We start from the raw sequence: 55,984 nt of genomic DNA on the forward strand, positions 1-55,984 counted from the left end.
CGGGCAGGATGCCGCTGGACTCCATCCCGAAGGCGAAGACCAGCACCCTTCGGCCGCCGAGATCGACGACCGCCGGCCGCCGCGCCGCGTCCGCGCTCCGCCCGGCGCCCGCCACCCGCAGGCCCGTCCCGGCCAGGGCGTCGAGGGTCTCCTCCAGCCCCTGGCGGCCGAAGTACGGCACGTGGTTGTTGGCCAGCGCGCACACATCGGGCCGGGCGGCGGCCAGGCTGGGCAGGTTCTCCGGGTGCATCCGGTAGTGCACCTCTTTCCCCACCGCAAACGCCCCGCTCGTCGTGACGCTCGTCTCCAGGTTCACCACCCGCACGTCCGGCGCCACCTCGTGGAGCACGCCCAGGGCGTTCCCCCAGGGCCAGGGGGGGCCGACGGGCTGCGGGATCGGCCCGTTGGCCGCCTCGGCGAGCTCGACGTATGCCCTGGCGTCCCGGATGTACGACTCCTGAAGGGCCGGGTCCCCGGGGTGCGGCAGGACCTGATCGACCCCGCGCCCGAGCATCACGTCGCCGCAGAGGAACAGCGTCACCGCGTTCCCGGTCATGCTTCCAGGTTAGGGCGAGAGTGGCGTGATTGCCGGTTGCACCCGCGACGAGTGAGTTGATAGGCAGGTCGTACACATGATCCATTCGGCGGGCCTGTCGTGACCTGCCGAAGGACCGCGGGGGGGGGGGAAGAAGAGTTGAGCGACAACGCACCGGTCGACCCGTTCGAGGTCCCGGAGTTCACCGGCGACGAAGCGGTACTCGCCGAGAAGGTGAAGGCGCTGTCGGGCGCCGGGGTGAAGATCTCCACGGTCGCCGGTGACGTCCACACCTCCTTCGGCGGCCTGCGCGCCTTCTACAGGGCGCCGGAGGCGGAGCAGTTGTTCGCCACCACGAAGCCGGTCCAGGACAAGGCGCTTGAGGTCGGCTCGGACCTGTGTGTGATCGCGGGGGCACTGGGGAAGTACGCCGACGACATCCGCCCGCTGGTGAAGCGGCTGAACGAACTCCGCCAGGATGCCGTCAACTTCCGCGAAAAGATCGCCGACGACGACAAGTGGCGAGAGGACGGCGACCTGACGGACGAGAACCTGGCCCGGCGTAACGAAATCGCCGAGGTCTGGGCCCAGTTCCAGGAGGCGGAACGGACCTGTCACGACAAGATCGCCGCCTTGGTCGGCGGCCCTCCGCTCAAGGTCGACGACGGGTCCCACCAGCCGGGCATGTACGGCTATGACGCCGAGATGCTCAAGCAGGCCGAGAGCCTGCCATGGGGCGACGCGGTCGCCGAGTCGACCCCGGCGTGGCAGGTCTGGGAGCACGGCGCCGACTTCGCGAAGGGCTTCTTCGTCGACGGCGTGGTGGGCACGATCAAGAGCCTGGGCACCCTGGTCGGCACCGACGGCTGGGACGCGGCCGGGGAGGCGTGGAAGGGCCTGGGCCTGCTGTCGACCGGCGTGTTGATCAGCACTACCCCGGCGGTAGGGCTGTTCTGGGGGGCCGACGACAAGGACATGCCCCCGTTGCTGCGGGACTCCCGTACGGCGATGAAGGAGACCGGCAAGGCGCTGATCGCCTATGACAAGTGGGACGAGAACCCCGCCAGGGCCGGCGGCCTGGTCACCTTCAACGTGCTCAGCGTCCTCGCCACGCGGGGCGCGGGAAGCGCGGCGTCGGGAGCGGCCAAGGGCGGCACGGCCGCCAAGGCACTCTCCTTCGCGGGCAAGGCGGGTCAGGCCCTCGACCCGACGACGTACCTCCTCAAGGGCGCCACCGCCAGCATGCGGAAGATCGGTGACGTCATGGCCGGGCTGCGCGGCATGAGCCACGTCGACGTGAGCCTCCCGCCCGGCACGGTCGAGCTCCCCTCCGGCGCCTCCGTGCTCCCCGACGGCACCCTGCGCCTCCCCGACGGCGCCCCTGTGCCCCCGGGCGTCGTCGAGGTGCCCCCGGGCACGGTCCGCCTCCCCGCCGACACCCCGATCCCCCCGGGCTCCATCGACTTCGGCGACGGCGTGGTCCGCCTCCCCGCCGACACCTCTCCCCCGCCCGGCGCGATACCCGTCCCGGAAGGCACCCTCAAGGTCACCGACGGCACCATCGCCCTCCCCGAGGGCACCGTCAAGCTCCCCGGCCCGACGGGCAAAACGGTCTACGCCGACCCCAAGGGCAACCTCTACAACGCCGACGGCACCCTCCTCCAACGCGCCGAGGACGCCAAAAAGGAAACGCCCCCTGCTGCGGCGCCGGGCGCAGACAACCCCCGGGTGGACGCCCCGGCCAAGGTCCCTGCCATGGCAGGCGCGCCCTCCAGCGCGGCCGGCAACGCGGGCATCCCCGCCCGCCTGGGCGACAGCCTGGACACCAACCTGGGCGACACGGGCCGCCTCGACGACGGCCTCCCACACCGCACCTCGGACGCCCCGTCCGGTCCCACGGCCCGCGCGGACGACAACCTCCCGGCCGGCGGCGCGGGGGGCCACCTCCCGGCCAACGACCTGGACAGCACTCCAGCGGGCGGCGGTCACCCCGGTGACGGCAACAATGAACCTGGTGGCGTCCTGAGCGGCAACGGCTCGGGCAACCTCGGCAACACTCCGGGAAGCAGCAGCCCAGACCAGACTCCGAGTGCCACTGGCGGCGGAACTGGCGCCCGCAGTAACGACGTGCTCGGTGACGGTCCAGACGGACGGGACTCGCCGAGGCCAGCCGACCCCGGTGAAAACACCGGAGGGCCGGACACTGTCAAGGATTCCGCGGGCGGCAAGCCGGACTCCGATGGAGGTGACGTCACTGGTAAGCCGGACAGCGATAATCCGTACGCCGGGGAGGAACCGGACTACACCCGGCGCACCCTGCTCCCTGCGGACGGCCCACTCACACTCAGGGATGTGCGTAACACCCGCGCCCCCGACGAGCGTTGGCAACGCGGTGAAAGGTTCCATCGTCAGATGTGGCGAGGCGACCCCGAGCGGTCCTACCCCGTCCCCACAAACAACGACCCGCGATATCCCGTAACTCGTACCGGCGGACGCAAGGTGGACGTACCCGTGGATCTTCCGGACGGACGTACGGTCGCCGTTGAGGTGAAGACGTACGGCCCCTACCGCACGATCACCTTGAACGACGGCACCCAAAAGGCCGTCAAGAACGAGGTCCCCCTCAAGAAGGAAATCAAGGAGCAGATACACAAGGACATAGCCTTGAGGCGACTGCATCCCGGATACGACCCCCGCTGGGCATTCACACATGCGGGGCCATCCCCCGAGCTCCGCGCTTACCTCAGGAAAGCCAAGATAGTATTTGTCGAATACGGGCCAGCACCCAAAAAGGACCAGTGGGACAAACCGAGGGAAAAGTGACCCCTTCGGCTCTCGTGAGAGGCAGGCAACGTGCAGGACAAGACACCGAACGAGGTGGCCACGGACGTCGAGGAATGGACGGAAGGCGCTCACCACAACGCCCTAGGGCTCGCAGCAATGCTCGGCGTTACAACCGAGCAGTACCTGCAAGACCCGTTGTCCCTCATGCCAGGCCTACAAAACTACGTCGACCGCCTACCATTGAGCGAATTTGAACAGTCGGACTGGATCACACTCCACACGGATCTAACCTCCTACCTCGGGGACCTCCTGGTACGGCGTCACAAGGCCGCCTGGAAGGCGGTATCCGACGAGAGCTCACCGGCGGGGCACCGCTACATCATTGAAGCCAAGGGCCGGGACGGGAACCTGTACCACGTGGAGCCCTACGACGTGACGATGGAAGAATTTGAAAACCTCCCCATCGAAATTGGCCGAATGATCGCGAACGCGGAAGTGACGTTGCGCGTCACACCTCTCATCGACAAGGAACTGCCCGAGTGACGCCTTAGAAAACCGCAGCAGCATCCGGGACGCTCTTCCGGCGAGCGATTTGAGGGAGTGGCACCCCAACGGCGCTGTTGAATACCGGCGGATATTCGACAGCTACCGCTAGTCTCCCCCGGAAGGTGGACACGTGAGCCGGAAGCGTTGTCCTGGTGACCTTGGCGCCGCGACGACGCTTGAGCGGACGTCCTATGACGCACGAACCATCACCGTCCGTGCGCTGCGTCGTCTTCTCGCGGTGAAACAGGTGGACCATGGGCATCGACGGCATCGAGGACGGTGTCGCTGAGCGTGGTGAGCAGCGGCGCATTGAGGTTCCTCACAGGATTCCGGGTGCCGGGACAGCACACCAGCCCCTCGTTTAAGTCCGAGAGGTCACTCAGCCCGGCCGGGTTCTACGCGCCGGGCGCTCGCAGTCCCCGGAGACGTCGCATTCAGCCCTCGCCAGGCAGCTGCTCGACCACGAACGAGCCCTTGCCGCCCACTGTGATCACAAGGACCCGCTCACGGAGTTCCTGTGCGGCTCGGCGTGCGGTGAGGCGCGCCACGCCGTACTCGTCCATATGAGGGATGCGCGTGAGCCGTCCAGCCCCCTGGATCCAATGAGTGCCAGGCCCCTCTACGTCCAACTGGCCGACGACCTTATCCACGCCCTCGTCCACTGGGCGAGGCTGCGGTACGCGCCGGGTTCCCGTGGTCGGCACCGGTCCCGCACAGCAAGCGGGCCGGCGTTGCACGCACTGGCCCGGTCAGGTCCGGAGCCTGCCGTCCCACGGCATCCAATTGCGGCGCGGTTGCCCGTCGCTCGGTCGCCGTACGGGCTGGATGTACCGCTGAGCGGGGACGAGAGCGCCATGGTCCGCCCGTACCTGGTCGCGGACGAGCAGCGTCAGCGGCGGCTCGCCCTGGTGCTCGCGGCAGACTTCGGGATCGACCTCGACACACACCTCGTCGGTGCTCCGGCGGTGGCGTGATGACCATCCGTAGGCCCATGCGGATGTGCGTGCACTGCGACCGGTTCACCACCACTCCGGTCCTCGTCTCCCAGGTGCACTCCGGGTCCGGCGCCGGCATCAACGTGTACGCCTGCCCCGAGTGCGCGCCGCTGTGCCCGCGCATGCCCGACGCACTCGACCTTCTCGTGACGGGACGGAACAACCAAGTCCTCGCCACGCGGGCCGGTCAGGAAGCCGTCGATCTGTGACCGGCAAGATCCGAGGCCGTACAACCGGGTTCGCCGGCTGTACTACAAGGCGGAGCGATCCACGTCTTCGTACCCGTGAGCTTCCACCCGACCTGGCCGAGCACGGCCCGGTAGCCCTTGGACGTGGTGTTCGTGTCGGTGACGGTCTGGGTCCCGGTCCACGTCCAGGAGTCGCTGATCTTGGTGTCGACGCTGACCTTGGCTTTAGCCAGGATGGCGCCCGCCTCCGCCTCGGCGCTGGCACCGATGTCCCACGTGAAGGTGTGGCTGCCGGTCACCGTCCAGGACACCGTCTGGCGAGGCAACAGCCACGTCGATTGCGGCTTCTTCTTGTCCGGCAGGAAGTGGGGGAGCCCTTGACGGTGTATTTCGGCGGGTCGTTCACCTCTGGGCAGGCCATGGCGCTCATGTCGCCCTTGACGGACTTCGGTTCAGCCGCCTTCTTGTCCCCCTCGAACGAGAAATCGACCGTGTCATTGACGCCAATGACACGCCCATCATTCATAACGATCTCCGCGTCGTCAGCCGGAAGCGGCTCCTCCGCCGGAGAAGCGACACTGGCTGCCGCCCCTGAAAGCAGCAAGGCGCCGGTAACGAAGAGAGGGATTGCAGTGTGCACGACAGCGTGGTCCATTGTGCCCCGTTTCGATGCATGCTGTGAGGCGACTCTTGGTCAAGGAGTCACAGGAATGCCCCCTTGGGTTTATGCATTCGGTGGCGCGTGCACGACATATCTATCGGAGCGCGAGCGTGCGCCACAACAGAGAGTGACGCGGATCACGGAGGGTGAATTGAGTTTCCATCACTAGGGATCCAATAACTCGGAGAAAGCTCAAATGCCGAAGCGGAGTTGCGCAAGGGCGGAAGACTGGCGCCGTACTGGTCGTTCGGCAACATGCTGGCGCGAGCACGGCTGTTGACCAGCTCGGAGCCCCCGGGGAAGTGACTCCCCCGGGGCTCCGCTGCGACGGATGCGCGTCAGACGACCTGCTCGCCCCGGCGCCAGACCGCCGACACCAGCGGCACACCCGGGCGGTAGGCGAGGTGGACGTGGGAGGGGGCGTCGAGGATGGCGAGGTCGGCGCGGGCGCCGGGGGCGAGGCGGCCGACGTCGGTGCGGCGCAGGGCGGCGGCGCCGCCGGCCGTGGCGGACCAGAGGGCCTCGTTGGGGGTCATGCCCATGTCGCGTACGGCGAGCGCGATGCAGAAGGGCATGGAGGAGGTGAACGACGAGCCCGGATTGCAGTCGGTGGACAGGGCCACGGTGACGTCCGCGTCGATCAGGCGGCGGGCGTCCGGCCACTCGGCGCGGGTGGAGAACTCCGCGCCGGGGAGCAGCGTGGCGACGGTGTCGCCGCTGGCGAGGGCGTCCACGTCGGCCTGGGTGAGGTGGGTGCAGTGGTCGGCGCTCGCCGCGTCGAGTTCGACGGCGAGCTGGACGCCGGGGCCGTACGAGAGCTGGTTGGCGTGGACGCGGGGGTGCAGGCCCGCCGCCTTGCCCGCGGTGAGGATCGCGCGGGCCTGGTCCCCGTCGAAGGCGCCCTTCTCGCAGAACACGTCGATCCAGCGGGCGTGCGGGGCGCAGGCGTCCAGCATCTCTCCGGTGACCAGGGAGACGTAGGAGGCCGGGTCGTCGGCGAAGTCGGGCGAGACGATGTGCGCCCCGAGGTACGTGACCTCGTCTGTGTGGCGGGCGGCGATGCGCAGCGCGCGGGCCTCGTCCTCGACGGTGAGGCCGTAGCCGGACTTGGTCTCGAAGGTGGTGGTGCCCTGGAGCAGGGCCTCGCGCAGATAGCGGGTGACGTTGGCTTCGAGCGCCTCGTCCGTCGCGGCGCGGGTCGCGGCGACGGTGGTGCGGATGCCGCCGGCGGCGTACGCCTGCCCGGACATACGGGCGTTGAACTCGGCGGTGCGGTCGCCGGCGAAGACCAGGTGGGAGTGGGAGTCGACGAAGCCGGGAATCACGGCCCGGCCGCCGGCGTCGACCCGATTGTCAGTGGCGGGTGCTTTGCTTGATTCACCGATCCAGACCACGCGGTCGCCGGCGATGACGACGGCCGCGTCCTGGATCAGGCCGAGGGGGGATCCGTCACCGAGGGAGGGGTCGTTGGTGACCAGACTGGCGATGTTGGTGATGACGGTGGCCGTCGCCGCGACCGCGTTGTTCGCGGTCGCGGGGGCGGCCGTCGCCGGGGGGTTGTTCGTCGTGTCGGGGCCGCTGTTCATGCTGTTCATGGTGAGGCGTGTCTCCTTCAGCGGTGCAGCGCGGCGATCGAGTCCGTCAGGGCACGGGGCACATCGGGGAGCAGGGCGTGTGCCCCGTCCCGTACGACATGGCGCCCGCCCACGACCGTATGGCGCACATCCGCGGCCGACGCGGCGAATACCGCTGTCTCAGCTGCCAGACGCGGCACCGGTCCCGCTGTCCTGACCGTGTCGAGGGCGATCGTCGTGAAGTCGGCGAGCGCCCCGGTTTCGAGGCGGCCGGCGTCGGGCCATCCGAGGGCGGCGTGCCCGTCGGCGGTGGCGGCGCGCAGCAGCGCGGCGGCCGTCCAGTGGCCCCGGGTGCGGGAGCGGAGGCGTTCGTCGAGTTCCATGGCCCGCGCCTCCTCCAGCAGGTCGATCACCGCGTGGCTGTCGCTGCCCAGCGACAGGGGCGAGCCGGCCCGCTGGAGGGCGGCGGCCGGGCCGATGCCGTCCGCGAGGTCCCGTTCGGTGGTCGGGCACATGCACGTACCGGTGCCGGTTCCGCCGAGCAGGGCGATGTCCTCGTCGGTGAGGTGGGTGTTGTGGACGCCCGTGGTGCGCGGGCCGAGCACGCCGTGGTCGGCGAGCAGCCGGGCGGGGGTGCGGCCGTGGGCGGCCAGGCAGGCGTCGTTCTCCGCCGTCTGCTCGGAGAGGTGGACGTGCAGGGGCGCCTGCCGGTCGGCGGCCCACCGGGCGACCGTGGACAACTGGCCGGCGGGGACGGCGCGCACGGAGTGGATGGCCGCGCCGACGCGGACACCGTCCCGCTCCTTGAGCAGCGACGCGCGCTCGGCCCAGGCCTCCGCGGTGCCGTCGGAGAAGCGCTGCTGGTGCCGGTCGGGGGCGGCGCCGAAACCGGAGGAGAGGTATGCCGTGTCGAGGAGCGTGATGCGGATGCCCGCCTCTCCGGCCGCCGAGATCAGCGCCTCCCCCATGGCGTTGGGGTCGCCGTAAGGGGTGCCTCCGGGCGCGTGGTGCAGATAGTGGAACTCGCCGACGGCCGTGATGCCCGCCAGCGCCATCTCCGCGTACACGGCCCGGGCGAGGGCGAAGTAGCTGTCGGGCGTCAGACGGGAGGCGACCTGGTACATGACCTCGCGCCAGGTCCAGAAGGTGCCGGAGCCCACCTGGACGGTGCCGCGCAGCGCCCGGTGGAAGGCGTGGCTGTGGGCGTTGGCCAGGCCGGGGAGGGTCAGGCCGCGCAGCGGGACGGCTCCCGGCGGCGGGGTGTCGACGCCGGTGCGTACGGCGGTGACGCGGCCGTCGGACACGTCGAGGGCCACGCCCGGTTCGGCGTGGGTGCCGAGCCAGGCGTGTTCGCACCAGTAGGTCAGCCGCACGCCAGGCCCTCCAGTACGTCGGCGAGGGCCAGGACGCCGGCCACGCAGTCGTCCTCGGCCGCGAATTCGGCCGGGGAGTGGGAGACGCCCGTGGGATTGCGGACGAACAGCATGGCGGTGGGGACGGACGCCGACAGGATGCCGGCGTCGTGCCCGGCTCCGGTGCCGAGGACCGGCACCTGGCCACCGAGGATCTTGGCGAGTTCGTCCCGGAGGGCGTGCTGGAACTCGACGACGGGGGTGAAGGATTCGCGTACGACGGCGAGGTCGATGCCCTGGCGGCCGGCGGCCTCGCGGGCGGCGGTCTCGATGCCCGCCACGACCGCGTCCAGCGTCGCCTGGTCGGCCGCGCGGGAGTCCAGCCAGCCGCGCACGAGCGACGGGATGGCGTTGACGCCGTTGGGCTCGACCGTGATCTTGCCGAAGGTGGCTACGGCGCCCGCCAGCTCCGCCTCGCGGCGGGCCGCCAGGACGGTCTCGGCGTACGTGAGCATCGGGTCGCGCCGGTCGGCGAGCCGGGTGGTGCCGGCGTGGTTGGCCTCGCCGTGGAAGTCGTACCGCCAGCGGCCGTGCGGCCAGATCGCGGAGGCGATACCGACCGCGTCGCCCGTGAGGTCCAGGGCGCGGCCCTGCTCGACGTGGAGTTCGACGAACGCGCCGACGCGGGCGAGGCGCTCGGGGTCGGGGCCGATGGCCTCCGGGTCGTATCCGGCGTCCTCCATGGCCTGGGGCAGGGTGATGCCGTCGCCGTCGCGCAGCCCGTACGCCGCCTCCTTCGTCAGCTGCCCGGCCGTGAGCCGGGAACCGACGCAGGCGAGGCCGAAGCGGGCGCCCTCCTCGTCACCGAAGTTGGTGACGGCGAGGGGCCGGCGGAGCTCCACTCCCCTGCGGCGGAGCTCGTCGAGCGCGGCGAAGGCGGAGACGACGCCCAGCGGGCCGTCGAAGGCCCCGCCGTCCGGGACGGAGTCCAGGTGCGAGCCGGTGACGACGGCGTCCTCGCCGAGGGGGTCGCCGAGCCAGGCCCACTGGTTGCCGTTGCGGTCGGTCTCGTAGGTGAGTCCGCGTGCCTCGGCCTGTTCCTGGAACCAGGTGCGGCAGTCGGCGTCGGCACCGGTCCAGGCGTAGCGGCGGTAACCGCGGGTGGCCGCGTCGCGGCCGATGGGGGCGAGGTCGGCCCACATGGTGTGGAAGGAGGGCGGTTGCCCGCCGGGGGGCGGGCTGGTGCCGGCCCGCTGCGCCCCGGCGGCGACGGGCCCGTCGGCGGTCCCGGTCACGACTGGTCACCCTCCCGCATCGGGACGCGGACGCCGCGCTCGTCCGCGACCGTCTCGGCGGTGTCGTATCCGGCGTCGACGTGCCGGATGACGCCCATGCCGGGGTCGTTGGTGAGGACGCGGCGGATCTTCTCGCCCGCGAGCGGGGTGCCGTCGGCGACGGTGACCTGGCCGGCGTGGATGGAGCGGCCCATGCCGACGCCGCCGCCGTGGTGGAGGGAGACCCAGGAGGCGCCGGAGGCGACGTTCACCATGGCGTTGAGGAGCGGCCAGTCGGCGATGGCGTCGGAGCCGTCCAGCATGGCTTCGGTCTCGCGGTACGGGGAGGCGACGGAGCCGCAGTCGAGGTGGTCGCGGCCGATGGCGAGAGGGGCGGACAGCTCGCCGGAGGCGACCATGTCGTTGAAGCGCTCGCCGGCGCGGTCGCGCTCCCCGTATCCGAGCCAGCAGATGCGGGCGGGCAGGCCCTGGAAGTGGACGCGCTCGCCGGCCATCTTGATCCAGCGGGCCAGCGACTCGTTCTCGGGGAAGAGGTCGAGGACCGCCTTGTCGGTCTTGTGGATGTCGGCGGCGTCGCCGGACAGGGCGGCCCAGCGGAAGGGGCCCTTGCCCTCGCAGAACAGGGGGCGGATGTAGGCGGGGACGAAGCCGGGGAAGTCGAACGCCCGGTCGTAGCCGGCGAGCCGGGCCTCACCGCGGATGGAGTTGCCGTAGTCGAAGACCTCGGCGCCCGCGTCCATGAAGCCGACCATGGCCTCGACGTGCCGGGCCATCGACTCCCGGGCGCGCTGGGTGAAGTCGGCGGGCTTCTCGGCGGCGTAGGAGGCCATGTCGTCGAAGTCGACGCCGAGGGGGAGGTAGGAGAGCGGGTCGTGGGCGGAGGTCTGGTCGGTGACGATGTCGATGGGCGCGCCCGTCTCCAGCATCCGCGGCAGCAGTTCGGCGGCGTTGCCGAGGAGGCCGATGGAGAGCGGGCGGCGGGCGTCGCGGGCCTCCACCGCCAGCCGCAGCGCGTGGTCCAGCGAGTCGGCGCGGACGTCCAGGTACCGGTGCTCGATGCGGCGCTCGATGGCGCGCGGGTCGCAGTCGACGCAGATCGCGACGCCGTCGTTCATGGTCACGGCGAGTGGCTGGGCGCCGCCCATGCCGCCGAGGCCGGCGGTGAGGGTGATCGTCCCGGCGAGGGTGCCGTTGAACTTCTTCGCGGCGACGGCGGCGAAGGTCTCGTAGGTGCCCTGGAGGATGCCCTGCGTGCCGATGTAGATCCAGGAGCCGGCCGTCATCTGGCCGTACATGGTGAGGCCGAGCTGCTCCAGGCGGCGGAACTCCTCCCAGTTGGCCCAGTCGCCGACCAGGTTGGAGTTGGCGATGAGGACGCGGGGGGCCCATTCGTGGGTCTGCATGACGCCGACGGGGCGGCCGGACTGGACGAGCATCGTCTCGTCCTGCTTGAGCGTGCGCAGCGTGCGGACCATCGCGTCGAAGGAGCGCCAGTCGCGGGCGGCCTTGCCGGTGCCGCCGTAGACGACGAGCTTGTCGGGGTGTTCGGCGACCTCGGGGTCGAGGTTGTTCTGCAGCATCCGCAGCGCGGCTTCCTGCTGCCATCCCAGGGCGCTCAGTTCCGTACCGCGCGGGGCCCGTACGGGGCGGGGTCCTGACATGGGGATGCCTCCTCGGTCGCAGATGGACGGCTGCGGTTGCAGATTCAGTTATTCATATCTTGTCGCGATGAATAGATGTAGTCAACGGCTGCGACGCGCGGCACCGGATGATTGGCTGGAGAACATGGCTTCGAACCGTCGCGATCAGGCCGTACGAGCAGCGGTCGACCAAGCCCTGCTCACCGGGACCGAACCCGTCGCCGCCCTCCTCGACGTCACCGGTGTCCGCGCCTCCGCCGCCGCCCTGCGCGCCGCCTTCGCGGCCGTCACCGACGCGCCCGTCCTGCACGCCTTCGCCGTCAAGGCGTCCCCGCTCGTCCCCGTCCTGCGCCTGCTGTACGAGGCGGGCCTCGGCGCCGAGGTCGCCAGCCCCGGCGAGCTCGCCCTGGCCCGCGCCGCGGGCGTCACGGCGGACCGCGTCGTCCTGGACTCCCCCGCCAAGACCCCCGCCGAGCTCCGGGAGGCCCTCGCCCTCGGCATCGCCGTCAACGCCGACAACCCGCAGGAACTGGCCCGGCTCGACGCCCTCGTCCGGAAGACGCCCACCCGCTCCCCGCTCGGGCTGCGCGTCAACCCTCAGATCGGCGGCGGCACCATCGAGGCGCTGTCCACCGCCACCGCCACCTCCAAGTTCGGCATCGCCCTGCGCGACGAGGGGGCCCGCGCGCGCGTCGTCCGGGCCTTCCTCGACCGCCCGTGGCTCACCCGCCTCCACACCCATTCCGGCTCGCAAGGCCTGCCCCTGTCCCTCCTCGCGACCGGCGTCCGGGAGGTGTACGAACTCGCCGAGGAGATCAACGCGGCGGCAGGCCGCCACCAGGTCGACACCATCGACATCGGCGGCGGCCTGCCGGTGAACTTCACCTCCGACGAGGAGACACCGACGTACGCCGAGTACGCCCGGCTCCTCTCCGACGAGGTCCCCGGACTGTTCGACGGGCGCTACGGGCTGGTCACCGAGTTCGGCCGGTCACTGCTGGCCAAGCACGGCACGCTCCTGGCCCGCGTCGAGTACACCAAGACGTCCGGATCCCGCCCCATCGCCGTCACCCACGCGGGCGTCCAGGTCGCCACCCGGACCGTCTACGACCCCATCGCCTGGCCGCTGCGTATCGCCGCGTACGACGCGAGGGGGCTGCCCAAGGCGGGCGGCCCGCCCGTCGGGCAGGACGTGGCGGGACCGGCCTGCTTCGCCGGTGACCTGCTCGCCGTGCAGCGCTCGCTGCCGCTCCTCGAACCGGGTGACATCGTGGCCGCGCTGGACACCGGTGCGTACTACTTCGCGCACCACTACACGTACAACTCCCTGGCTCGGCCGGGTGTGTACGGCTTCGTCACGGGAGAGGACGGGACGGTCCGCTTCGCGACCGTACGCCCGCCGCAGACGGTCGCCGAGATCGTCGCGGAGGCAGGGGGCGGGCACCCGGACGCGCTGCTCGCCGACTGGCGGCATCCCGCCGGGGCGTGAGGGCAGAACCTCCCCATGACCACCACCCAACAGCCCACGGGAGCTCACGAGGAGCCCGCCCTCAAACGGGTCATCGGGCCGAAACTGCTCATCCTCTTCGTCATCGGCGACATCCTCGGCACCGGGATCTACGCCACCACCGGCAAAGTGGCGGGGAAGGTGGGAGGCGCGCTCTGGCTGCCGTTCGCGATCGGCTTCGTCGTCGCGGTCCTGACGGCGGCCTCGTACGTCGAACTCGTCGGCAAGTACCCGAAGGCGGCCGGGGCGGCCCTCTACACCCAGAAGGCGTTCAAGGTCCCGTTCCTGACCTTCATCGTCGCCTTCATGGTGGTGTGCTCGGGGCTGTCGTCCGCGAGCGCGGCCGCCCGCGCCTTCAGCGGGGACTACCTCGCGGAGTTCACCGGGGGCGCGGTACCGCCCACCCTGGTGGCGATCCTCTTCGTCCTCGCCCTCGCCGCCCTCAGCCTGCGGGGCGTGTCCGAGTCGGTGAAGACGAACGTCGTCCTCACCCTGGTCGAGCTGACCGGCCTGGCGATCATCCTCACCATCGGCGCCTGGGCGGTGCTCACCGGCGGCGGGGAGCCCTCGCGACTGGGCGAGTTCCAGGCGACCGGCACCGGGTACGCGCTCCTGACCAGCGTGCTGGGGGCGACGGCGCTCGGCTTCTTCGCGTTCGTCGGCTTCGAGGACTCGGTCAACATGGCCGAGGAGACGCGGAACCCGGTCCGCACGTTCCCCCGGGCGATCTTCACCGGCGTCGCGGTCACCGGCACCGTCTACGTCCTGGTGGCGCTGGTCTCCTCGCTCCTGGTCGACCACCGCACGCTGGAGAAGTCCAGTGGGCCGCTCCTGGAGGTCGTCAGGGCCGGTGGTGTCGACTTCCCGCCCAAGGCCTTCGCGCTCATCGCCCTGTTCGCCGTCACCAACTCCGCGCTCATCAACATCATGATGGCCTCGCGGCTCTGCTACGGCATGGCCAACGAGCGCATCCTGCCGCGCGCCATGGGCCGGGTGCTGCCCCGGCGCCGCACCCCCGTCGTCGGCATCGTCTTCGTGTCGCTGCTGGCGGTCGGCCTGGTGTCGACCGGTGAGATCGAGGGCCTGGGCGACACGACGGCGTTCCTGCTGCTGTGCGTCTTCGCGGTGGTCAACATTGCGGTACTGGTGCTGCGCCGCGACCCGGTCGAGCACGAGCACTTCCGTACGCCGACGGCGCTGCCGGTCCTGGGCGCGCTCACCTCGCTCCTCCTGGCGAGCCCGTTCGCCGACCGGGACGCGGACGTGTACATCCGGGCGGGCGTGCTGGTGGCGATCGGCGTGGGGCTGTGGGCGCTCAACAGGGTGGTGATGCGGGCACGCGGAGAGGCGTAACCGGCGACCCTATCCCGTCGCGGGCACGTTCCTCCGGAAAATGCCAGAAGTCCCACCAGGAGAGCGAACGTTGCGTAGCGTCGTGGTCACAGCCTTGGATGCGCAACGGGGAACTGGGAGGGAGCCCGCGTGCCCGGAATCGACGAGTGCCTGCGCGAAGTCATGAGCCTGCCGGGCGCGCTGGGCGCGGCACTCGTCGACTGGACCAGTGGGCTCGCGCTCGGCACGGCCGGCCGGTCCCCGGTGGGTGACCACGAGACGACGGCGGCGGAGACGGCGGAACTGGCGCGGGCGGCCGCGGAGTACGAGTCGTTCGCCCCCGACGCGGCAGTGGTGGCACCGGGACCCGCGCCCACGCCTATGACCGGCCCGGCCGAGGGACCCGCGGCGGGCCCGGCCAGGGGCTCCGTGCCCATGGACTCCATACCCGGCCCGAACACCGGACCGAACCCCGCTTCCATAGCGGGCCTGACACCGGTACCGGCACCGGGCCTGACCCCGTTACCGATACCGGCACCATGGGCCCGGGACGACGCACGCGGCCGGCCGGGCGGCCCACCCGCCGGCCCACCCGCCGGGGCGCACACCGGGGCAGCGGCACCGGACGCCCGCCCCACCCCGTCGGCGAGCCCCGCCACCGCCCCGCCGCTCCCGGCGCTGCCGGTCGGCGTGGACCCCGAGGCGCCACCCGTCGAGGACGTGATCGTCACCACCCGCACCGGTTACCACGTCCTGCGGTTCGTCGAGACGACCTTCGACAGCAGCGTGTTCCTCCACCTGTGGCTGGACCGCTCCACGGGCAACCTGGCCCTGGCCCGCCTGCGGCTGCGGGAGTTGGCCGAGCGGCTGGTACTGGTATGACCACGCGCACCACCGGAGCGGTCGTGTCCCCGATGCTGCTGCGGCTCGCCCAGGAGCGCGCCACCGGGGCGCTGGTACGGGACCACGGGACGCTGTACCTCGTCGACGGGCGGGTCGTGCACGCGCAGAGCCCGGTCGCGCCCGGCCCGGACGTCCTGCTGACCGCGGGCGGACGGCAGCCGCGGCAGGGCCGGATCGCGGCCGGCGAGCTGGAGATCTGCCACCTGGGCGCCCTGTTCGACGCGGCGTTCTTCGCGCTCGCCCCCGGGCGCGGCCCGGCCCGCTTCCAGTACGGCGCCGTCCACGGGACGCACGCCGCACGAGCGGTACGCCCCGTCCCGGCGACCGACATCGAGCGGGAGACGCTGCGCCGACGTGAGCTGCTCGACAGCGTGTGGCCCTACCCCGCCGTCGACGCCGTGCCGGTCGTCCCCCGGCCCGCCGCCCCCGGCCAGACGGTGACCGCCCGCCAGCGGGCCCTGCTGGCGCACGCCGACGGCCTCCGTACCCCCGCGGAGCTCGCCTGGGCGCTGGGCCGCCCGGCGTTCCACACGCTGCTGGAGATCCGGCGGCTGGCCGCGGCCGGCCTGGTGATGACCCCGCCGGACCCGGCCCCGTCCGACCCGGCTCCGCGCCAGTCGCACCCGTACGCACACCCGTACCCGTACGCGCATCACCCGTACTCGTACTCGTACGAGCCCAATCCGTACGGGCCCGTCCCCTACGACCCCGCCGGCTTCGCAGCCGAACCGGACATCGCCCTGCTCCGCCGGCTCCGTGACGCCCTGGAGGCCCATCTGTGACCGCCCGTACGCCCCGTGCGCGCTCATGAGGCGCGCCTTGCGACAGCGTGCCGAGAGAAGCGAGAGGAGCGAGAGGAGGCAGTTGATGACGGCAGCCGAAGCCGAGGTGCTCGGCGAGCTCAGACGCCTGCGGGCCCGGGTCCCGCAGGTGACCGGGGCGCTGGCGGCCAGCGCCGACGGCCTGGTCCTGGCCCGGGACACGGCGGACCCGAACGCCGCGGAGGGCGTCGCCGCGCTCACCGCGGCCGCGCTCGGCGTCGCGCTCCGGCTCACCGACGCCACCGGGCAGGGCGGGTTCCGGGAGCTGCTGGTCCGCGGCGAGCACGGCTACGTCGCGACGTACGCGGCGGGCGGCTCCGCCGTCCTGACGCTCCTCGCCGAACCCCGCGTCAACGTGGGCCGGCTCCACCTGGAGGCCCGCCGGTCCAGCGCCCGCATCGGCGAACTGGTCGACGGCGCCCTGCACCGGCGTACGCCCCGGAGCGAGCCACGACCCGCGCCCACGACCGCGCCCACGACCACGGCCGCGCCCTTGCCCGTCCGACAAGCCGTTCCGCCCCTCCCGCCCCTCCCGACCCACGAACCGAAGGAAGTGTGAGACTCATGGCCAACACCGAAACCGCCCTCAAGGAAGCCACCACCGTCATCGACGGTGCCCTGGGGGCAGCCCTCGTCGACTACAGCAGCGGCATGGCCCTCGGCACGATCGGCGGTGGCAAGGACCTCGACCTGGCGGTCGCCGCCGCGGGCAACACCGACGTCGTCCGCGCCAAAGTGCGCACCATGGAGATGCTCGGGCTGAACGAGGAGATCGAGGACATCCTCATCACGCTGGGTACGCAGTACCACCTGATCCGGCTCCTCAAGGGCCGGGGCGCCAACGGCCTGTTCCTCTACCTCGCACTGGACAAGCAGCGGGCGAACCTGGCGATGGCGCGCCACCAGCTCAGGAAGATCGAGGCCGAGCTGGAGGTCTGACGCGGGCTCAGCGTCGCCGCGCCCCGCCCGGCGCGGCGTCGCCCGCCGCGATGCCCGTCGACCGGTACGCCTCGACGGGCCCGCCGGCCGGTCCCTTGGCGAGCCGGTCGGTACGTACCCACCACAGCGTTTCCTCGGTGCGTTCCCGGCGCCCGAGCCACCGGGCCTTCCACCACAGTCCGGCGCCCGCGCCGGCCAGGCACAGCCCTCCCGCGCCCGGCAGCGCGAAGGAGGAGGCGACGGCGGCGGCGAACGCGCCCGCCAGCCACCAGCGGTGGGCCCACCGCCGGGCGCGCACGGTCACGGCCCGGTCCTGGAGGAAGTCCGCCCGTGCCGCCCTCGTGGCCCGTGCGGCCAGTCGTGTGTAGCGCCCGCGCCGCGCCAGTGCCACGGCGGCGGCGGTCACCAGGAACAGGGCGGCGCCGGCGAGCAGCCCGACGCGCCGTCCGGTGAGCCCGGGCAGCAGCGCCCCGGCCCCGGCGGCGAGCAACCCCGCCCACCACAGGGGCGCGGCCCCCGCCCGTACGACCACGGCCACTCGCGCCAGCGTGGCCGCCCGCCGCGCTCCCCCTGCCTTCCTCCGGGGGACCCCCATGTCCGCCTCCTCCTCTCACACGACCGGTGGTTGCGGCGGGAGGGTAACGCCCCTTCCTTAAAGTCTCCTGAGAGGACGCGCAGCCGTTTGGAGGACCGGACCGTCACTCCACGAACAGGCCCCGCGCGGCCGCCGCGGCGTCGAACCGCTCCAGCCGCGCCTGCGCGTCCGGCAGCCCGTCGCACATCGCCTCCAGCAGCACCCGTCCCAGCAGCATCGGCGCGCACGCCGTGTCGAAGGCGAGGCCGGTACCGACCGCCGCCGGGATCAGCAGGTCGCTGTGCTTGGCGACCGGGGCGAACGCGGAGTCGGCGACCGTGACGACGGTCAGCCCCGCGTCGCGCGCGTACGCCAGGGCGTCCACGACCTCGCGGGGGTGCCGGGGCAGCGCGAAGCACAGCAGCACGGTGGCGCCCGCGCGCACAGCGGCGTCGATCCGGTCGGTGAGCATCGTGCCGCCCTCGTCGAGCAGCCGTACGTCGGGGTGGACCTTCGCCGCGAAGTACGCGAAGCCCCGCGCCTGCGAGGAGGCGGCCCGCAGCCCCAGTACGGGCAGCGGCCGGGAGGAGGCGAGCAGCCGTCCGGCGCGCTCCACCGGCTCGGGGTCGGCGAGCAGTTCGGCCAGGTGCCTGAGGTTCTCGATCTCGCCCAGCACGGCCTGCTGGTACTCGTTGTACGTGGTCCCGGCCCCCGCTCCGGCGGCCGGCTCGGCGGGGGCCACCTCGCGCAGGTGCTTGCGCAGCGCCGGGTAGCCGTCGAACCCGAGCGCCACGGCGAAGCGCGTGACGGACGGCTGGCTGACGCCCGCCAGTTCGGCCAGCTCCACGCTCGACAGGAACGGTACGTCGGCGGCGCGCCGCACCATCGAGTGGGCGATCCGCCGCTGTGTGGGCGTCAGCCGGTGCCCCTCGAAGAGCGCCTGCAGGCGTGCGGCAGGGCTGTCACTCATCCCGTCCCCCTCGTTCCCGACCCGGTTATTCAGTCACTCAAGACTCTGCATGACGATATGCAGCCGGGCAAGCGGCACCGGGGTTCCGGGGGCGTCCAGGAGGGCGGAAAGGGGGGTTAGCCCCAGCGACTCGACGGCTGCGGCTACGTACCGTGAATGGCATGGAAGCCCGCGACACGGAGCTCGAGAAGGAGCTCGACGTCACCCTCCAGGCACGCCGCGAACTGGGGGCGGAGTACGAGCCGGCCCTGATCGAGTCGTTCCTGGAGAAGCTGGACCAGCGCCTGGACGCCACGGTCGACCGGCGCGTCCGCCGTCAGCTCGCCGAGCAGCAGATGATCCGCGCCCGCGGCGCCCGACCGGGCGGCGCCGGCGCGGTGGTCGGGGAGAACTTCGGCGAGCGCTTCGGTTTCGCCATCGTCTCGCTGATCCTCGCGGTCCCGCTCTCGGGGATCGGTGTCGGTGCGGCCGGGTTGGGGGGCCTGATAGTGACCTGGGCGGGCATAGTCGGCGTCAACGCGGCGCACTCGTTGCGTGGCCTGTCCCGGTGGCGGCGCGTCCGGAACGACGCGGAGCCGGACATCTGAGGTGTTTGCGGGGCACGTTGCGCGGGGACCGCCGCACCCCCGTTGCCGGGGGGCGGGACGACGGCGGTCCCCGCGAGGGACACGGGCCCGGGTCAGGGCCGGTCTCCGCGTCCACGGCGCATCAGGAGGTCCGGGAGCCGCTCCGGAGGTCCGTGACGCCGACACGACTCACGATGCCCGGCGCGTGTTAAGCGCGTGCTGCCACCACATGTCGCGCTCGTACCGATCGCGCGAAGCCCCGTTCCCTTGTGGCTACTTGCCTTCCTTGGCGAGGAAGGCGAGCAGGTCCTGACGGCTCACCACACCGGTCGGCTTGCCCTCGACCAGCACGATCGCCGCGTCGGCCGAGCCCAGTACGGACATGAGGTCGGCGACCGGCTCACCCGAGCCGACCTGGGGCAGCGGCGGGCTCATGTGCTTGTCGAGCGGGTCGTCGAGGGAGGCGCGCTTGGTGAACAGGGCGTCCAGCAGCTCGCGTTCGACGACCGAGCCGACGACCTCGGCGGCCATGACGTCGGGGTGGCCGGCGCCCGGCTTGACGATCGGCATCTGCGAGACGCCGTACTCGCGCAGGACCTCGATGGCTTCGCCGACCGTCTCCTCGGGGTGCATGTGGACGAGCTTGGGGATGTCACCCTCCTTGTGGCGGAGGACGTCACCCACTCCGGCGGACGGGCCGGCCTCCTCCAGGAAGCCGTAGTCGGCCATCCACTCGTCGTTGAAGATCTTCGACAGGTAGCCCTTGCCGCTGTCGGGAAGGAGGACGACCACGACGTCGTCGGGGCCGAGGCCCTCGGCGACCCGCAGCGCCGCGACGACGGCCATGCCGCAGGAGCCGCCGACGAGGAGACCCTCCTCCTTGGCCAGGCGGCGGGTCATCTGGAACGAGTCCTTGTCCGACACGGCGACGATCTCGTCGGTGACGGTCCGGTCGTAGGCGGTGGGCCAGAAGTCCTCGCCGACGCCCTCGACGAGGTAGGGGCGGCCCGAGCCGCCGGAGTAGACGGAGCCCTCGGGGTCGGCGCCGACGACGCGGACCTTGCCGCCGCTGACCTCCTTCAGGTAGCGGCCGGTGCCGGTGATGGTGCCTCCGGTGCCGACGCCCGCGACGAAGTGGGTGATCTTCCCGTCGGTCTGGTCCCACAGCTCGGGACCGGTGGTCTCGTAGTGCGACCGGGGGTTGTTCGGGTTGGAGTACTGGTCCGGCTTCCAGGCGCCCGGCGTCTCACGGACGAGGCGGTCGGAGACGTTGTAGTAGGAGTCGGGGTGCTCCGGGTCCACGGCCGTGGGGCAGACGACGACCTCGGCGCCGTACGCCCGCAGCACGTTGATCTTGTCGGTCGAGACCTTGTCGGGGCAGACGAAGACGCACTTGTAGCCCTTCTGCTGGGCCACGATGGCGAGGCCGACGCCCGTGTTGCCGGACGTGGGCTCGACGATCGTGCCGCCGGGCTTCAGGGCGCCGCTCTCCTCGGCCGCCTCGATCATGCGCAGGGCGATACGGTCCTTGACCGAACCGCCGGGATTGAAGTACTCGACCTTGGCCAGGACGGTGGCCTGCAGGCCATCGGTCACACTGTTGAGCTTCACCAGCGGGGTATTGCCGACGAGGCTGATCATCGAGTCGTGGTATTGCACCGTAGTCTCCGGGGTCTCCGTAATGGTCCCGCCAGCGTATGCGTAGTCGGAGTCGAGTTCGGGGCAGTTAGCTCTTGTACCCGATCGAGGAGGTGGCCGTCCCGATGTCGAGGGCGAGGGTGGCACGGCGGATCGCCGCCGGCGCGGCGTACGGGGGTGGCGGCATCGGCCTGCTGGGGGCGGCGGCGGTCGGGGTGCTGCTGGCCGAGGTACGGCTGGCGAAACGCTCGGTGGGCGGTGGCGTGGCACCGCTGCCGCCGGCGGCCGACGGGCTGTACGGCCGGGGGTACGACGGCGGCGCGGAGCCCCTCCGACTGGCCCTTCTGGGTGATTCGACGGCGGCGGGCCAGGGCGTGCGGCGGGCGGGCCAGACACCGGGGGCGCTGCTCGCCTCCGGGCTGGCGGCGGTCGCGGAAAGCCCCGTGGAGCTGCGGAACGTCGCGCTGCCCGGCGCCCGGTCGGACGACCTGGAGCGGCAGGTCACGCTGCTGCTGGCCCATCCGGGGCGGGTCCCCGACGTGTGCGTGATCATGATCGGCGCGAATGACGTGACGCACCGGATGTCGGCGACGCAGTCGGTGCGGTACCTGGCGACGGCCGTGCGCCGCCTCCGTACGGCGGGTGCGGAGGTGGTGGTCGGCACGTGCCCGGACCTGGGCACGATCGAGCCGGTCTACCAGCCGCTGCGGTGGCTGGCGCGCCGGGTGTCGCGGCAGCTGGCCGCCGCCCAGACGATCGTGGTCGTCGAGCAGGGCGGGCGCACGGTGTCGCTGGGCGACCTCCTGGGGCCGGAGTTCGCGGCGAACCCCCGGGAGATGTTCGGCGCCGACAACTACCACCCGTCGGCGGAGGGGTACGCCACGGCGGCGATGGCGATGCTCCCGACGCTGTGCGCGGTGCTGGACGTGTGGCCGGAGGAGGAGCGGCTGGAGGCGGACCGCCGGGAGGGGATGCTGCCGGTCGCCAAGGCCGCGGCCGAGGCGGTGGAGGAGGCCGGTACGGAGGTCACGGGCGCCCGCGCCCCATGGGCCCTGCTCAAGCACCGCCGCCGGCGGCGCCTGCCCTCCGTCCAGGACCCCGCGCCTCTGCCGGACGCCCACCCCTGACGGGCCCGCCCCACCCCCCGGGGCGGGCACACCCCGGGGGGTGGGCACCCGGCGGCACACCCCGGGGGGTGGGCACCCGGCGGGGCGCGGCACCGGGGCGCGGCGCCGCATGCCGGTGCCCCCGGAGCGGGTGGCGCGGATCCCGGAGGCGGGCGGCGCGGATCCCGAACGCTGGCGGCACCGGATCCCGGCGGCGGGCTTCGGGCTTCGGGGCTCCGGGGCTTCGGGGGGTGAAATGTCCGTAACCGGGAAGGAACCGGGTGCGGGCGAGGGCCCGAAGGCTGAGCGAGCGCTTAGAAATGCGGTCCGCATCACACGTCCGCCCCGATGACCTACGCGGTACGTACGGGTAACTTCCCTCTCAGTCCTGCCCCTCGCCCCTCTGGAGCCGTGATGCCCGAAGCCGTGATCGTCTCAGCCGCCCGCTCCCCGATCGGCCGGGCCTTCAAGGGCTCGCTGAAGGACCTGCGGCCGGACGACCTGACCGCCACGATCATCCAGGCCGCGCTCGCCAAGGTGCCCGAGCTCGACCCGCGTGACATCGACGACCTGATGCTCGGCTGCGGCCTGCCCGGCGGCGAGCAGGGGCACAACCTGGGCCGTATCGTCGCCGTGCAGATGGGCATGGACCACCTGCCCGGCTGCACCGTCACCCGGTACTGCTCCTCGTCGCTCCAGACCTCCCGCATGGCGCTGCACGCCATCAAGGCGGGCGAGGGCGACGTCTTCATCTCCGCCGGTGTCGAGATGGTCTCCCGCTCCGTGAAGGGCACCAGCGACGGCCTGCCCGACACCCACAACCCGCTCTTCGCCGAGGCGGAGGCCCGCACCGCCGCCCGTGCCGAGCAGGAGGGCACGGACTGGCACGACCCGCGCGAGGACGGGCAGATCCCCGACGCGTACATCGCGATGGGCCAGACCGCCGAGAACCTGGCGCGCCTCAAGGGCGTCACCCGCCAGGACATGGACGAGTTCGGCGTCCGGTCGCAGAACCTCGCCGAGGAAGCCATCAAGAACGGCTTCTGGGAGCGGGAGATCACCCCGGTCACCACGCCCGACGGCACCGTCGTCTCCAAGGACGACGGCCCGCGCGCCGGCGTGACGCTGGAGGGCGTGCAGGGGCTGAAGCCGGTCTTCCGCCCCGACGGCCGGGTGACCGCCGGCAACTGCTGCCCGCTCAACGACGGCGCCGCCGCGCTCGTCATCATGAGCGACACCAAGGCGCGGGAGCTGGGCCTGACCCCGCTGGCGCGAATCGTCTCCACGGGCGTCTCGGGCCTGTCGCCCGAGATCATGGGCTACGGGCCGGTCGAGGCCAGCAAGCAGGCGCTGCGGCGCGCCGGGCTGACCATCGGCGACATCGACCTGGTGGAGATCAACGAGGCGTTCGCCGCCCAGGTCATCCCGTCCTACCGCGACCTGGACATCCCGCTGGAGAAGCTGAACGTCAACGGTGGCGCCATCGCCGTCGGCCACCCCTTCGGCATGACCGGCGCCCGCCTCACCGGCACCCTGATCAACGGCCTCCAGTTCCACGACAAGCAGTTCGGCCTGGAGACCATGTGCGTCGGCGGCGGCCAGGGCATGGCGATGGTCATCGAGCGCCTCAGCTAACCGCTCCGCGTCCCAGCCGTGACCGAATCTCCCCCAGGATGTGACCTATCTCCTGGGGGAGATTCGTTTGCGCAGGTCAGCCGGGAGACTGCGGAAAAACACGGGGAAAAATACCTGTCCATTTCGTGACGTAATGCACTGACAGGGGGCGCGGGCGCACGACAAGCTGATGTAGGAAGTGCGGGGGATCGATTGAAACCGGGAGTAAGTCAGTGAGCGCCATGTCTCTCGCCCTGCTGCTGACCACGGCCACTGCCACGGCCGTGGGCGCCGCTGCCCTGCACGCCGCCCACGGGCTGCGCAAGCAGGTCACCGCGCTGCGCACGGAGCTCGCCGCCGCCGGCACCGCCGAACGCGCCCCGACCGTGCCCCACGCCCGCACCACCGAGGACATACGCACGGCCGTCGCCGAGGCCCTCGCCGAGGAGCGGGAGCGCGAGCTGGCCGAGGCGCGGGCCTTCTGGGCCGCCCAGGAGGCCAGGGACGCCGGCGACGGCCCCGGCACCCTCCTCGGCGGGCTGAGCGGCCTGCCGGGCCACCCGGCCGGGCCCGGTGAGGACGGGCCGTTCTTCGTGCCCCGCCAGGCGGACTTCGCCGGCCTGGACGCGATGGACCTGGGCACCGAGTACGCGGAGTACGGCGACGGGCTCGACGGGCTCGACGCCCTCGCGGAGCTGCCCGATATGCCCGGCATCACCGACAACGCCTACCCCGAGGACTCTCCGGAGCTGGCCGCCGCCCGCCGCCGGCACCCCTCGCACCCCGACTTCGTGCCGGTCCAGACACCCGTCGTCACCGACCACGAGCGCACCGTGGCCCGCCTGGAGGAGCTCGCCGACGCCCGTACGGCGCTCACCGACGTACGGCCCGGTCCCCTCGGCACGCTGGACGTGTACGTCTTCGCCGACGGCACGACCCTGTGCATGACGCCCGGCCACCGGGAGACCGCCGAGCGCCTCGCGGAAGCGCTGCGCTGCGGCCGGACGCCCGTCCTGCTGGGCGGCTCGGGGGTCTCCGGCGCGTACGCCCTGACGTTCTCGTGCGGCGGCGACACCGAGGCCGAGAACGTCTACGTCCTGGCCGATCGCGTCATAGCGTCGCTGTAGCCGCCGTACGCCGCACCGCCGCCACGGCCTCGTCCAGCTCCCGCTGAAGCGGCGAGCCGGCCGGGGCCGTTCGCAGGACCTCCGCCATGTCGTTGCCGGCCACCTGGAGCTGGTCGGCGACCGAGAACACCCCGGCGTCCGGCATGGTCCGCGGCGGTGCGTCCGGCGCCTCCAGCCGCTGGGCCCGCACCGCCAGATCCCTGGCCAGGGCCAGCCCCTCGGCCGCCGCGCCCCGTTGCAGCCGGCTCTGCGGCGCGGCCCTCAGCCGGTCGGCGAGGCGGGCGACGGCGGCGGTCAGTTCTGTCGTATCGAGCACCCCGCGACCCTATGCGCCGCGGCAGGACTGTTGCCAACGGGCGAACGCTCAGGCACGGTGACGTGAAGGAGCACACGCGCGTAGCGTCCGGAGGCGCCGATGTCCCAAGTCTTCTCCGAAGAGACCCATCGAAATCTGCTCTCCCGCATTCCCCACTGCACGGGCCGGCAAGTGTCCGAATGGCTTCGCACCGTCGAGGAAGGCCCCTCCCTCCTCCGCTTCGAGGAGAAGGTCAGCTGGCTCCGGGGCGAGCACGACCTCAGTTACGGGCACGCCAAGGCGATCATCCACGAGTACGACCTGCGGCGGGCGGCCCGCAAGCTGCTCTGACGGATCGGCCGACCATGCCGAAGGGCCCGCCCGGCGGTCGCCGGACGGGCCCTTCGTACGTTCACGGCCGTGGACTCACCGGCCGGACGGTGGCGGTCAGTCGTTGCCCTGCAGGATCGACAGCAGCCGCAGGAACTCCAGGTAGATCCACACCAGCGTCAGGGTGAGGCCGAAGGCCGCCAGCCACGACTCCTCGCGCGGAGCGCCGTACGCGATGCCGTCCTCGACCTGCTTGAAGTCCAGGGCCAGGAAGCACGCGCCGAGGATGATGCCGATGACACCGAACAGGATGCCGAGGCCGCCGCTGCGGAAGCCGAGGCCGTCACCGCCGCCGAACACGGCGAACAGCAGGTTCACCGCCATCAGCAGGATGAATCCCAGCGCGGCCGCCATCACGAAGCCGTAGAAGCGGCGGGTGACGCGGATCCAGCGCATCTTGTAGGCGATCAGCACGCCGGCGAAGACCGCCATGGTGCCCAGCACCGCCTGCGGGACGACGCCGGGAGAGACGTACGTCGAGACGGCGTTGGAGATCACGCCCAGGAAGACGCCCTCGAACGCCGCGTACAGCAGGATCAGCGCCGGGGACGCCTTGCGCTTGAAGGCCTGGATCATGGCGAAGACGAAGGCCACGAGGGCCGCGCCGATCCCGATGCCGTACGACGTGTTGATGTTCTCCGGGTCGACCGGCATCAGGAACCAGGCGAGCGTGGCGGTGACGAAGACCGTACCGAGCGTCATCGCGGTGCGGGACACCACGTCGTCGATGGTCATCGCACCGGCGCGCGCCGGGGCCTGCGTGGGCGCACCGAGCTGTGCGTCCTGCGCGTACGGGTTGGTCGCGTACGGGTTCGTCGCGTACGGGCTGGTTCCAGCGGCGGGGCCCCCGGCCTGCGGCTGCTGCGCGTTGAAGCCCGCATAGCCGTTGTCGCGGCTGAACCCCCGTCGCGAGAAGACCGGGTTGCTGCTCCTCATCTCACTCCTCCATGGCCGCCGTGCGCGGCCTTGGGACAAGAGTAATGGGCGAGCAAAAGAAACACCCTAGTGCTCGGGGAGGATCTTTCTCTCCTGTCACACTGGTCCGTGGCTGAATCCTGCCGGTCGTCCGGTTTTTTGTGGGACCGCTCCCGGGATGGAGGTCGGGAGTGCCCGGAACCGGACTCGAACCGGTACGGCCCGAAGGCCAGCGAGGTTTAAGCTCGCCGTGTCTGCATTCCACCATCCGGGCGTTACCCCGCGGCTCCGCGTTGGCACACGAGCCTATCGGGGCGCATCCCCCGAACAGTGGAACGGTGTCCCGATGTTGTCTTATTTTATTGACGTCTGAGCGTGCGTCAGTGCTGGTGAGCGGCGTACCCCAGCCGACTGCCGGGGATCGCGGCCGCAAAAACGTACGCAAAGGAATGACGGAAAGTCGCCGCCTCGTGTCACCCGGTCGGTGAACCGGGGGCGCGTGTCAGGGGTCCCGTCATACCTCAGGAGGAGCCTCGGACTCCCCGGTCCGACTCCAGGCGGCCCCGGGAACGGGTACGCGGACGGACGCCCGGCGGGGTGGCGGGCCATGACGATGGAGGGGTCCTCGAAGAACAGTCCTCGACAGGAGCCCCCTCGTGACCACCACCTCCACCGCTTACCGCGCCACCGCGGTAGCCGCCCGCGCCACGGATCTGTCCAAGGTCTACGGACAGGGCGAGACCCAGGTGGTCGCCCTGGACCGGGTCACGGTGGACTTCCACCAGGGCGAGTTCACCGCGATCATGGGTCCCTCGGGTTCCGGCAAGTCGACGCTGATGCACTGCGTGGCCGGGCTCGACACCTTCAGCAGCGGTTCCGTCCGCATCGGTGACACCGAACTGGGCTCCCTCAAGGACAAGCAGCTCACACAGCTGCGCCGGGACAAGATCGGCTTCATATTCCAGGCGTTCAACCTGCTGCCCACGCTGACCGCCCAGGAGAACATCACGCTCCCCATGGACATCGCGGGCCGCAAGCCCGACAAGGACTGGTTGCGCAAGGTCATCGACATGGTGGGCCTGTCCGGCCGGCTGAGCCACCGGCCCGCGCAGCTCTCCGGCGGCCAGCAGCAGCGCGTCGCCGTGGCCCGCGCGCTGGCCTCCCGCCCGGAGATCATCTTCGGTGACGAGCCGACCGGGAACCTCGACTCCCGCTCCGGCGCCGAGGTGCTGGGCTTCCTGCGCAATTCGGTACGCGAACTGGGGCAGACCGTCGTGATGGTCACCCACGACCCGGTGGCCGCCTCCTACGCCGACCGTGTGGTCTTCCTCGCGGACGGCCGGATCGTGGACGAGATGCTGCGCCCGACCGCCGACGGCGTGCTCGACCGCATGAAGGAGTTCGACGCCAAGGGCCGCACGAGCTGACGCCCCGCCGGGGCGGCCGCCCCGCACCGACGACTCCCCGGTTCTCCGCCGGTCCCTCTTCACCCCAGGACTCACACCTCATGTTCCGTACCGCCTTGCGCAATGTGCTCGCGCACAAGGCCAGGCTGCTGATGACCGTGCTCGCCGTCATGCTCGGCGTGGCGTTCGTCTCCGGCACCCTGGTCTTCACCGACACCCTGTCCAACGCCTTCCGCAACCAGTCCGCCAAGAGCTACGACGACGTCGCCGTCGCCGTCACCTCGTACGCCGACACGGACGACGCCAAGCAGGAGCCCGGCCTCTCCCAGCAGACCGTCGACAAGATCAAGAAGCTCGACGGGGTCGCCTCCGTCAACGGACGGGTCGACGGTTTCGCCGGGGTCGCCGACCCCGACGGCAAGCTGATAGGCGTCGGCTGGTCCAACAAGGGCGCCAACTTCTCCCCCGGCGCGGACGGCAAGGACGACGCGTACACCTTCACCGAGGGCTCCGGCCCGGTGGAGGACGACCAGATCGCGCTGGACAAGGACACCGCGGCCAAGGGCGAGTACCGGGTCGGCGACCGCGTACGGGTCGCCACGAACGGGCCGGTCAAGGAGTACACGCTCGCCGGTGTCTTCACCACCGACGACGGCGCCGTGAACGCGGGCGGCAGCCTGGTCCTCTTCGACACCTCAGTCGCCCAGCGGCTGTACCTGAAGCCGGGCTACTACACGAACCTGACCGTCACCGCCGCCCCCGGCGCCGACGACGCGAGGATCCTCGACGCGGTCGAGCCGCTGGTCCCGGAGAACGCCGAGGCCAAGACGGGCGCCGCGCTCGCCGCGGAGGAGGCGGAGATGATCGAGCGGGATCTGAGCGGTCTCAACCAGATGCTGCTGGGCTTCGCCGGCATCGCGCTCTTCGTCGGTGTCTTCCTGATCTCCAACACCTTCACCATGCTGGTCGCCCAGCGCACCAAGGAACTCGCGCTGATGCGCGCCGTCGGCGCCTCCCGCAAGCAGATCACCCGCTCGGTGCTCGCCGAGGCCGGGGTCGTCGGCCTGGTGGCCTCCGTGGTCGGTCTCGCCCTCGGCATCGGCCTGGCGGCCGGGCTGCGCTCCGGGATGGCCGCGTTCGGCATGAAGGTCCCCGCCGGACCGCTCGTCATCGGTACGACCCCGGTGCTCGCCGCCCTGGGCGTCGGCGTGCTGATCACCATGCTCGCCGCCTGGCTGCCCGGCCGCCGGGCCGCGAAGATCCCGCCGGTCGCCGCCATGAGCAGCGTCCACGCGATCGCGACGACCAAGTCGCTGGTCGTACGGAACTCCATCGGCGGCTTCATCACCGCCGTGGGCGCCGCGCTGATCGTGGCGGGTGCCGCGGCCGGTTCCGACGGCCGGTGGACCATCGCCGGTGGCGCGTTCCTGGCGCTGGTCGGCGTGATCGTGCTGATCCCGCTGCTGTCCCGCCCGGTCATCGCCCTCGTACGGCCGCTGATGGTCAGGTTCTTCGGGGTATCGGGCAAGCTGGCGAGCCAGAACGCCGTCCGCAACCCGCGCCGTACCGGTGCCACCGCCTCCGCGCTGGCCATCGGCCTGACGCTGGTGACCGGTCTGTCGGTGCTGGGCGTGACGGTCGGCACGGCGCTGGACAAGATGACCACGGACCAGATCAAGGCCGACTACATGGTCGTCATGGCCGGCGGCGGCGACCTCGACAAGTCCGCGCTCACCGCGCTGGAGAAGACCCCGGGCGCCACGGCCGTGTCGCCGCAGCAGGCCGCGTACTTCGACATCGAGGACCAGTGGGTCTCCGCCTCGGCCATCACGCCGGGCGACGTCGAGCGGGTGCTGAACGTCGAGGTGGTGGACGGTTCGCTGGCCTCGCTCGGTCAGGGGCGGATGGCGGTCGCCGAGAAGACGGCCACCAAGCAGGGCTGGAAGGTCGGCGACACGCTGCCGGTCACCTTCTCCGACAAGAAGAAGGGCGAGCTGACCGTCGGCGCGGTCTACAAGGACAGCGAGTTCCTCTCGCCGGTCCTGGTGGACACCAAGGTCGTCGCCCCGCACGAGCTGAAGCCGTACATCCGGCAGATCTTTGTGAAGATGGACGGCGGCCAGACCGCGGCGAACGAGAAGGCGCTGGTCAGCGCCCTGGGTGAGAACCCGGCGATCAACGTGATGGACAAGCAGGACATCCGCGACGAGTTCGGCGGCATGATCAACATGATGCTGAACATCATGTACGGCCTGCTGGCGATGGCCCTGCTCATCGCGGTACTCGGTGTCGTCAACACGCTGGCCATGTCGGTCTTCGAGCGGCAGCAGGAGATCGGCATGCTGCGGGCGATCGGCCTGGACCGGCGCCGGGTGAAGCGGATGGTGCGGCTGGAGGCCGTGGTCATCTCGGTCTTCGGCGCGGTGGTCGGCATCGGCCTCGGCTCGTTCCTGGGCTGGGCGATCGGCCAGACCATCAAGTCGAGCCTGCCGGGCTACGCGCTGGTGATCCCCTGGGACCGGATCGGCCTCTTCCTGGCCCTGGCGGCTCTGGTGGGCGTCCTGGCCGCGATGTGGCCGGCGCGCACCGCGGCGAGGCTGAACATGCTGAACGCCATCAAGGCCGAGTAGCCCCCGCGAGGAGGGGCAGGGCCGGGCTCCCGTTCGCGGGGCCCGGCCCTCGGCGTGTCAGCGGTCGGGGCGCTCGGTCCACTCCCTCGGCCGCAGCGGCAGGCCGGAGAAGCCGCCGCCCGGTGTCCGCACGGCGAGGATCTGGTTGACACCGATACGGTTGCGTTCGAAGGACACGGCGGAGGCGGCCATGTAGAGGCGCCACACCCGGGCCCGGCCCGGGGAGGTGAGCCGCTCGGCCTCGGCCCGGCCGGCCTCCAGGTTGGCCACCCACTGCCGCAGGGTGAGGGCGTAGTGCTCGCGGAGGGCCTCGACGTCGCGCACCTCGAACCCGGCCTCCTCCAGGGCGGTGGTGGTCCGGCCGACGGGCGCGAGCTCACCGTCGGGGAAGACGTACCGGTCGATGAAGTCGTCGACGCGGTACGCGGCCTCGTTCTTCTCGGGGCGGCGGGAGATCTGGTGGTTCAGCAGCCGCCCGCCCGGCCTGAGCAGGGCGTACAGGTCGGCGGCGTACTCGCGGTAGCGGACCTGGCCGACGTGCTCGGCCATCCCGATGGACGAAATCGCGTCGTACGGCCCGTCCCTGACGTCTCGGTAGTCCTGGACGCGGATCTCCACCCGTTCGGTCAGGCCCTCGTCGGCGACGCGCTTGCGGGCGTAGGCGGCCTGCTCGGTGGAGAGGGTGACGCCGACGACGCGGGCGCCGTACTCGCGGGCGGCGTGGATGGCCATGGCGCCCCAGCCGCAGCCCACGTCGAGCAGCCGGTCGCCCTCCCCGAGGGCCAGTTTCCGGCAGATGAGGTCGAGCTTGGCGGCCTGCGCCTCCTCGAGGGTGCCGTCCTGCGACCAGTAGGCGCACGAGTAGACCATGGACGGCCCGAGGAGCAGCGCGTAGAAGTCGTTGCCGACGTCGTAGTGGTGGCTGATGGCCTCCTTGTCGCGCCGCTTGGTGTGCAGCGGACCGGTGCGGCGTCTGACCTCCTCGGCGGGCGGCCGGGGCGGCGGGAAGGGGCCGGTGAGCCGGATCAGGGCGCGGGCGGCGGCCCGGAGCCGGGGGTCGCGTACGGCCCGGGCGAAGCGCACGGCGCGGCCGGTGGGCCCGGCGCCGCGGCCGCGCGCCCAGGCGAGGCCGGTGAGCAGGTCGAGGGCCTCGTACAGGTCGCCCTCCACGTCGAGCTCCCCGGCGACCCAGGCCCGCGCGAGCCCCAGTTCCCCCGGCTTCCACAACAGCCGCCGCAGCGCCCTGCGGCCGCGTACGACGAGGACGGGCGCACCCGGCGGCCCCGTCTCGCTGCCGTCCCAGGCGCGGATCGCGACCGGGAGCGGAACGCCCAGCAGATCCTCGGCGAGCGCGGTGAGCCGCGACGCGGCGTCGGCCATGGTGCACACCTCCGTGATGAGGAGACCCGGAATGCTCAGCACCACGAAAACATCCCGGGCGCCGGGACACAGTCCCGCGACGGAGCGATGCCACGGCGAAAGGCGAGCCGTTCACCCGCTTCGCGCCCTCTGACGCCCCCTCAGCCCGCCGGAGCCGCCCGGCGCCGCGCCCGCCCGGGCCCGGGTCGGCGTCCCCGCGCCCGCCCGGGCCCGGGTACGCGGAAGGGGCCGCCCGCACCACGGATGGCGGGCGGCCCCTCTCGACGCGGAGGTGCCCAGGAAGTGCCGGGGTCAGGAAGCCTTGGCCTTCTCCGGCTTGGACGTCGACGCGGGCGCGGCCGGGGCCGGCTTCGCGGCCTCGTAGAACTCCTCACGCGGCGACTCGATGGCGCCGAGCGAGACGACCTCGCGCTTGAGGAACATCGCGAGCGTCCAGTCCGCGAAGACGCGGATCTTGCGGTTCCAGGTCGGCATCGCCATGCCGTGGTAGCCGCGGTGCATGTACCAGGCGAGACGGCCCTTGAGCTTGATCTTCACCTTGCCCATGACGATCATCGCGACGCCCTTGTGCAGGCCGAGACCGGCGACCGCGCCCTTGTTGGCGTGGCTGTACTCCTTCTGCGGGAAGCCCCGCATGCCGGAGATCACGTTGTCGCCGAGGACCTTGGCCTGACGCAGCGCGTGCTGGGCGTTAGGCGGGCACCAGGCGTTGGGGTTGCCGGCCTTGCGGCCGACCAGGTCCGGGACCTGGGCGTTGTCGCCGGCGGCCCAGATGTAGTCGGTGCCGGTGACCTGGAGGGTGGCGGCGCAGTCCACGTGGCCGCGGGGGCCCAGCGGGAGGCCGAAGCGGGCGAGCGCCGGGTTCGGCTTGACGCCGGCGGTCCAGACGATGGTGTTGGAGTCGACCTCGAGGCCGTTCTTGAGCACCACGTGGCCGTCGACGCAGGAGTCCATGGACGTCGAGAGGTAGACCTCGACCCCGCGGCCCTCCAGGTGCTCCTTGCCGTACGTGCCGAGCTTGGGCCCGACCTCGGGAAGGATCTTGTCCGCGGCGTCCACCAGGATGAAGCGCATGTCCTCGCGCTTCACGTTCTTGTAGTACTTGGCGGCGTCCCGGGCCAGGTCCTCGACCTCGCCGATGGTCTCCGCGCCGGCGAAGCCGCCGCCCACGAAGACGAAGGTCAGCGCCTTGCGGCGGACCTCCTCATCCGTCGTCGAGTCGGCCTTGTCGAGCTGCTCGAGGACGTGGTTGCGCAGGCCGATGGCCTCCTCGATGCCCTTCATGCCGATGCCCTGCTCGGCGAGGCCGGGGATCGGGAAGGTGCGGGAGACCGCGCCCATCGCGATGACCAGGTAGTCGAAGGGCAGCTCGTACGACTCGCCGACGAGCGGCGCGATCGTGGCGACCTTCCGGTCCTGGTCGATGGTGGTGACCCGGCCGGTGAGTACCTCGGCCTTGGGCAGCACGCGTCGCAGCGGGACGACGACGTGCCGCGGCGAGATGCTGCCGGCGGCGGCTTCGGGCAGGAAGGGCTGGTAGGTCATGTACGACCGGGGGTCGACGACCGTGACGGTCGCCTCGCCGTAGCGCATCTTCTTGAGAATGCGCCGAGCTGCGTACAGGCCTACGTACCCACCGCCTACTACGAGGATCCTGGGACGCTCCGTGGTGCTCATGCCATCGAGTATCCACCCGGTCGAGGGGGGTCGCTCGTGCGCCCCTTCACAAGCCCCTGGGGCACCTCTGCTACACTGCGCGGCCCACGTGACCGAGGTCATGGCGCCCGAGGGGAACCGCGGTGTAACGGAAGACGTTGTTCACCCCCGTTGAACTGGGACGGCGAGCACCTTTTAACCGTGGACCACCACCGGAGTTCACACCTGCGAAACATCGGCGAGGGTGGCTTCCCGGCCTGCGAAAGGGCCCCGAGCGGGGCTCCGGAGGCCGTGGAGCGGCTCCATGACCCCCGTCAGGGCCCTTTTCCTTGTGAAGAACTTCACGAACTTTTCCGCGACGCTGTCCGCCGGTGCCGCGAAGGGCCCGCGATCAGACGAGCGACAGGGCGATTCCGTCCAGAATGTCGTGCTCGGAGACGACCACCTCGCGGGCCCCCACCCGGTCCATCACGGCCAGCAGGACCAGCGCTCCGGAGGCGATGACGTCCACCCGGCCCGGATGCATCACCGAGATCCGCGACCGTTCGTCGTGCGTCGCGGCCAGCAGCCGCGCCGTGACCCCGGCGACCTGCTCGTAGGAGACGCGGGAGCGGTGGATGGCCTCGGAGTCGTACTCCGTCAGCCCCAGGGCGATCGCCGCGACCGTCGTGACCGAACCGGCCAGTCCGACGAGCGTCCGGGCCTCCCGCAGCGGGACGGTCTCCTCCGCCAGGTCCAGCGCCGCCTCGATGTCGGCCCGGATCGCCGCCACCTCCGCCTCGGACGGCGGGTCGCTGCGCACATGACGCTCGGTCAGGCGTACGCAGCCGATGTCGACCGACCGGGCGGCGCGAGCGTGCGTGGCGCCGACCACGAACTCGGTGGACCCGCCACCGATGTCCACGACCAGGTACTCGCCCGGGCCGCCGCCCTTCAGCTCCTTGGTGGCCCCGGTGAAGGAGAACTCCGCCTCCTGGTCACCGCTGACGACCTCGGGCTCCACGCCCAGGACGTCCCTCACGCCCCGGACGAAGTCGTCGCGGTTCTCGGCGTCGCGCGAGGCCGAGGTGGCCACGAAGCGCAGCTTCTCGGCGCCGTACTCCTTGATGACGGCGGCGTACTCGCGGCAGGCCGCGAAGGTGCGCTCCAGCGCCTCGGGCGCCAGCCGACCGGTCCTGTCGACGCCCTGGCCGAGCCGGACGATCGTCATCCGCCGGTCCAGGTCGGTGACTTCGCCGGTCGCCGGGTCGACGTCGGCGACGAGCAGGCGGATGGAGTTCGTACCGCAGTCGACGGCGGCGACGCGGGTCATTCCCCGGCCTCCTCGGGGGCGCCCGAAGCGACGCAGGGGCCCTTGGCCCACCACTCCGGCAGCATCGCGATGGCCTCGTCGCCCAGCGGGTTCACGCCCGGCCCGGCGGCCAGCGAGTGGCCGACGAGCACGTGCAGGCACTTCACGCGGTCCGGCATGCCACCGGCGCTCGGGAAGCCTTCGAGCACCTCGATGGCGTCGCGGCGCGCGATGTAGTCCTCGTGCGCGGCGCGGTAGGCGGCGGCGAGCTCCGGGTCGGACTGGAGCCGCTCGGTCATCTCCTTCATGACGCCGTTCGCCTCCAGCGTGCCGATCGCGGAGGCCGCGCGCGGGCAGGTGAGGTAGTACGTCGTCGGGAAGGGCGTGCCGTCCGGGAGCCTGGGCGCGGTCTCCACCACGTCCGGGTTGCCGCACGGGCAGCGGTGCGCGATGGCGCGCAGGCCGCGCGGCGGGCGGCCGAGCTGTTCCTTGAAGGCCGCGACGTCCGCCTCGGTGGGCTCGGTGCGTTCGGTCTGCGGAGGGGGCGTTTCCATGCCTGCCTTGAGTTCTACTTGCGGTCGGTGCGGTCGGCGGTGTCCACGCCGTCCCAGAGGTTGGAGTACCAGGGGCGGTCGGCCGCGCCCTGGTCGGTGCGGCGCTCGCGCACCGCGTCGGGGTCGATGACCGTGTAGCCGGTCTCCCCCGGGAGTACGTAGTGCAGATGCTCGCGCGCGAGACGCCTGATGTACGCGTCGTCCTGGAGTCGCGCCTTCTCGTCGCGCAGCTGTTCGACGCGCTCGCCCGCCTCCGCCGCCAGCCGCTGCTGCTCGGCGATCTCGGCGCGCTGGGACACCCATTGGCGCATCGGGTAGGCCAGGGCGACCACCAGTGAGCAGACGACCAGCGCGAGGAACGCCGCCCGGCCGGTGAGCCGGGAGCGGCGGTCCTGCCTGCGGGTCTGGGAGCGGTAGACACGGGCGGCGGTCTGCTCGCCGAGCAGTCGCAGTCTGGTCGCGGTGGAGAACCGGTCCCGGGCCATGTGTCTTACCCGCCTCCCCTTGCCCGTCACGTACGTACGTCCCCGGACACGGTACGGGACCGCGGCCGGGGACGTACGTAACCGGGCTAGGGGACGATCAGCCCTTGAAGCGCGGGAAGGCCGAGCGGCCCGCGTAGACGGCGGCGTCGTCGAGGATCTCCTCGATGCGCAGCAGCTGGTTGTACTTGGCGACACGCTCGGAGCGGGCCGGGGCACCGGTCTTGATCTGGCCGCAGTTGGTGGCGACGGCCAGGTCGGCGATGGTGACGTCCTCGGTCTCACCGGAGCGGTGCGACATCATGCACTTGAAGCCGCTGCGCTGGGCCAGCTCCACGGCGTCGAGGGCCTCGGTCAGCGAACCGATCTGGTTGACCTTGACCAGCAGGGCGTTGGCGCTGTTCTCCTCGATGCCGCGCGCCAGGCGCTCCGGGTTGGTGACGAACAGGTCGTCACCGACCAGCTGCACCTTGGAGCCCAGCTTCTCGGTGATGGTCTTCCAGCCGTCCCAGTCGTCCTCGAACAGCGGGTCCTCGATGGAGACCAGCGGGTAGGCCTCGACCAGCTCCGCGTAGTAGTCCGTCATCTCGGCGGCGGTGCGGGACTTGCCCTCGAACTCGTAGACGCCGTCCTTGTAGAACTCGGACGCGGCGACGTCGAGCGCCAGGGCGATGTCCCTGCCCGGGGTGTAACCGGCCTGCTTGATGGCCTCGAAGATGAGGTCGAGGGCGGCGCGGTTGGACTCCAGGTTCGGCGCGAAGCCGCCCTCGTCGCCCAGACCCGTGGAGAGGCCCTTCTCCTTCAGGACCTTCTTCAGGGTGTGGTAGACCTCGACGCCCCAGCGCAGTGCCTCGGAGAAGGACTCCGCCCCGATGGGGGCGATCATGAACTCCTGGATGTCCACGTTGGAGTCGGCGTGCGAGCCGCCGTTGAGGATGTTCATCATCGGAACGGGCAGCAGGTGCGCGTTCGGGCCGCCCAGGTAGCGGAACAGCGGCAGGTCGGACGCCTCGGAGGCGGCGTGCGCGACGGCGAGGGAGACGCCGAGGATGGCGTTGGCGCCGAGCGACGACTTGTCCGGGGTGGCGTCCAGGTCGGACATCGCCTGGTCGATCAGCCGCTGCTCGGTGGCGTCGTAGCCGACGAGCTCCGGGCCGATCTGCTCGATGACGGCGAGGACGGCCTTCTCGACACCCTTGCCGAGGTAGCGGTCCTTGTCACCGTCGCGGAGCTCGAGGGCCTCGAACGCTCCGGTGGAGGCACCGGACGGGACGGCAGCACGGCCGGTGCTGCCGTCGTCGAGGCCGACCTCGACCTCGACCGTGGGGTTGCCTCGGGAGTCCAGGATTTCCCGGGCTACGACGACGTCGATGGACGGCACGAGCATCTCCTTCTGGGATGTGACGCAAAATGTGACGCATGCGGTGCAGGGTCTCTTCGGCCTTGCGGCAAGAGCCTAACCGGCCGGGGGGCCCGAGCCGGCCGTCGCCCGCCTCCTGGGACGAAAAAGGGCTCACAGAGCTGCATTGCGGGCAAAACGCCACGTAACCTACCGGTCGGTAGTCGCGATGTGCGGAGGGCCGCTCAGGAGCGCGGACCGGGACCCGGCCCCGGAACCGGAAAACCCCGGTCCGGCGCGCACGGCGCCGGACCGGGGCGGTCCGTGGGTCAGCTCAGGTGGAGCTGCTGGCCCGGGTAGATCAGGTCGGCGTCGTCGACGATGTCCTTGTTCAGCTGGAAGAGCTTCTCCCAGCCGCCGGTGACGTTCTTCTCGGCGGCGATGGTGCTGAGGGTGTCGCCGGCCTTCACCTTGTACTCGCCGTCGCCCTTCTCGACCTTCTTGCCGGTCGGGGTGGTGACGGTCTTCTTGGACTCGGCCTTCGGCGCGGCCTGGGGCTCCGGCGCGGCCTGAGCCTTCGGCGCGGTGCGCTGCTCGCTGCGCGTGGCGGGCTGCTCGGCCTCGCGCTCCTGCCGCGGCTGGGCCTGCTCGCCGCCGCCACCGCCGTAGGAGGCGTTGGACAGGCCGACGCCGCAGCTCGGCCACGCGCCCTTGCCCTGGCCCGCGAGGACCTTCTCGGCTATCTCGATCTGCTGCGACTTGGAGGCCTGGTCGGCGGTCGAGGCGTACGCGGTGCCGCCGTACGCGGCCCAGGTGGAGGCCGAGAACTGCAGGCCGCCGTAGTAGCCGTTGCCGGTGTTGATGGACCAGTTGCCGCCGGACTCGCACTGGGCGACCTTGTCCCACTCGGCGGCGGTGGCGGCCGATGCGGTCGTGGCGCCCATCAGCGGGGCGGCGACGGCGGCACCGGTGATACCGGCGAACGCGACGAACCGGGCGGCCTTGGAGGGGCGACGGTGCTTGGACTTGCCGGAGAACAGCATGGGACATCTCCTCACCGACGCCTACGAGGTGAGCTGTCGGGTTCGGGCGAGTGAGTGGCCCGGCCGCGCGGCACAGTGGTGCGCTCGGCTTCACCCCAAGCCGGTTCCGTGCCATGTCTCCATGGCCGGGCCCGGCACTTACCTTGGGTCCCCCGCTCCTGCCTTCGGCGCGTGACGCGACGACTGTTCCCGTCGACCGGCGGCAGGATTCGGCGTTCCGGTCGATGGGGCCCGCGGTGGCGAGCAGTCACGACCGTAGACACAGAGCTTCCCGAAGTTCAAAGACGGACATCGGGGGCCAATCCGCCCTTATGCGCCCGCCCTTGACGGGCGTTTACGCAGGTGAAGGGCGGATTGTGCGATTCGGACGGACCTGCCGCGCCAACCGGGGCGAAGAGATTCATGTCTCACTTACACAGAAGCGGACATACAGGCTCATTCCTGGGGCTGATCCGCCGTCAGTTCAAGGCTCTGGCCAGGGAGGATCAGGTCCGGGTCGGTCCCGACGGTGGCCCGGTTGGCCTCGTAGAGGGCCGACCAGCCGCCGGGGACCTGGTACTCGTCCGCGATGACCGAGAGGTTGTCGCCGGGCCGGACCGTGTACGCGCCCGGCTCGACGCTCCCCGGGTCACGCGTCGCCCCGTCGCCCCGCGAGGCATGTCCGTCCTTTTCGCGGTCGGTGACCGGATTGCCGGTATCCGCCGGACCGGTGGGCTTGCGGGTGTCCTCCGCCTCGGGGGCGCCAGGGGTGACCGGCGCGGTGGGGTCGGCCGGGGCGGTGGGGTCGGCGGGGGCCACCGGATCGGTCACCGAACCCTCCTCCTTGGCGGGCTCGCCGCGGTGCTTGCCGGAGCCGGACGCGGGGCTCTGCGGCGCGCCGGGCGCCGTCGGGGCGGGCTCGGCGGGCGGCGGCGTCCCGGCCGGGCCGGCGGGGCGGGCCGGGTCGGACGCCTCCGGCGCCCCCGGGTCCTCGAGCACCTCGGCCAGGTCCGTCGCTCCGGGCGCCGCGGGCGCGGTGCCGGTGGGGTCGGCGCCGGGCGCGGAGGAGGCGCCGCCGAGACCCGCGACGGGCGCGCAGGTCTCCCAGGCCTTGACCCCCGTGGCCGCGTAGACCTTCTCGGCGACGGCCATCTGCTCCGTGCGGCTCGCGAGGTCGGGACGCGGGGCGTACGCGAGTCCTCCGTAGGACTCCCAGCTCTCCTGCGACATCTGGAGACCGCCGTAGAAGCCGTTGCCGAGGTCCGCGCTCCACAGGCCGCCGGACTCGCACTCGGCCACCCGGTCCCAGGTGGTGGCGTCGGCCGCCGTCGCGGAACCCGCGCCGAGCAGCGGGAGCGCGATGGCGGATCCGGTCACCCCTGCCGCGACGACGATGGCGGGGGCTTGACGGGGTCGTCGGTGCCGGCCGTTCCCGGAGCGCATGCGGTGCTGCCTTTCGCGTGACTGCTGAGGTGACGGTGAACGTAGCGGCATTCGAACGTCAGTCACAAGTCGATGCAGCGGAGATCACGCGAACATCACAGAAATGACGAGGCGTCAGTTCGGACCGGGGACCAAAGGGGTGAACTCGACCGGGAGCGTACGCAATCCACGCATGATGAGCCCCCCACGCCACCGCAAATCGGCAGGATCCACCGCGAGCCGGAGGTCGGGCAGCCGGGTCAGCAGCGTCCCGAGCGCGACCTGCCCCTCCAGCCGGGCGAGCGGCGCGCCGAGGCAGTAGTGGATGCCGTGTCCGTACCCCAGGTGCTGGTTGTCCCGGCGCGCCAGGTCGAGCGTGTCCGGCTCGGCGAACCGCTCCGGATCCCGGTCGGCCGCGGCCAGGACGACGAGGACGGGGTCGCCCGCGGCGATCCGCTCGCCACCGATGACGAGCGGCTCGGTCGCGAACCGCCACGTCGCCAGCTCCACCGGCCCGTCGTAGCGCAGCAGCTCCTCCACACCGGTCTCCAGCAGCCCCGGCTCGCCGGCGGCGAAGGAGGCCTGGAGACGCTCCCGCTGGTCCGGGTGGCGAAGCAGGGCGTACATCCCGTTGCCGATCAGGTTCACGGTCGTCTCGAAGCCCGCGAAGAGGAGGATGAACGCCATCGCTGCGGCCTCGTTCTCGGTGAGGTGCTCGCCGTGGTCCGAGGCCTTGATGAGTCCCGAGATCAGGTCGTCGCCCGGGTCCTCCCGCTTGCGGTGGATCAGCTCGGCGAGGTATCCGCGCATCTTCTTGACCGACCGCGCGACCCCGCCGCGCGGCCCTCCGCCGTGCCGGATCATCATCCCGGCCCAGTCGCGGAAGTCGTCCTGGTCCTCGCGGGGGACCCCGAGCATGTCGCAGATGGCGTAAATGGGAAGCGGGAAGGCGAACTCGTGGATGAGGTCCGCGCTGCCCTTCGCGGCGAAGTCGTCGATGAGCCGGTCCGTCAGCTCCTGCACCCGTGGGGCGAACTCCGCCACGCGGCGGGGCGTGAACGCCTTGGACACCAGCCGGCGCAGCCGGGTGTGGTCCGGCGGGTCGATGTTGAGCAGATGCGTCATCAGCTCGGCCTTGCGCTCACCGGGAATGCCGGTCCTGCCCTTGGCGTGCGCGGGCTCGTCGTGGTGCGCAGGGTTCTTGCTCAGCCGCTGGTCGGCCAGCGCCTGCCGGGCGTCCGCGTACCGCGTCACCAGCCACGCCTCGACCCCGCTGGGCAGCTTGGTCCGGTGCACGGGTGCGTGCTCCCGCAGCCACGCGTAGGCGGGGTACGGATCGGTCGCGAACTCCCACGTGAACAGCTCGGGCCCGGGCCCCTTGGGGCACCCCGGTCCCGCGTCGCCCTGCGCGTCGCCCTCCGGGGCGCCCGGGTGGCCAGGAGCGGCCGGGGCGCCCGGGGCGGCGTCACCGGCGGGGCTGTCCACGGGGCCGGCCGCGGGGCTGTTCGGGCCGCCCCCGGCGGCCGGGTGGCCCGGGGCGGCGGCGGTGTCGTCGGCGCCCGGCGCGGGCGGGGCGGCGGCGGGGCGGTGCGGCGGTGTGCCGGGGCGGCGGGGCTCGTCGTGCGGGGCGTTCACTCCTCGACGGTATCCGGCGCCCCGGGGCGCTCCACCGCCCGGATCGCGTCCCGGTAGGCGCGCCCCGCCGCGCGGAGGGCGGCTTCCGGGTCCACGCCCTCCGCCTCGGCCCGTACCGCCAGGGCCAGCAGCTCGTAGCCGATGCCGTCACCGGACGGAAGCGGGACGTCCAGTCCCGCGTTGCGCACCCGGCTCGCGAGCTTGGCCGCGAGCGCGAGGCCCGGCTGGCCGAGCGGGACGCCGTCGGTGACCGACGCGCGCCGCTTCTCGATCGCCTTGGTGCGCAGCCAGTGCGCCTTGACCTCCTCCGGCGTCTCGGCGCGCTCCTCCCCGAACACATGGGGGTGGCGGTGGATGAGCTTCTCGACGATCGTGCCCGCCACGTCGTCGACCGAGAACGGCTCCTCCTCGTGCTCCTCGGCGATCCGCGCGTGGAAGACGACCTGGAGCAGGACGTCCCCGAGCTCCTCGCGCAGCTCGTCGCGGTCACCGTCCTCGATGGCCTCGACGAGCTCGTACGCCTCCTCGATGCCGTACTTGGCCAGACCCTCGTGCGTCTGCCGCGACGACCAGGGGCATGCGCGGCGGATCCGGTCCATGACCTCCACGAGGTCCAGCAGCCGGGCCCCCGGCAGGTCGTACGAACCCGGCAGCAGCTCCAGGTCGGGCATCGCGACCCGGCCGGAGCCCGCCATCCGGGCCAGCCCGTCCGTCAGGGCGCCGTCACCCTCGCCGGTCGCCACCACGACGACCGTGCGGCCTCCCGCGCAGGCGTCCACCAGTTCCCGCGCGGTGGGCGCGGCGGTCTCCACGGTGACGCCCGCCTCGCGCAGGTACGGCAGCTGCGGGTGCGCGCCGTCGGCGCACAGGACCCGGTCGGCGGCGCGCAGCGTCCGCCACGCGGGCCAGGACAGCAGTCCGGGCGCGACGCGGTGGCTGGCGGTGAGCAGGACGACGCGGCCGGGGGCGTCGGCGGTACCGGGGGTGTCGGGGGTGTCGGCGTTCACCCCTCGAACCTACATCTGCCGCTGCTCGGCCGGCCGACGGAGCCAGGGCGCGCTGTACTCGCCGAGCTGGATCTTGTCGTTGTCCCAGGTGCCGTACCGGGGGTTCACGTCGATGTCGAGTTCCTCGGACGCGGCGGCGAACACCTCGGTCAGCTTCTGCTGCCCCTCCGGGGTGTTCCCGGCGCCCAGCTTCTCGGCGATCTTGTTCATGAGGACGTTGCGCCGCACCACGTCGTCGATCTCGTCGGGCGCCACGCCCTGCTGCTGGAGCAGCATCGCGGCGAGCTGCTCCTCGCCGCCGCTCTGGGCCGCCGCGGCCCGCCGGGTCTCCTGGACCTCCTTGCGGCTGACGGTGAGCCCGTGATCGGCGGCGACCTTCTCCACCACCCGGTCGAAGATCATGCCGTTCAGCTTCTCGCGGTTCAGGTCGCCGGTCGCCTCGATCAGCTGCTTCGCCTGCGGGGACGCCTCCTGGGCGCTGCGTACCTCCCTCACCTGGGCCTGGAGCGTGGCCACCTCGATCCGGTCGCCGTCGACGACGGCCGCCGCGCCGGGATGGGCGTCGCTTCCGCAGGCGGCCAGGAGCGGGGCGGCGGCGAGGAGCGCGGCGGAGACGGAGAGCGCGGTGCGACGGCGGCGATGCAGGCGGTGCAAAGGAGCCTCCCGGCGTGGGTCGTGCGTCAGTGTGAACGACCTTGCGGTGATCGATGGTAGGCAGTGAATGTGGCTCAGGCCACTACTTCGAGGCCACTGCTTCGATCAACGAGTCACCGGTCCGGGGAGTCTCGGGCCGCAGCATGATCGTCCGCGAGACGACGAAGGTGACCGGGATGGCCGCCGCGGCCGCGAGCAGCGGGGCCCAGCGGCTGGAGAAACCCGCCACGTCGACCAGCAGCCAGACACCGCTCGTCGTGATCACGAAGTTCGCCGCGTTGGTCAGCGGGAACAGCAGGAACTTCCGCCACGTGGGGCGGGTCCGGTAGGTGAAGCGGCAGTTCAGGAAGAAGGACCCGGTCATGGCCAGCAGGAAGGCGACCACGTGGGCGGCCACATAGGCCATGCCCAGCGCCAGCAGGGACAGGTAGAAGCCGTAGTAGGTGGCGGTGTTCACCACGCCCACCAGCGCGAACCTGACGATCTGGCCGCGGACGGTCATCGGCGTACGAGCTCCCCACGGGGTCGGCGGTGCGGTACGGGCGTGTTGGCCGCCTTCACCAGGAAGTGCGGGCGCCTTTTCACCTCGTAATAGATGCGGCCCACATACTCCCCGACGAGTCCCAGCATCACCATCTGGACCCCGGCGAGTGCCGTGACCGTCACCAGCAGGGTGACATATCCGGGGGCGTCGACCCCCTTCACCAGGGCGACACCGACGATCCAGGTGGCGTACGCCATGGCCACGGACACCAGCAGAAGGCCGAGATGGAGAGCGGCCCGCAGCGGCTTGTCGTTGAAGGAGATCAGACCGTCCAGACCGTAGTTCAGCAGTTTTCCGAAGGTCCATTTCGAGCGGCCCTGCTCCCGCCGGACGTTTTCGTACGTGAAAGTGGTGGTGCGGAATCCCACCCAGGCGAAGAGGCCTTTGGAGAAACGGTTGTACTCGGTGAGCTCCAGTACCGCGTCGACGGTGCGGCGCGACAGCAGCCGGAAATCGCCGACCCCGTCGACGAGCTCCACGTCGACGAGCCGGTTGATCAGCCGGTAGTAGACGCGGGCGGCGAGGGTGCGGGTCACCCGGTCGCCCGCGCGGGTGCGCCGGGCCATCACCTGGTCGAAGCCCTCGCCGTGCAGCCGCAGCATGCGGCGTATCAGTTCCGGCGGGTGCTGGAGGTCGGCGTCCATGAGGACGACCACGTCCCCGCCCGCGTGCTGCAGGCCGGCCAGCATCGCCGCCTCCTTGCCGAAGTTGCGGCTGAAGGAGACGTAGCGCGTACGGGAGTCGGAAGCCGCGATCCCCTCGATGAGGGAGAGCGTACGGTCATGGCTTCCGTCGTCCACGTAGACCAGCTCGAATTCCACCGCGAAATCCGCCGCGAGCGATTCGAGTTCTTTGGTCACCTGGTCGTGGAAGCGGCCGATGATCTCCTCTTCGTTGAAACACGGCACAACTATCGAGATCAGCACGGAATAACCACAACGGATGCGCGTGTCGGTGGCGGTCGCTCCACGTGGCGGGCAGACGACCATTGAATGAACTGGTCCGGGAGACCGGTGATCGCACCGACCGGCGCTGGCATATTCGGCCGCACCATGGAGAGAAACGTGCCTCGTGCCGGCGCCCTCGCCGGACTGCTCACCGCACTCGCCCTCTGCGCCGGTGACGCCGTCGCCCGGACCTTCCCCTTCGGGCCGCGCACCCGCGGCGTCAACGACCTGGGCAACCAGTTCGTGCCGTTCCACGCCCACCTGTGGGACCTGCTGCACGGGCGGGCCGACGGCGGGCTGCCGCTCAACTGGTCCTCCGGCTACGGCACGAGCTTCCTGCCCGACCTCGGCACCTACCTGTCCAGCCCGTTCGCGCTTCTCGTCGTGGTCTTCCCGCGCGACGACATCGACCTCGCGGTGTACGTGATCACGGTCCTGAAGATGGCCGTCGCGGCCGCCGCCATGAGCCTGCTGCTGCTCGTGCGGCGCCCCGGCCCGTGGTGGGGGGCTGCGGTTCTGGGGGCGTCGTACGCGCTGTGCGGCTGGGCCGTCGTCGAGGCGTCGTACAACCCCATGTGGCTGGACGGGCTGATCGCCCTCCCGCTGCTGTGCCTGGTCGGCGAGTGGGTGCGGACCGGGCGGCACCCGGTGCTGGCGCCGGTGGTCGTCGCGGTGGTGTGGGTGGCCAACTTCTACACCGCCTACATGGCGACGATCGGCGCGGCGCTGGTGCTGCTGGCCCACGGGGTCCCGGGGTGGCGGCTGCTGGGGCGGGCGGCCCGCACCGTGCTGCTGGGCGTCGGCCTCGCGGCGCCCGTCCTCGTGCCCGTCCTCCTCGGGTCGCGGCACGCCCACCCGGGCTGGACCCGCGGGTTCACGCCCGCCGGGTGGGGCGAGGTGGCCGCGCGGGTGCTGCCCGCCACGTACGGCTTCTTCACTCCGGCCGTCTTCCTCGGCACGAGCGCGCTGCTGCTGGCGGCCGCGCTGCCCTTCCACCGGCGGGTGCCGCCGCGCGAGCGGTGGACATGGACGGGGCTCGTCGCGGGCGTGGTGCTGTCGTTGCAGTGGGAGCCGACGCACCTGGTGTGGCATGTGTTCGCCACCCCCAACGGCAGCCCGTACCGGCAGACGTTCGTCCTGGCGGGCCTGGTCGTCCTCGCCGCGTGGACGGGGGTGTCGTACGGGTGGCCCGGGTGGCGGGCGCTCGCGGGCGGAACACTGGTCCTGGGGGTGATCGCGGCGGGCGCGGTCTCCGGCGGCCTGGCCTCCGGGTGGGCGTACGCGCTGTTCGCGGCGGGCCTCGCCGCCGGTGTGGGCGGGGTGGCGCTGGTCCGGCTGGGGGCACGGCGGTACGGGGTCGCCGGCGCCGTACTGCTGGCGGGCGCCCTGGTCGGGCAGGCCGCGGCGACCACGGCGTACGCCGACCGGGAGCGGGTCGCGCGGCTGGACGACTACCCGGCCTGGGGCGCGGCGCACGAGGCGCGCGCGGCGGCGGTGGCCGACGCCGACGGGTGGCCACGCCACCGCACCGACCCCGGGCACCCGCAGCTCACCGGCAACGACCCGCTGCTGGTCGGCGGGCAGGGCGCCGCGTACTACAGCAGTCACACCCCGGCGGTGCTCACCCGGACGCTGGCCGCCCTGGGCGGCGGGTGGACGTCGAACGGGCGCAACCTGCAGTCCCTGGACAACCCCGTGACGGACGCCCTGTTCGGGGTGGCCGCGCGGTGGCGCGGGACGCGGCTGGTGCGGAACGCGGACGTGCTGCCGCTGGTGACGGTACGACCCGGCACGGGGGAACTCCGCTACGGGGCCTCGCCGTTCCGCAACCAGGAGCTGCTGCTCGGGTCACGCGTCTACGACCTCCCCGCCGACGGCGCGTGCCCGGTCGGCAGCGACGTCCACGTCTGGGCGCCCGACTTCACCGGCACGGCCCGCCTGGGCGCGGGTGCCCCGGTGGAGCTGCGCGGCGGGCTGCCGAAGCGGCGCGCCCCGATGACGCCGCTGGGTACGCAGCGGACGGCGGGCGCGCGGGTGGTGCTCGCAGGCCGCGGCGCGGTGCCGTCGTCCGGCGGCGTCGGCTGCCTGGACCGGACCCGGCTGGCGGCGGCCGTGGCCCGGCTGCGGGCGGCCGGCGCGGTCGCGGTGCGCGTCACCGCCGGCGGGGTCCGCGCCGACCTGCCGCCGGGCACCCGCGGCACGGCCGTCCTGGCCGCGCCCCGCATCCCGGGCTGGCGCTGCGAGGGCCTCCCCGCCGGGTCGTACGGCGGGCTGGTCGCCGTCGCGGTGACCGGCGGCCGCCCCGCCGTGGAGTGCCGCTTCCGCCCGCCCGGCCTGCGCGCCGGCACGGCCGCCGGGGCCCTCGCTCTCGCCGCCCTGGTGGCGCTCCGCACGGCGGGTCGCCTGCGCGCCACCAAGACTTCACCGCCGCACCACCGTGCCGTGACCCCCACGGCAGGCGGGAAGGCGTAGCTTGCCCCGCATGCCTTCTCTTCTGAGCAACCGGCTGGCGAAGCGGGTCATGCGCCCCGCGTTCGCCCTGGTCGAGCAGCGCATGGAACGCGCGACCAGCGCGCTCCAGACCGACCTCGACGCCCTGCACCACGCGGTGGCCGACCTGCGCCGCCAGAGCTACGGCCTCGGGCTGCTGCTCGACCAGGCCGGTCGCGACGGGCACCGGATGCCCACCGCCACCCAGGTCGACACCCTCGTGCGCGAAGTACGCGCCGTCACCGGCGACGACGGCGAGCGGGCCCGGCACGACTTCACCGTTGCCTACCGCCACCTGGTGGCGCTGGAGGCGCTCGGGGCCGGCGGCCTGGCGGGCACGGTCTCCGACGTGTGCGGGCGGCTCACGACCGTCCCGCTGCTGGCCCCGCCGAACGGCGAGGTTCTGGAGATCGGCACCGCACACGGGCTGTTCGCCGCCGCGCTGCGGCGGATGCTGCGGCGCGGCGGCGTCGAGGCGCGGCTGACGATCGTCGACCCGCTGGACGGCTCCCCCACCCGGGAGGACGTGGTGCGCGGCAACCTGGCCCTGGGCGGCACGGCCGGCCCGGCGGACGCCGCGCGCATCGAGCGGGGCGGCTTCGACGACGCGGGCGTCCGGGAGCGGATCGCCGACCGCCGCTACGGCGTGATCGTGGTGAACGGCCCGCACGACCTGGCAGCGGTGCGGGACCTCGCGGCGCCCGGGGCGGTCGTCGTCCTCGGCGACCAGCCGCGCCCCGCGGGCCTCACCGGGCTCGGGCGGGTCGCCGACTCGGTGTACTGCCGGGCGGCCTGACCAGGGGCGGACCGGCGTCACACGCCGCGCATCTGCCGCTGGCGCTCCAGCGCCCGGCGCAGCTCCGCGGGGAGCGGGTGGTACGGCCCGTAGGCCAGCTCCGTGTCGTACAGCAGGTTCTGTAGCTGCTGCTGGGCCGCCGTGTGGTCGCCCATCGCGAGGAGCAGGTGTCCGATGCGGTGCCGGATGTCGAAGGCGCGGGCCGGGTCGGACGGGGTGGGCCCGCCGCCCGTGTAGTACGGAAGGAGCGCGCGGTACTCGGCGAGCGCGGCGGCCGTCTCGCCCAACTGCTCCAGGCACAGCGCCGCGTCGTACCGGAACTGAAGCGTCTGCGGGTCGGCCGGGCCCGCCTCCGCCTCCCGGTCGTCGGCCAGGCGCCGCAGCTCGGGCAGGGCGCGCCGGAACTGGCCGTCGTCCATCAGCGTCGTCGCGTACTGCTTGCGCAGGATCCGGACGACCGGCGAGTGCTCGCCGTGCTCCGCGGCGGCCGCCGGGAGGATCCCGCCGAGGATGTCGACGGCCTGCGTGATGCTGCCCTCGCCGAGCAGCCGCTTGACCTCGTCCACGGCGGCCGCGACATCGGGACGGCTCGCGGCGGGCGCGACGGCCGACTGCGGTACGGGCGCGGGCGCGGTGGCCCGGTCGGGCCAGGGGGCGTGCGGGCGCAGGAAGGGACGCGTGGGGTCGAGCGGCCCGCACTGACCTCCGCGCGTGGGCAGCAGCGGGGCGAGGGTCTCGTACACCTCCTGCGCGCCCGACGGGCGGGCCTGCGGGTCCTTGGCGAGCAGCCGCAGGACCAGCGCCTCCAGTGCTTCGGGGACCTCCGGGCGCAGCTGGCGGACGGGCAGCGGCGGTTCGTACAGATGGCGGTGGAGCACGCCGAGGACGGTGGAGCCGGCGAACGGCACGTTGCCACTGAGGAGTTCGTGCAGCAGCGCGCCGAGCGCGTACAGGTCGGTGTACGGGCCGACGGCGCCGCCCATCGCCTGCTCGGGCGCCATGTAGGCGGGGCTGCCGATGGGCGAGCCGGTGTGTGTGAGGCGGGTGGTGTCGGTGTCGATGACCGACGCGACCCCCAGGTCGAGGACGGTGACCGTGCCGTCGGGCTTCACCATGACGTTCCGCGGCTTGAGGTCGCGGTGGACGATCGGCACGGCGTGCACGGCGGCGAGAACCGCGCACAGCTGCGCGGCGACGGACACCGCCCACTGCCACGGGTACGGGTCGTGCTCGGCGAGGTGGTCGGCGAGGTCGGCGCCCTCCACGTACTGCATCACCAGGAACAGTTCGTCCCCGTCGTTGCCGGCGTCGTGCACGGTGACCAGCCCGGGGTGGGAGACCTGGGCGGTGACCCGGCACTCGCGGACGAAGCGGCGGCGCATCTCGTCGGCGGCGGTGGCGGCGGCCATGTGGTCGGGTCGCAGCAGCTTGACGGCCACGCGGCGGTCGAGCCGCCCGTCGTAGGCGGTCCAGACCTGGCCCATGCCGCCCTGTCCTATGACGGTGGACAGCTCGTACCGCCCCCCGATCACCCGTCCGTTCACTTGCCCTCTTCCCGGGGGTCCTGGGGCTCCCCGCGGAGGAGGTCGCTGAGCTCGTCGAGCTCGGCGCGCACCTGGTCGATGCGGTGCGACGTCGGCCTGGCGGAGGACTGCGGCTGCGGCTGCGGCTGCTGCTGTGCCTGCGGTTGCGGCTGGGTCGGGACCGGGCCGGCCGCGGGAGCCCGCGGCGTCGGGGGGTGCGGCTGGTGCTGGGGCGGCAGCGGCTGCGGGTAGGTCTGCGCGGCCGGGGCGGCGACCGGCGGATAGCCGTAGCCGGTCGCCTGCGGCGGCCCGTACGCCGCGACCGGCGGCACCCGGCGCCCGTAGTGCCGTATCTCCGCGATCAGGTAGTAGATGACGACGCCCACGACGCTGACCAGCACCCACGCCCCGAAGAAGAGCGCCGCCCCGTCACTCATCTCCTGCTTCTCGTCCTCCGGCACCGTCTCGCCGAGGAAGACGAACATGCCGATGGTGGACAGCAGCAGGACGCAGAAGAGGATCCAGTCGAGGGCCCTGCGGGTGATGACGGCCAGCCTCAGCAACGGCGTCCAGGCGAGGAAGCCACAGCTCAGCACGGTGAGGACCACGAAGAGGGTGCGCAGGACGACCAGCGTGCCGTCGGCGGGGCGCCCTGGTTGGGGCGGTGCGTGGCCGTGGCCGTGCATTACTGCTCCTGGATGACGTGTGCCGACCCGGCGAGTCGGGCGAGAGGACGAGCGTATACACCGACACCGACAGCGGCGCCGGGGTTGCACGAACCGTTGTGGAAATGATCAGCCGGCCGGTGCGGCCTCGACCGTGCCGTCCGTGAGCCCGTCGTACATGCCCCGCACCAGCCGCTCGCCCAGCCGTCCCGCGAGGCGCAGCGCCTCCTCGAACTCGGCGAGCGCCCGGAACGTCTCCCCGTACCGCCGCTGCTCCGCGAGCGGGAGCCGGGGCAGGTGGAGGCGCCGCACGTCGAGCCGGGTCGCCGTGGACGCGTAGCTGCTGGCCTGCCGGTTGTTGGCGGTGCCGCGCAGGAAGCCGGCCAGGAACCAGGGGTCGATGGCCGCCGGATCGGGGCGCAGCAGCTGGAGGTTGCGGCCGAGGGCGGCACCCTCGGTGGCCTCGTCGACGACACGGGCGATCGACCCGCCGCCGAGGACCGGGACGACGACGTCACCGGCGCGGACGAGCACGGGCTCCTCGCCGGTGCCTTCGGGGAGGCTTCCGGAGGGGGCCCGGCCGGTCAGGACGTCCTGTTCGGTGAGGACGGGCACGGAGGGGACGGGCGCGGAGGCGGCACCACCGCCGGTGCCGGTGGCGTCGCCGGTCGCGGTCCGGGGGGCGGTGCTGTGCCCCGTGCCGGCTCCGGCGGCGGTTCCGGTTCCGCCCGCGCGCAGTTCCAGGGCGCCGGTGCGCGCCAGCTCGCCCACGGTGACGCCGGGGAGGCGGGCGGACTCCGGGTGGGCGGCGGTGCGGGCGGGCGGCGGGGTCAGCTCGACGGTACGGCGCAGCACGGCCGTCAACCGGTCGCGTACCCCCGCCAGTTCCTCGGCCCCGCCGGCGGCGGCCGGGGGCGGAAGGTGGCGGGCGGGTGCCAGATCGACATCGTCGTCGAGGAGCTCGATGACCGGGACGCAGCGGTGGGCGCCGGGCCGTTCGGCGACGGTGCCGTGCTTGTCGAAGGGCTGCCAGGCGTCGAGTACGGCGGTGTGGACGGCCGGCCAGTCGAGCCTGTCGCGGCCCGCGTCGGTGTGCTCGGAGGTGTCGACGACCAGCAGCTCCGGTGAGGCGGGGGCGCCCGCGACCGGCTTGCGCAGCACCCACAGGTGGAGCGGGATGCCGTACGGGGGTGCCGCGCCGGCCGGCAGGGCGACGACCGCCCGCAGCGCGCCGTGCCGCAGCAGGTCGGCGCGGATGCGACGGCCGGAGCGGCGCGAAGCGGCGGCGGGGGGCATCAGCAGGACGGCGGTGCCGCCGGGGCGCAGCCGGGCCAGGGCGTGCTGCGCCCAGGCCAGTTCGGACTCGGTACGGGCGGGGAAGCCGTACTCCCAGCGCGGGTCGTAGGCCAGCTCCTCGTGGCCCCAGTTGCGCTCGTTGAACGGCGGGTGGCAGAGCACCGCGTCGGCGGTGAGCCGCGGGAAGGCGTCGGAGCGCAGCGAGTCGCCGGACCGGGCGTGGACTTCGGCGCCGGACCGCAGGGCCAGGCGGAGCGCGGTGAGCGCGGCCAGGTCGCGGTCGGTCTCCTGGGCGTACAGGGCGGTGGGCTTGTCGACGGCGCGCAGCAGGGCGCCGGTGCCGCAGGCCGGGTCGAGCACGGTTCCGGCCGGTCCGGCGAGCTCCGCCATGAGGGAGGCCGGGCCGGGCGGGGTGAGGGTGTACTGGCGGGGATTGGCGTCCAGGTGGCGGCCGAGGAGGAACTCGAAGGCCTGCCGGGCGCCCGTCTCGGCGGCGAACTCGGCGGCGGCGCGCAGCAGGGGGACGGAGGGCGCGAGTTCGGTCGGGTTCGGCGTGGGGACGGGGCGTTCGGGGCCGAAGCGGAGCGTCAGGATCTCTTCCAGGGCGGGGGGCAGCAGTTCGGCCATGCGCTCGTCGGACACGGCGGTCATCTCCAGCCAGCCGCTGGACCTGTCGTGCACCAGCAGGAGGGCGCAGCCGGCGTGCACGAGGGCGGTGACCGCTCCGGCGGGGTGTCCGGCGATCTGCTGCCAGACGCGTTCGCGCGGCGGCACCTCGGCGAGCTTCCCCTGGGCGCGCAGCCACCGCTCGACGTCGGCGAGCGAGAAGGACGGGCTGGTCTCGGTGCCGCCGACGGGTTTCGGGAAGTCGGCGTGACGGCGCCGCCAGTTGCTGACCGCGGCACGCCCCACCCCGGCGAGGCGGGCGATCCCGGCCGCGGTCACCTCTGCTGCGTTGTCCGGCACCCGGCTGGCTCCCTTCCCTCTGCTGCTGTGGCGCCGATCCTACAGCCGTACACAAGAGTTCTCCCTTCACAGTGTTACTAGGCCGGGGTGGCGTGAACCGTGTTGACTCGGTTCACAAGCTCTGCTCTTATTGACCCGTCGCCGCACGGGGCAGCTGTACGGCCCCGGCACACGGCCCGGTCCCGGCCCGGCCAGTACGGCGCCACCACTACCCCGCTCCCCCGCTCCCCCTCACCCGGAGATAGCCCCATGTCTTCCACCGCCCTCCGCACCTTCACGCGCCCCGCCCTGGCCGCGCTCTGCGCCGCCGCCGTACTCGGCCTCACGGCCTGCGGTTCGCCCGGCTCCTCCGGCGACCGGACGAAGGACACCGGCCCGTTCCCCGGCCTGTCCGGCCCGCAGATCGCCAACAACGCCATCAAGGCGACCAAGAAGGCCGACTCCCTCACCCTCGACGCGAACCTCAAGACGCCCGAGGGCCAGATCAAGGCCTTCATGGCCCTCGACACCAAGGGCCAGTGCGCGGGGACCATAACCATGGGCGACACCGGCACCATGGAGCTCATCAAGGACGGGAAGGTCGCCTACCTGCGCTTCGACGAGGCCTTCCTGCGCGATCAGAGCGAGGGCGGCTCACCGGAGGAGACGGAGGCGGTGCTGAAGATGCTCAAGGGCCGCTGGATGAAGACCGACGTCACGGACCCCGAGGCCAAGGACAGCCTGGAGATGTGCGAACTGGACTCGATGCTCGCCGAGTTCGAGACCGGCATCAACTCCGCCAAGCGGGGCGAGGAGACCACCGTCAACGGCAAGAAGGCGCTGACGCTCACCGAGACGGACGGCGACGAGACGTACACGATCTACGTCGCCACGGAGGGCGAGCCCTACCTGCTGAGGGTCGAGCAGAAGGGCGGCGAGGAGCCGGGGACCATCTCCTTCCTCGACTACGACAAGCCGGTCCCGGCGAAGAAGCCGGCCGCCAAGGACATCGTCGACCTCGACGAGCTCGGCGCGCAGTAACAAAGGGCCGCGGGCACGGTGAGGCCGGACAGACCGTCGGAGGGGGCGGCCTGTCCGGCCCCACCGCGCACCACGCACCGCCTACAGCCGGTGGCGCACCCACACGTTGGGCTCGACGTACACGGCGTACCCGCTCGACACCTCACACCGCACCGGCACCAGCGCGCCTCCACCGGGCCGGAGACCTCCATCAGGTGGGGGCCGCCCGGCCCACGTGGGGGCTCAACCGCCGCACTGCCGCAGCATGGTGTCCTTGTCCGCGGTGGTGACCGGCAGCTCGTACTTCTTCGCCACCTGTGCGAACCGCACCGCGTAGGCGCACCGGATCGCCTTGTGCGGCGGCAGCCAGGACGCCGGACCCGAGTCACCCTTGCGGCTGTTCGTGGGGCCGTCCACGGGGAGCAGGTTCAGCGGGTCGTTCGCCAGTCGTTGGCGCTTGCTCTCCGGCCAGCGCGACGCGCCGAGCTGCCAGCTGTACGACAGCGGGACGACGTGGTCGATCTGCACCTCGGCCGCTTCCGCCTTCTTCCACGCGATGTCCTCGCCGGTGTACGGGTCGTGCAGCGTCATCGCCACGACCACGCAGTCGGAACCCGAGCGGAAACGCAGCTCCCGGCCGTCCCGGCGCAGAAGGTCGTTGCGGGTGTCGCAGCCGTTGCGGGCCAGCGGTACGCCGTCGGCGGTGTCCATCCAGGCGTAGCCGAACTCGTCCCGGTCGTACCCCGTCCTGGGCCCCCGCCCCTTCACGGTGAGCGCCTCGATGAGCCGCCGGGCCTCCGCCCGGTCGGCGTCCGAGGCGAGGGGCGCGAGGCCCGGCTTCGTACCGTCCGGGTTGTCCAGCGGGGCGATCCGTCCCGCCGGTGCCGGTCCCGGTCCGGCCGACCCGGCGCCGCCCCCCGCTCCGGCCACCGCGCCGCCCGCGCCGCATCCCGTGACGAGGGACGCGGCGAGCAGGGCGGCGAGTGTCGCGGCGGTGCGGACCGGCGGCCGGTGCTTCCGTGTCATGGGCATCCCCGCATGGTAGGCGCCGGGCCTACACCTTGCCGATGCCCAGGGTGTTCTCGCCCGGCAGCAGGCCGCTGCCGATGACGGTGAGCCAGACGCCGCCGAGGGCCTCCGCGAGCCGCGCGGTGTCCTCGGCGCCGAGCGCCGCCCAGGGGCCCGCGGCCATCTCGTCGGTGCGGCGCTCCACCTCGTCGCGCACCGCCCGCCCCGCGTCGGTCGCGGTGCCACCCGCCGTCAGCAGCCCGCGCGCGACCAGCCGTTCACGGGCGGCCGCCCACGCGTCCTCGCTCCAGCCCCGGCTCGCGAAGACCTCCGGGGACGCGGCGCCGACGGCGGCGAAGGAGACCAGCGACTCGACCGGGTCGAGCCCGGCGGCGAGCAGCGCGGCCAGGTGGCCGTCCCCGCGGTGCTCGCGCAGCACCGTCGTGGCCTGCCACAGCACCAGGTGCGGCTCCTCGGGCCACTCCAGCGCGGCGTTGGCGGCGGCGAGCGGCCGCCCGGCGTGGACGGCGGCCTCGGCGGCACGCCGGGCGAGGGCGGCGGCCTCCTGGAGCACGCCCACCTCTTCCCCGAGCAGCCGCCGGTAGAACCGGTCCATCGCCCGCAGGCGCGCCACCAGGACGTCCGCCGGGGCGGCGGCCTCCCACGCGGCCGGCACATACCGCTCCACCATCGCGGGGCTGAAGCCGTAGAACGCGGACGCCACCTGCCCGGCGCCCACCCGCCCCAGCGGGGCGGCGCGCCAGGCGAAGTACGACGGCCAGCGCTCCTCGGTCCCGTATCCGAGCGCGGCGGCCTCCTCGAAAGCCTCCGGCGCGTAGTAGAGCACCGCGTGCAGCGGCTCCAGCAGGTGCCACATCTGTCGTACGCGACCGAGGTCCTGGTCCATGACGTCCCCCCATCTGGTCACTGTCCGGATTCAGCGTCCACGACCCCACCGAACTTGTCAACGCCTAGATCGGCGTACGGTGGCCCCATGAGCAGCCAGCGCGCCTACCACCACGGCGACCTGCGGCGGACCGTCCTCACCGCCGCCCTCGACGTCATCCGCTCCGACGGCCCGGCGGCGCTGAGCCTCCGCGACCTCGCCCGCCGCGCGGGCGTCTCCCACGCGGCGCCCGCCCACCACTTCAAGGACCGCGCCGGTCTCCTCACCGCCATCGCGGCGGAGGGCTTCGACCTGCTGGCGGCCACCCTCGCGGACGCGACCGACCTGCGCGACGCGGGCGTCCACTACGTCCGCTTCGCCATGGAGCACCCGGCCCATTTCCAGGTGATGTTCCAGCCGGACCTCCACCACCCCGAGGACCCCGCCCTGCTGGCGGCCCGCACCCGCGCCGGCGACCGCCTCCGGGAGGCGGTGACCGAGGCCGTCGACGAGGACGACCCCCGCCTTGCGGGTATCGCCGCCTGGTCCCTGGCCCATGGCTTCGCGACGCTGCTCCTGACGCACAACCTCACCGCCCCGGTGGGCGACGCGGCCCCGGAGGACGTCTTCCGCTCGCTCACCGGCATGCTCTTCACGGCCCGGTCGGCCCACCCCCCGGCGAGCCGATGAGTTTCCGCCGCCCGGCGCCGGTCCGCGCCGACATCGGCATCGACGGCCCTGAGCGGTGGGTACCGCTCAGTCGCCTTCGGCCATCCGCAGGGCGTCGCCCAGGGCGCGGCTCAGCCGGGCGACGAGCGCGAGCAGGTCGACGTCCACCGGCTCCGGGTCACCGGCGGCGCGTTCCGCCCGGTCCAGCAGGTGTCGCGCCAGGCCGAGCTGGGCGGCCTCCATCTCGTCCGCGAGGCGGGACGCGGGGCCGTCACCGTCTCCGATGACGTAACACCGTCTGCCGCTGCCGGCGGGCAGCTCCCGCACCCTCGTCACGCGGTCACCCCGGTCCGGTGGATGTCCCGCACGTCCAGGTCGACCCCGTAGGTGGCGAGCAGCAGAACATCGCGGCGCCACCTCCGTACGCGGTCCGCCTCCTCCCGCTCGTAC

General features: G+C 72.2%; 52 protein-coding genes, 1 tRNA gene, 2 pseudogenes and 1 riboswitch (2 of these 56 running past the window's edge). Of the genes and pseudogenes, 21 read left to right on the forward strand and 34 right to left on the reverse strand.

Annotated features, from left to right (window positions below; translation table 11 throughout):
* Positions 1 to 556: the 5' portion of a CapA family protein gene (locus ABD347_RS14580; protein ID WP_344360992.1), read on the reverse strand. 554 nt of this gene lie to the left of the window's left edge; only the first 556 of its 1,110 coding nucleotides appear in the window; it begins with the start codon at positions 554 to 556; its stop codon lies beyond the left edge, outside the window.
* A gap of 138 nt (positions 557 to 694) precedes the next feature.
* Here ABD347_RS14580 and ABD347_RS14585 point away from each other — a divergent pair, with 138 nt between their 5' ends.
* Positions 695 to 3,358, forward strand: coding sequence for a hypothetical protein (locus ABD347_RS14585; protein WP_344360995.1), 2,664 nt, complete (start codon positions 695 to 697; stop codon positions 3,356 to 3,358).
* Between the two features lie 30 nt (positions 3,359 to 3,388).
* Positions 3,389 to 3,862: a hypothetical protein gene (locus ABD347_RS14590; protein ID WP_344360998.1), complete on the forward strand. Its 474-nt coding sequence runs from the start codon at positions 3,389 to 3,391 to the stop codon at positions 3,860 to 3,862.
* A gap of 437 nt (positions 3,863 to 4,299) precedes the next feature.
* Here the strand turns inward: ABD347_RS14590 and ABD347_RS14595 are convergent, their stop codons facing one another.
* The gene (locus ABD347_RS14595; protein ID WP_425575658.1) at positions 4,300 to 4,428 is read right to left on the reverse strand and encodes a hypothetical protein; all 129 of its coding nucleotides are present in this window, start codon (positions 4,426 to 4,428) and stop codon (positions 4,300 to 4,302) included.
* 231 nt (positions 4,429 to 4,659) lie between these two features.
* On the opposite strand from ABD347_RS14595, the gene ABD347_RS14600 reads away from it, so the two are divergent.
* Positions 4,660 to 4,839, forward strand: a complete 180-nt coding sequence (locus tag ABD347_RS14600; protein ID WP_344361000.1) for a hypothetical protein — start codon at positions 4,660 to 4,662, stop codon at positions 4,837 to 4,839.
* Positions 4,839 to 5,069: a hypothetical protein gene (locus tag ABD347_RS14605; protein WP_344361002.1), complete on the forward strand. Its 231-nt coding sequence runs from the start codon at positions 4,839 to 4,841 to the stop codon at positions 5,067 to 5,069. The genes ABD347_RS14600 and ABD347_RS14605 overlap by 1 nt, the downstream gene beginning before the upstream one ends.
* Here ABD347_RS14605 and ABD347_RS14610 read toward each other — a convergent pair.
* From ABD347_RS14610 to hutU, 5 genes are all read right to left on the reverse strand, one after another.
* A complete protein-coding gene (locus ABD347_RS14610) occupies positions 5,048 to 5,347 on the reverse strand; it encodes a hypothetical protein (protein ID WP_344361005.1) in 300 nt (99 codons plus the stop codon). The two genes, ABD347_RS14605 and ABD347_RS14610, sit on opposite strands and share 22 nt — an antisense overlap.
* Before the next feature lie 700 nt (positions 5,348 to 6,047).
* Complete coding sequence (gene hutI, locus ABD347_RS14615; RefSeq protein WP_344361293.1) at positions 6,048 to 7,295, reverse strand: imidazolonepropionase; 1,248 nt, start codon at positions 7,293 to 7,295, stop codon at positions 6,048 to 6,050.
* Between the two features lie 26 nt (positions 7,296 to 7,321).
* Positions 7,322 to 8,656 (reverse strand): formimidoylglutamate deiminase, encoded by a 1,335-nt coding sequence (locus ABD347_RS14620; RefSeq protein ID WP_344361007.1) that lies wholly within the window; start codon positions 8,654 to 8,656, stop codon positions 7,322 to 7,324.
* Positions 8,647 to 9,837, reverse strand: coding sequence for an allantoate amidohydrolase (locus tag ABD347_RS14625; RefSeq protein WP_344361296.1), 1,191 nt, complete (start codon positions 9,835 to 9,837; stop codon positions 8,647 to 8,649). Before ABD347_RS14625 ends, ABD347_RS14620 begins: the two co-directional genes overlap by 10 nt.
* An 89-nt stretch (positions 9,838 to 9,926) precedes the next feature.
* Positions 9,927 to 11,591: a urocanate hydratase gene (hutU, locus tag ABD347_RS14630; RefSeq protein ID WP_344361008.1), complete on the reverse strand. Its 1,665-nt coding sequence runs from the start codon at positions 11,589 to 11,591 to the stop codon at positions 9,927 to 9,929.
* 124 nt (positions 11,592 to 11,715) lie between these two features.
* Here hutU and ABD347_RS14635 point away from each other — a divergent pair, with 124 nt between their 5' ends.
* The 6 genes and pseudogenes from ABD347_RS14635 (at position 11,716) to ABD347_RS14660 (ending at position 17,072) form a co-directional block, all read left to right on the forward strand.
* Positions 11,716 to 13,059: a type III PLP-dependent enzyme domain-containing protein gene (locus tag ABD347_RS14635; protein WP_344361010.1), complete on the forward strand. Its 1,344-nt coding sequence runs from the start codon at positions 11,716 to 11,718 to the stop codon at positions 13,057 to 13,059.
* A gap of 15 nt (positions 13,060 to 13,074) precedes the next feature.
* Complete coding sequence (locus ABD347_RS14640) at positions 13,075 to 14,430, forward strand: APC family permease (RefSeq protein WP_344361012.1); 1,356 nt, start codon at positions 13,075 to 13,077, stop codon at positions 14,428 to 14,430.
* Positions 14,431 to 15,096: 666 nt separating this feature from the next.
* A pseudogene (locus ABD347_RS30665) lies at positions 15,097 to 15,291 on the forward strand (hypothetical protein); the annotation flags it as partial.
* On the forward strand, positions 15,288 to 16,094 hold the full coding sequence (locus ABD347_RS14650; protein WP_344361015.1) for a transcriptional regulator: 807 nt from the start codon (positions 15,288 to 15,290) through the stop codon (positions 16,092 to 16,094). The pseudogene ABD347_RS30665 and the gene ABD347_RS14650, both read left to right, overlap by 4 nt.
* Positions 16,095 to 16,119: 25 nt before the next feature.
* A complete protein-coding gene (locus ABD347_RS14655) occupies positions 16,120 to 16,692 on the forward strand; it encodes a roadblock/LC7 domain-containing protein (protein ID WP_425575659.1) in 573 nt (190 codons plus the stop codon).
* Positions 16,693 to 16,697: 5 nt separating this feature from the next.
* A complete protein-coding gene (locus tag ABD347_RS14660) occupies positions 16,698 to 17,072 on the forward strand; it encodes a hypothetical protein (RefSeq protein ID WP_344361020.1) in 375 nt (124 codons plus the stop codon).
* 7 nt (positions 17,073 to 17,079) lie between these two features.
* On the opposite strand, the gene ABD347_RS14665 is transcribed toward ABD347_RS14660, so the two are convergent.
* On the reverse strand, positions 17,080 to 17,667 hold the full coding sequence (locus ABD347_RS14665) for a hypothetical protein (RefSeq protein ID WP_344361023.1): 588 nt from the start codon (positions 17,665 to 17,667) through the stop codon (positions 17,080 to 17,082).
* Between the two features lie 103 nt (positions 17,668 to 17,770).
* A complete protein-coding gene (locus tag ABD347_RS14670) occupies positions 17,771 to 18,616 on the reverse strand; it encodes a MurR/RpiR family transcriptional regulator (protein ID WP_344361025.1) in 846 nt (281 codons plus the stop codon).
* Between the two features lie 161 nt (positions 18,617 to 18,777).
* Between ABD347_RS14670 and ABD347_RS14675 the strand changes: the two genes are divergently transcribed.
* Positions 18,778 to 19,203 (forward strand): hypothetical protein, encoded by a 426-nt coding sequence (locus tag ABD347_RS14675; protein WP_344361026.1) that lies wholly within the window; start codon positions 18,778 to 18,780, stop codon positions 19,201 to 19,203.
* A gap of 252 nt (positions 19,204 to 19,455) precedes the next feature.
* On the opposite strand, the gene ABD347_RS14680 is transcribed toward ABD347_RS14675, so the two are convergent.
* A complete protein-coding gene (locus tag ABD347_RS14680; protein ID WP_344361028.1) occupies positions 19,456 to 20,841 on the reverse strand; it encodes a cystathionine beta-synthase in 1,386 nt (461 codons plus the stop codon).
* Between the two features lie 104 nt (positions 20,842 to 20,945).
* Between ABD347_RS14680 and ABD347_RS14685 the strand changes: the two genes are divergently transcribed.
* From ABD347_RS14685 to ABD347_RS14695, 3 genes are all read left to right on the forward strand, one after another.
* On the forward strand, positions 20,946 to 21,947 hold the full coding sequence (locus ABD347_RS14685; protein WP_344361029.1) for an SGNH/GDSL hydrolase family protein: 1,002 nt from the start codon (positions 20,946 to 20,948) through the stop codon (positions 21,945 to 21,947).
* 393 nt (positions 21,948 to 22,340) lie between these two features.
* Positions 22,341 to 23,561, forward strand: coding sequence for an acetyl-CoA C-acetyltransferase (locus tag ABD347_RS14690; RefSeq protein WP_344361031.1), 1,221 nt, complete (start codon positions 22,341 to 22,343; stop codon positions 23,559 to 23,561).
* Positions 23,562 to 23,782: 221 nt separating this feature from the next.
* Positions 23,783 to 24,667, forward strand: coding sequence for a hypothetical protein (locus tag ABD347_RS14695; RefSeq protein WP_344361297.1), 885 nt, complete (start codon positions 23,783 to 23,785; stop codon positions 24,665 to 24,667).
* On the opposite strand, the gene ABD347_RS14700 is transcribed toward ABD347_RS14695, so the two are convergent.
* Complete coding sequence (locus ABD347_RS14700) at positions 24,651 to 24,983, reverse strand: hypothetical protein (RefSeq protein WP_344361033.1); 333 nt, start codon at positions 24,981 to 24,983, stop codon at positions 24,651 to 24,653. The genes ABD347_RS14695 and ABD347_RS14700 overlap by 17 nt on opposite strands.
* Before the next feature lie 99 nt (positions 24,984 to 25,082).
* Between ABD347_RS14700 and ABD347_RS14705 the strand changes: the two genes are divergently transcribed.
* Positions 25,083 to 25,313: a DUF4287 domain-containing protein gene (locus ABD347_RS14705; protein WP_064073280.1), complete on the forward strand. Its 231-nt coding sequence runs from the start codon at positions 25,083 to 25,085 to the stop codon at positions 25,311 to 25,313.
* Positions 25,314 to 25,409: 96 nt separating this feature from the next.
* Here the strand turns inward: ABD347_RS14705 and ABD347_RS14710 are convergent, their stop codons facing one another.
* A complete protein-coding gene (locus ABD347_RS14710) occupies positions 25,410 to 26,288 on the reverse strand; it encodes a Bax inhibitor-1/YccA family protein (protein WP_344361037.1) in 879 nt (292 codons plus the stop codon).
* A gap of 171 nt (positions 26,289 to 26,459) precedes the next feature.
* A tRNA-Leu gene (locus ABD347_RS14715) sits at positions 26,460 to 26,541 on the reverse strand.
* A 382-nt stretch (positions 26,542 to 26,923) separates the two neighbouring features.
* Here ABD347_RS14715 and ABD347_RS14720 point away from each other — a divergent pair.
* The gene (locus ABD347_RS14720) at positions 26,924 to 27,694 is read left to right on the forward strand and encodes an ABC transporter ATP-binding protein (protein WP_344361039.1); all 771 of its coding nucleotides are present in this window, start codon (positions 26,924 to 26,926) and stop codon (positions 27,692 to 27,694) included.
* Between the two features lie 80 nt (positions 27,695 to 27,774).
* On the forward strand, positions 27,775 to 30,303 hold the full coding sequence (locus ABD347_RS14725) for an ABC transporter permease (protein ID WP_344361042.1): 2,529 nt from the start codon (positions 27,775 to 27,777) through the stop codon (positions 30,301 to 30,303).
* A 57-nt stretch (positions 30,304 to 30,360) separates the two neighbouring features.
* Here ABD347_RS14725 and ABD347_RS14730 read toward each other — a convergent pair whose 3' ends face one another.
* The 13 genes from ABD347_RS14730 to ABD347_RS14790 form a co-directional block, all read right to left on the reverse strand.
* Positions 30,361 to 31,683 carry a class I SAM-dependent methyltransferase gene (locus tag ABD347_RS14730; RefSeq protein ID WP_344361299.1) on the reverse strand — a complete coding sequence of 441 codons (1,323 nt, stop codon included), beginning with the start codon at positions 31,681 to 31,683 and terminating at the stop codon, positions 30,361 to 30,363.
* Between the two features lie 291 nt (positions 31,684 to 31,974).
* Positions 31,975 to 33,360: an NAD(P)/FAD-dependent oxidoreductase gene (locus tag ABD347_RS14735; protein ID WP_344361044.1), complete on the reverse strand. Its 1,386-nt coding sequence runs from the start codon at positions 33,358 to 33,360 to the stop codon at positions 31,975 to 31,977.
* 370 nt (positions 33,361 to 33,730) lie between these two features.
* Positions 33,731 to 34,651 (reverse strand): Ppx/GppA phosphatase family protein, encoded by a 921-nt coding sequence (locus ABD347_RS14740; protein WP_344361046.1) that lies wholly within the window; start codon positions 34,649 to 34,651, stop codon positions 33,731 to 33,733.
* Positions 34,648 to 35,184, reverse strand: coding sequence for a DUF501 domain-containing protein (locus ABD347_RS14745; RefSeq protein ID WP_344361049.1), 537 nt, complete (start codon positions 35,182 to 35,184; stop codon positions 34,648 to 34,650). Before ABD347_RS14745 ends, ABD347_RS14740 begins: the two co-directional genes overlap by 4 nt.
* A 14-nt stretch (positions 35,185 to 35,198) precedes the next feature.
* Entirely contained in the window at positions 35,199 to 35,669 is a 471-nt protein-coding gene (locus ABD347_RS14750; protein ID WP_344361051.1) for an FtsB family cell division protein, read from the reverse strand.
* Between the two features lie 97 nt (positions 35,670 to 35,766).
* Positions 35,767 to 37,047, reverse strand: coding sequence for a phosphopyruvate hydratase (gene eno, locus ABD347_RS14755; RefSeq protein WP_344361053.1), 1,281 nt, complete (start codon positions 37,045 to 37,047; stop codon positions 35,767 to 35,769).
* A 287-nt stretch (positions 37,048 to 37,334) separates the two neighbouring features.
* Entirely contained in the window at positions 37,335 to 38,048 is a 714-nt protein-coding gene (locus ABD347_RS14760) for a transglycosylase family protein (RefSeq protein ID WP_344361056.1), read from the reverse strand.
* 3 nt (positions 38,049 to 38,051) lie between these two features.
* Positions 38,052 to 38,228, reverse strand: a riboswitch (cyclic di-AMP (ydaO/yuaA leader).
* 255 nt (positions 38,229 to 38,483) lie between these two features.
* On the reverse strand, positions 38,484 to 39,404 hold the full coding sequence (locus tag ABD347_RS14765; RefSeq protein ID WP_344361058.1) for a transglycosylase family protein: 921 nt from the start codon (positions 39,402 to 39,404) through the stop codon (positions 38,484 to 38,486).
* 180 nt (positions 39,405 to 39,584) lie between these two features.
* Positions 39,585 to 40,811, reverse strand: coding sequence for a cytochrome P450 family protein (locus ABD347_RS14770; RefSeq protein WP_344361301.1), 1,227 nt, complete (start codon positions 40,809 to 40,811; stop codon positions 39,585 to 39,587).
* Positions 40,812 to 41,080: 269 nt separating this feature from the next.
* Positions 41,081 to 42,091 carry a nucleoside triphosphate pyrophosphohydrolase gene (locus ABD347_RS14775; RefSeq protein WP_344361060.1) on the reverse strand — a complete coding sequence of 337 codons (1,011 nt, stop codon included), beginning with the start codon at positions 42,089 to 42,091 and terminating at the stop codon, positions 41,081 to 41,083.
* A gap of 9 nt (positions 42,092 to 42,100) precedes the next feature.
* The gene (locus tag ABD347_RS14780; RefSeq protein ID WP_344361303.1) at positions 42,101 to 42,736 is read right to left on the reverse strand and encodes a SurA N-terminal domain-containing protein; all 636 of its coding nucleotides are present in this window, start codon (positions 42,734 to 42,736) and stop codon (positions 42,101 to 42,103) included.
* Between the two features lie 91 nt (positions 42,737 to 42,827).
* Positions 42,828 to 43,247, reverse strand: a complete 420-nt coding sequence (locus tag ABD347_RS14785; protein WP_344361062.1) for a GtrA family protein — start codon at positions 43,245 to 43,247, stop codon at positions 42,828 to 42,830.
* On the reverse strand, positions 43,244 to 44,215 hold the full coding sequence (locus tag ABD347_RS14790; RefSeq protein WP_344361064.1) for a glycosyltransferase family 2 protein: 972 nt from the start codon (positions 44,213 to 44,215) through the stop codon (positions 43,244 to 43,246). The genes ABD347_RS14785 and ABD347_RS14790 overlap by 4 nt, the downstream gene beginning before the upstream one ends.
* 126 nt (positions 44,216 to 44,341) lie before the next feature.
* Between ABD347_RS14790 and ABD347_RS14795 the strand changes: the two genes are divergently transcribed.
* Together ABD347_RS14795 and ABD347_RS14800 are read left to right on the forward strand one after the other, a co-directional pair.
* Positions 44,342 to 46,708 (forward strand): YfhO family protein, encoded by a 2,367-nt coding sequence (locus ABD347_RS14795; RefSeq protein WP_425575661.1) that lies wholly within the window; start codon positions 44,342 to 44,344, stop codon positions 46,706 to 46,708.
* Positions 46,709 to 46,718: 10 nt separating this feature from the next.
* Positions 46,719 to 47,522, forward strand: coding sequence for a class I SAM-dependent methyltransferase (locus tag ABD347_RS14800; protein WP_344361069.1), 804 nt, complete (start codon positions 46,719 to 46,721; stop codon positions 47,520 to 47,522).
* A 17-nt stretch (positions 47,523 to 47,539) separates the two neighbouring features.
* On the opposite strand, the gene ABD347_RS14805 is transcribed toward ABD347_RS14800, so the two are convergent.
* The 3 genes from ABD347_RS14805 to ABD347_RS14815 form a co-directional block, all read right to left on the reverse strand.
* Positions 47,540 to 49,066, reverse strand: coding sequence for a serine/threonine-protein kinase (locus tag ABD347_RS14805; protein WP_344361071.1), 1,527 nt, complete (start codon positions 49,064 to 49,066; stop codon positions 47,540 to 47,542).
* Positions 49,063 to 49,731 carry a hypothetical protein gene (locus ABD347_RS14810; RefSeq protein ID WP_344361073.1) on the reverse strand — a complete coding sequence of 223 codons (669 nt, stop codon included), beginning with the start codon at positions 49,729 to 49,731 and terminating at the stop codon, positions 49,063 to 49,065. The genes ABD347_RS14805 and ABD347_RS14810 overlap by 4 nt, the downstream gene beginning before the upstream one ends.
* 108 nt (positions 49,732 to 49,839) lie before the next feature.
* Entirely contained in the window at positions 49,840 to 51,972 is a 2,133-nt protein-coding gene (locus tag ABD347_RS14815) for an N-6 DNA methylase (protein WP_344361075.1), read from the reverse strand.
* 249 nt (positions 51,973 to 52,221) lie between these two features.
* Here ABD347_RS14815 and ABD347_RS14820 point away from each other — a divergent pair, with 249 nt between their 5' ends.
* On the forward strand, positions 52,222 to 52,992 hold the full coding sequence (locus ABD347_RS14820; protein WP_344361078.1) for a hypothetical protein: 771 nt from the start codon (positions 52,222 to 52,224) through the stop codon (positions 52,990 to 52,992).
* Positions 52,993 to 53,073: 81 nt separating this feature from the next.
* On the opposite strand, the pseudogene ABD347_RS14825 reads toward ABD347_RS14820, so the two are convergent.
* The 3 genes and pseudogenes from ABD347_RS14825 to ABD347_RS14835 all read right to left on the reverse strand — a co-directional run.
* Positions 53,074 to 53,163, reverse strand: a pseudogene (locus ABD347_RS14825) (N-acetyltransferase); the annotation flags it as partial.
* 51 nt (positions 53,164 to 53,214) lie between these two features.
* On the reverse strand, positions 53,215 to 53,997 hold the full coding sequence (locus ABD347_RS14830) for an HNH endonuclease family protein (protein ID WP_344361305.1): 783 nt from the start codon (positions 53,995 to 53,997) through the stop codon (positions 53,215 to 53,217).
* Between the two features lie 28 nt (positions 53,998 to 54,025).
* Entirely contained in the window at positions 54,026 to 54,886 is an 861-nt protein-coding gene (locus ABD347_RS14835) for an SCO6745 family protein (RefSeq protein ID WP_344361307.1), read from the reverse strand.
* 87 nt (positions 54,887 to 54,973) lie between these two features.
* Between ABD347_RS14835 and ABD347_RS14840 the strand changes: the two genes are divergently transcribed.
* Entirely contained in the window at positions 54,974 to 55,555 is a 582-nt protein-coding gene (locus tag ABD347_RS14840; RefSeq protein WP_344361080.1) for a TetR/AcrR family transcriptional regulator, read from the forward strand.
* Positions 55,556 to 55,621: 66 nt separating this feature from the next.
* Here ABD347_RS14840 and ABD347_RS14845 read toward each other — a convergent pair whose 3' ends face one another.
* Positions 55,622 to 55,870, reverse strand: a complete 249-nt coding sequence (locus ABD347_RS14845; protein WP_344361083.1) for a hypothetical protein — start codon at positions 55,868 to 55,870, stop codon at positions 55,622 to 55,624.
* Positions 55,867 to 55,984, reverse strand: the final stretch of a protein-coding gene (locus tag ABD347_RS14850) for a hypothetical protein (protein WP_344361085.1). It continues 224 nt past the right edge of the window; only the last 118 of its 342 coding nucleotides appear in the window; the start codon falls outside the window, past its right edge — the gene reads right to left on this strand; the stop codon is at positions 55,867 to 55,869. Before ABD347_RS14850 ends, ABD347_RS14845 begins: the two co-directional genes overlap by 4 nt.

This window comes from Streptomyces gobitricini (assembly GCF_039532985.1).
Taxonomy (GTDB): Bacteria; Actinomycetota; Actinomycetes; order Streptomycetales; family Streptomycetaceae; genus Streptomyces; species Streptomyces gobitricini.

What these genes read in the sequence shown, in the direction of transcription:
- ABD347_RS14705 (WP_064073280.1), top strand. Translation starts at nt 25,083, where the DNA reads ATGTCCCAAGTCTTCTCCGAAGAGACCCATCGAAATCTGCTCTCCCGC.
- ABD347_RS14795 (WP_425575661.1), top strand. Translation starts at nt 44,342, where the DNA reads ATGGAGAGAAACGTGCCTCGTGCCGGCGCCCTCGCCGGACTGCTCACC.
- ABD347_RS14695 (WP_344361297.1), top strand. Translation starts at nt 23,783, where the DNA reads ATGTCTCTCGCCCTGCTGCTGACCACGGCCACTGCCACGGCCGTGGGC.
- ABD347_RS14605 (WP_344361002.1), top strand. Translation starts at nt 4,839, where the DNA reads ATGACCATCCGTAGGCCCATGCGGATGTGCGTGCACTGCGACCGGTTC.
- ABD347_RS14625 (WP_344361296.1), bottom strand. Translation starts at nt 9,837, where the DNA reads ATGTGGGCCGACCTCGCCCCCATCGGCCGCGACGCGGCCACCCGCGGT.
- ABD347_RS14735 (WP_344361044.1), bottom strand. Translation starts at nt 33,360, where the DNA reads ATGAGCACCACGGAGCGTCCCAGGATCCTCGTAGTAGGCGGTGGGTAC.
- ABD347_RS14760 (WP_344361056.1), bottom strand. Translation starts at nt 38,048, where the DNA reads ATGCTGTTCTCCGGCAAGTCCAAGCACCGTCGCCCCTCCAAGGCCGCC.
- ABD347_RS14785 (WP_344361062.1), bottom strand. Translation starts at nt 43,247, where the DNA reads ATGACCGTCCGCGGCCAGATCGTCAGGTTCGCGCTGGTGGGCGTGGTG.
- ABD347_RS14595 (WP_425575658.1), bottom strand. Translation starts at nt 4,428, where the DNA reads ATGGACGAGTACGGCGTGGCGCGCCTCACCGCACGCCGAGCCGCACAG.
- hutI (WP_344361293.1), bottom strand. Translation starts at nt 7,295, where the DNA reads ATGAACAGCGGCCCCGACACGACGAACAACCCCCCGGCGACGGCCGCC.
- ABD347_RS14690 (WP_344361031.1), top strand. Translation starts at nt 22,341, where the DNA reads ATGCCCGAAGCCGTGATCGTCTCAGCCGCCCGCTCCCCGATCGGCCGG.
- ABD347_RS14665 (WP_344361023.1), bottom strand. Translation starts at nt 17,667, where the DNA reads ATGGGGGTCCCCCGGAGGAAGGCAGGGGGAGCGCGGCGGGCGGCCACG.
- ABD347_RS14635 (WP_344361010.1), top strand. Translation starts at nt 11,716, where the DNA reads ATGGCTTCGAACCGTCGCGATCAGGCCGTACGAGCAGCGGTCGACCAA.
- ABD347_RS14730 (WP_344361299.1), bottom strand. Translation starts at nt 31,683, where the DNA reads ATGGCCGACGCCGCGTCGCGGCTCACCGCGCTCGCCGAGGATCTGCTG.
- ABD347_RS14670 (WP_344361025.1), bottom strand. Translation starts at nt 18,616, where the DNA reads ATGAGTGACAGCCCTGCCGCACGCCTGCAGGCGCTCTTCGAGGGGCAC.
- ABD347_RS14745 (WP_344361049.1), bottom strand. Translation starts at nt 35,184, where the DNA reads ATGGAAACGCCCCCTCCGCAGACCGAACGCACCGAGCCCACCGAGGCG.
- ABD347_RS14835 (WP_344361307.1), bottom strand. Translation starts at nt 54,886, where the DNA reads ATGGACCAGGACCTCGGTCGCGTACGACAGATGTGGCACCTGCTGGAG.
- ABD347_RS14685 (WP_344361029.1), top strand. Translation starts at nt 20,946, where the DNA reads ATGTCGAGGGCGAGGGTGGCACGGCGGATCGCCGCCGGCGCGGCGTAC.
- ABD347_RS14675 (WP_344361026.1), top strand. Translation starts at nt 18,778, where the DNA reads ATGGAAGCCCGCGACACGGAGCTCGAGAAGGAGCTCGACGTCACCCTC.
- ABD347_RS14820 (WP_344361078.1), top strand. Translation starts at nt 52,222, where the DNA reads ATGTCTTCCACCGCCCTCCGCACCTTCACGCGCCCCGCCCTGGCCGCG.
- ABD347_RS14740 (WP_344361046.1), bottom strand. Translation starts at nt 34,651, where the DNA reads ATGACCCGCGTCGCCGCCGTCGACTGCGGTACGAACTCCATCCGCCTG.
- ABD347_RS14830 (WP_344361305.1), bottom strand. Translation starts at nt 53,997, where the DNA reads ATGACACGGAAGCACCGGCCGCCGGTCCGCACCGCCGCGACACTCGCC.
- ABD347_RS14750 (WP_344361051.1), bottom strand. Translation starts at nt 35,669, where the DNA reads ATGGCCCGGGACCGGTTCTCCACCGCGACCAGACTGCGACTGCTCGGC.
- hutU (WP_344361008.1), bottom strand. Translation starts at nt 11,591, where the DNA reads ATGTCAGGACCCCGCCCCGTACGGGCCCCGCGCGGTACGGAACTGAGC.
- ABD347_RS14660 (WP_344361020.1), top strand. Translation starts at nt 16,698, where the DNA reads ATGGCCAACACCGAAACCGCCCTCAAGGAAGCCACCACCGTCATCGAC.
- ABD347_RS14800 (WP_344361069.1), top strand. Translation starts at nt 46,719, where the DNA reads ATGCCTTCTCTTCTGAGCAACCGGCTGGCGAAGCGGGTCATGCGCCCC.
- ABD347_RS14650 (WP_344361015.1), top strand. Translation starts at nt 15,288, where the DNA reads ATGACCACGCGCACCACCGGAGCGGTCGTGTCCCCGATGCTGCTGCGG.
- ABD347_RS14840 (WP_344361080.1), top strand. Translation starts at nt 54,974, where the DNA reads ATGAGCAGCCAGCGCGCCTACCACCACGGCGACCTGCGGCGGACCGTC.
- ABD347_RS14725 (WP_344361042.1), top strand. Translation starts at nt 27,775, where the DNA reads ATGTTCCGTACCGCCTTGCGCAATGTGCTCGCGCACAAGGCCAGGCTG.
- ABD347_RS14710 (WP_344361037.1), bottom strand. Translation starts at nt 26,288, where the DNA reads ATGAGGAGCAGCAACCCGGTCTTCTCGCGACGGGGGTTCAGCCGCGAC.
- ABD347_RS14810 (WP_344361073.1), bottom strand. Translation starts at nt 49,731, where the DNA reads ATGCACGGCCACGGCCACGCACCGCCCCAACCAGGGCGCCCCGCCGAC.
- ABD347_RS14655 (WP_425575659.1), top strand. Translation starts at nt 16,120, where the DNA reads ATGAGGCGCGCCTTGCGACAGCGTGCCGAGAGAAGCGAGAGGAGCGAG.
- ABD347_RS14640 (WP_344361012.1), top strand. Translation starts at nt 13,075, where the DNA reads ATGACCACCACCCAACAGCCCACGGGAGCTCACGAGGAGCCCGCCCTC.